Source organism: Pseudomonas sp. ok266, from assembly GCF_900110195.1.
GTDB classification, from domain to species: domain Bacteria; phylum Pseudomonadota; class Gammaproteobacteria; order Pseudomonadales; family Pseudomonadaceae; genus Aquipseudomonas; species Aquipseudomonas neuropathica.
Window position 1 is genome coordinate 114,403 of record NZ_FOCU01000007.1, and the last position, 57,671, is coordinate 172,073.

The 57,671-nt window shown below is 60.9% G+C and carries 41 protein-coding genes and 3 pseudogenes (2 of these 44 only partly in view); 25 read left to right on the plus strand and 19 right to left on the minus strand.

Translation table 11 applies throughout. The features are described 5' to 3' along the window. The 5 genes from BMY54_RS14560 to BMY54_RS14580 all read left to right on the plus strand — a co-directional run. Positions 1–4,088, plus strand: partial view of a hemagglutinin repeat-containing protein gene (locus BMY54_RS14560; RefSeq protein ID WP_093433825.1) — the 3' portion only. The gene continues 382 nt to the left of window position 1, outside the view; 4,088 of the gene's 4,470 nt are visible here — the last part of the coding sequence; its start codon lies beyond the left edge, outside the window; its stop codon occupies positions 4,086–4,088. A 204-nt stretch (positions 4,089–4,292) separates the two neighbouring features. Beyond that, on the plus strand, positions 4,293–4,670 hold the full coding sequence (locus BMY54_RS14565) for a c-type cytochrome (protein ID WP_093433827.1): 378 nt from the start codon (positions 4,293–4,295) through the stop codon (positions 4,668–4,670). A gap of 103 nt (positions 4,671–4,773) precedes the next feature. Next, positions 4,774–5,265 carry a sigma-70 family RNA polymerase sigma factor gene (locus BMY54_RS14570; RefSeq protein WP_093433829.1) on the plus strand — a complete coding sequence of 164 codons (492 nt, stop codon included), beginning with the start codon at positions 4,774–4,776 and terminating at the stop codon, positions 5,263–5,265. A gap of 40 nt (positions 5,266–5,305) precedes the next feature. Continuing rightward, positions 5,306–6,289 carry a FecR family protein gene (locus BMY54_RS14575; RefSeq protein ID WP_093433831.1) on the plus strand — a complete coding sequence of 328 codons (984 nt, stop codon included), beginning with the start codon at positions 5,306–5,308 and terminating at the stop codon, positions 6,287–6,289. Between the two features lie 98 nt (positions 6,290–6,387). Next, a complete protein-coding gene (locus BMY54_RS14580; protein ID WP_093433833.1) occupies positions 6,388–8,814 on the plus strand; it encodes a TonB-dependent siderophore receptor in 2,427 nt (808 codons plus the stop codon). An 85-nt stretch (positions 8,815–8,899) separates the two neighbouring features. Here BMY54_RS14580 and BMY54_RS14585 read toward each other — a convergent pair whose 3' ends face one another. Further along, positions 8,900–10,051, minus strand: a complete 1,152-nt coding sequence (locus BMY54_RS14585) for an MFS transporter (RefSeq protein WP_093433835.1) — start codon at positions 10,049–10,051, stop codon at positions 8,900–8,902. Positions 10,052–10,421: 370 nt separating this feature from the next. On the opposite strand from BMY54_RS14585, the gene BMY54_RS14590 reads away from it, so the two are divergent. Continuing rightward, the gene (locus tag BMY54_RS14590) at positions 10,422–11,402 is read left to right on the plus strand and encodes a diaminopimelate epimerase (protein WP_093433837.1); all 981 of its coding nucleotides are present in this window, start codon (positions 10,422–10,424) and stop codon (positions 11,400–11,402) included. A gap of 259 nt (positions 11,403–11,661) precedes the next feature. On the opposite strand, the gene BMY54_RS31315 is transcribed toward BMY54_RS14590, so the two are convergent. The 8 genes from BMY54_RS31315 to BMY54_RS14625 form a co-directional block, all read right to left on the minus strand. Beyond that, the gene (locus BMY54_RS31315) at positions 11,662–12,018 is read right to left on the minus strand and encodes a carboxymuconolactone decarboxylase family protein (protein WP_306674151.1); all 357 of its coding nucleotides are present in this window, start codon (positions 12,016–12,018) and stop codon (positions 11,662–11,664) included. Between the two features lie 47 nt (positions 12,019–12,065). After that, positions 12,066–12,308: a hypothetical protein gene (locus BMY54_RS31320; RefSeq protein ID WP_320337524.1), complete on the minus strand. Its 243-nt coding sequence runs from the start codon at positions 12,306–12,308 to the stop codon at positions 12,066–12,068. A gap of 263 nt (positions 12,309–12,571) precedes the next feature. Beyond that, a complete protein-coding gene (locus tag BMY54_RS14600) occupies positions 12,572–14,143 on the minus strand; it encodes a glucan 1,4-alpha-maltotetraohydrolase domain-containing protein (protein ID WP_093433839.1) in 1,572 nt (523 codons plus the stop codon). Positions 14,144–14,339: 196 nt separating this feature from the next. Beyond that, the gene (codA, locus tag BMY54_RS14605) at positions 14,340–15,575 is read right to left on the minus strand and encodes a cytosine deaminase (RefSeq protein ID WP_093433841.1); all 1,236 of its coding nucleotides are present in this window, start codon (positions 15,573–15,575) and stop codon (positions 14,340–14,342) included. Positions 15,576–15,590: 15 nt separating this feature from the next. Continuing rightward, on the minus strand, positions 15,591–16,862 hold the full coding sequence (gene codB / locus BMY54_RS14610; RefSeq protein ID WP_093433843.1) for a cytosine permease: 1,272 nt from the start codon (positions 16,860–16,862) through the stop codon (positions 15,591–15,593). A 244-nt stretch (positions 16,863–17,106) separates the two neighbouring features. Beyond that, entirely contained in the window at positions 17,107–17,919 is an 813-nt protein-coding gene (locus BMY54_RS14615) for an alpha/beta fold hydrolase (RefSeq protein ID WP_093433846.1), read from the minus strand. A 226-nt stretch (positions 17,920–18,145) separates the two neighbouring features. Further along, positions 18,146–18,502, minus strand: a complete 357-nt coding sequence (gene queD / locus BMY54_RS14620; RefSeq protein WP_007915588.1) for a 6-carboxytetrahydropterin synthase QueD — start codon at positions 18,500–18,502, stop codon at positions 18,146–18,148. 85 nt (positions 18,503–18,587) lie between these two features. Continuing rightward, the gene (locus BMY54_RS14625) at positions 18,588–19,667 is read right to left on the minus strand and encodes a hypothetical protein (protein ID WP_093433849.1); all 1,080 of its coding nucleotides are present in this window, start codon (positions 19,665–19,667) and stop codon (positions 18,588–18,590) included. Between the two features lie 243 nt (positions 19,668–19,910). Here BMY54_RS14625 and BMY54_RS14630 point away from each other — a divergent pair, with 243 nt between their 5' ends. The 4 genes from BMY54_RS14630 to BMY54_RS14645 are packed head-to-tail and all read left to right on the plus strand — an operon-like array spanning position 19,911 to position 22,512. Further along, the gene (locus BMY54_RS14630; RefSeq protein ID WP_093433852.1) at positions 19,911–20,219 is read left to right on the plus strand and encodes a PepSY domain-containing protein; all 309 of its coding nucleotides are present in this window, start codon (positions 19,911–19,913) and stop codon (positions 20,217–20,219) included. Next, positions 20,219–20,530 (plus strand): PepSY domain-containing protein, encoded by a 312-nt coding sequence (locus BMY54_RS14635; RefSeq protein WP_093433854.1) that lies wholly within the window; start codon positions 20,219–20,221, stop codon positions 20,528–20,530. The genes BMY54_RS14630 and BMY54_RS14635 overlap by 1 nt, the downstream gene beginning before the upstream one ends. Before the next feature lie 3 nt (positions 20,531–20,533). Continuing rightward, on the plus strand, positions 20,534–21,202 hold the full coding sequence (locus tag BMY54_RS14640; protein WP_007915592.1) for a response regulator transcription factor: 669 nt from the start codon (positions 20,534–20,536) through the stop codon (positions 21,200–21,202). After that, positions 21,199–22,512, plus strand: a complete 1,314-nt coding sequence (locus tag BMY54_RS14645) for a sensor histidine kinase (RefSeq protein ID WP_093433857.1) — start codon at positions 21,199–21,201, stop codon at positions 22,510–22,512. Before BMY54_RS14640 ends, BMY54_RS14645 begins: the two co-directional genes overlap by 4 nt. Before the next feature lie 250 nt (positions 22,513–22,762). Here the strand turns inward: BMY54_RS14645 and BMY54_RS31325 are convergent, their stop codons facing one another. Continuing rightward, entirely contained in the window at positions 22,763–23,518 is a 756-nt protein-coding gene (locus tag BMY54_RS31325) for a methyl-accepting chemotaxis protein (RefSeq protein ID WP_371857720.1), read from the minus strand. Between the two features lie 102 nt (positions 23,519–23,620). After that, positions 23,621–24,910 (minus strand): annotated as a pseudogene (locus BMY54_RS31330) (HAMP domain-containing protein); the annotation flags it as partial. Positions 24,911–25,161: 251 nt separating this feature from the next. Between BMY54_RS31330 and BMY54_RS14655 the strand changes: the two are divergent. The 3 genes and pseudogenes from BMY54_RS14655 to BMY54_RS31340 form a co-directional block, all read left to right on the plus strand. After that, entirely contained in the window at positions 25,162–26,478 is a 1,317-nt protein-coding gene (locus tag BMY54_RS14655; RefSeq protein WP_093433861.1) for a Na+/H+ antiporter family protein, read from the plus strand. A 198-nt stretch (positions 26,479–26,676) separates the two neighbouring features. Beyond that, positions 26,677–27,453: pseudogene (locus BMY54_RS31335) on the plus strand (cache domain-containing protein); the annotation flags it as partial. Positions 27,454–27,765: 312 nt separating this feature from the next. Beyond that, positions 27,766–28,359 (plus strand): annotated as a pseudogene (locus BMY54_RS31340) (methyl-accepting chemotaxis protein); the annotation flags it as partial. Positions 28,360–28,583: 224 nt separating this feature from the next. On the opposite strand, the gene BMY54_RS14665 reads toward BMY54_RS31340, so the two are convergent. Continuing rightward, positions 28,584–29,519, minus strand: coding sequence for a LysR family transcriptional regulator (locus BMY54_RS14665; RefSeq protein WP_093433865.1), 936 nt, complete (start codon positions 29,517–29,519; stop codon positions 28,584–28,586). 113 nt (positions 29,520–29,632) lie between these two features. On the opposite strand from BMY54_RS14665, the gene BMY54_RS14670 reads away from it, so the two are divergent. The 3 genes from BMY54_RS14670 (at position 29,633) to BMY54_RS14680 (ending at position 31,906) form a co-directional block, all read left to right on the plus strand. After that, on the plus strand, positions 29,633–30,118 hold the full coding sequence (locus BMY54_RS14670; RefSeq protein ID WP_093434363.1) for a DMT family transporter: 486 nt from the start codon (positions 29,633–29,635) through the stop codon (positions 30,116–30,118). A gap of 3 nt (positions 30,119–30,121) precedes the next feature. Further along, positions 30,122–30,574, plus strand: coding sequence for a DMT family transporter (locus BMY54_RS14675; RefSeq protein WP_093433867.1), 453 nt, complete (start codon positions 30,122–30,124; stop codon positions 30,572–30,574). A 1,167-nt stretch (positions 30,575–31,741) separates the two neighbouring features. Further along, a complete protein-coding gene (locus BMY54_RS14680; RefSeq protein WP_093433869.1) occupies positions 31,742–31,906 on the plus strand; it encodes a metallothionein in 165 nt (54 codons plus the stop codon). Between the two features lie 25 nt (positions 31,907–31,931). Here the strand turns inward: BMY54_RS14680 and BMY54_RS14685 are convergent, their stop codons facing one another. Both BMY54_RS14685 and BMY54_RS14690 read right to left on the minus strand, forming a co-directional pair. Further along, positions 31,932–32,204, minus strand: a complete 273-nt coding sequence (locus BMY54_RS14685; protein WP_093433871.1) for a hypothetical protein — start codon at positions 32,202–32,204, stop codon at positions 31,932–31,934. 39 nt (positions 32,205–32,243) lie between these two features. Beyond that, the gene (locus BMY54_RS14690; RefSeq protein ID WP_093433873.1) at positions 32,244–32,471 is read right to left on the minus strand and encodes a DUF6555 family protein; all 228 of its coding nucleotides are present in this window, start codon (positions 32,469–32,471) and stop codon (positions 32,244–32,246) included. A 136-nt stretch (positions 32,472–32,607) separates the two neighbouring features. Between BMY54_RS14690 and BMY54_RS14695 the strand changes: the two genes are divergently transcribed. The 3 genes from BMY54_RS14695 (at position 32,608) to BMY54_RS14705 (ending at position 34,774) form a co-directional block, all read left to right on the plus strand. Next, complete coding sequence (locus BMY54_RS14695) at positions 32,608–33,390, plus strand: AraC family transcriptional regulator (RefSeq protein ID WP_093433875.1); 783 nt, start codon at positions 32,608–32,610, stop codon at positions 33,388–33,390. 224 nt (positions 33,391–33,614) lie between these two features. Further along, on the plus strand, positions 33,615–33,788 hold the full coding sequence (locus BMY54_RS14700; RefSeq protein ID WP_093433877.1) for a DUF1427 family protein: 174 nt from the start codon (positions 33,615–33,617) through the stop codon (positions 33,786–33,788). Between the two features lie 29 nt (positions 33,789–33,817). Next, positions 33,818–34,774 (plus strand): quinone oxidoreductase family protein, encoded by a 957-nt coding sequence (locus BMY54_RS14705; protein WP_093433879.1) that lies wholly within the window; start codon positions 33,818–33,820, stop codon positions 34,772–34,774. A gap of 122 nt (positions 34,775–34,896) precedes the next feature. Here BMY54_RS14705 and BMY54_RS14710 read toward each other — a convergent pair whose 3' ends face one another. Beyond that, positions 34,897–35,919 carry a purine-nucleoside phosphorylase gene (locus BMY54_RS14710; RefSeq protein WP_093433881.1) on the minus strand — a complete coding sequence of 341 codons (1,023 nt, stop codon included), beginning with the start codon at positions 35,917–35,919 and terminating at the stop codon, positions 34,897–34,899. Positions 35,920–35,934: 15 nt separating this feature from the next. Continuing rightward, complete coding sequence (locus BMY54_RS14715; protein ID WP_093433884.1) at positions 35,935–36,894, minus strand: nucleoside-specific channel-forming protein Tsx; 960 nt, start codon at positions 36,892–36,894, stop codon at positions 35,935–35,937. A 518-nt stretch (positions 36,895–37,412) separates the two neighbouring features. On the opposite strand from BMY54_RS14715, the gene BMY54_RS14720 reads away from it, so the two are divergent. The 3 genes from BMY54_RS14720 (at position 37,413) to mnmH (ending at position 50,307) form a co-directional block, all read left to right on the plus strand. Then, positions 37,413–47,939, plus strand: coding sequence for an autotransporter-associated beta strand repeat-containing protein (locus BMY54_RS14720; RefSeq protein WP_093433887.1), 10,527 nt, complete (start codon positions 37,413–37,415; stop codon positions 47,937–47,939). 230 nt (positions 47,940–48,169) lie between these two features. Beyond that, the gene (gene selD, locus BMY54_RS14725; protein WP_093433889.1) at positions 48,170–49,204 is read left to right on the plus strand and encodes a selenide, water dikinase SelD; all 1,035 of its coding nucleotides are present in this window, start codon (positions 48,170–48,172) and stop codon (positions 49,202–49,204) included. Next, positions 49,204–50,307: a tRNA 2-selenouridine(34) synthase MnmH gene (mnmH, locus tag BMY54_RS14730; protein ID WP_093433892.1), complete on the plus strand. Its 1,104-nt coding sequence runs from the start codon at positions 49,204–49,206 to the stop codon at positions 50,305–50,307. Before selD ends, mnmH begins: the two co-directional genes overlap by 1 nt. 119 nt (positions 50,308–50,426) lie before the next feature. Here the strand turns inward: mnmH and BMY54_RS14735 are convergent, their stop codons facing one another. Continuing rightward, the gene (locus BMY54_RS14735) at positions 50,427–51,101 is read right to left on the minus strand and encodes a histidine phosphatase family protein (RefSeq protein WP_093433895.1); all 675 of its coding nucleotides are present in this window, start codon (positions 51,099–51,101) and stop codon (positions 50,427–50,429) included. Between the two features lie 404 nt (positions 51,102–51,505). On the opposite strand from BMY54_RS14735, the gene BMY54_RS14740 reads away from it, so the two are divergent. From BMY54_RS14740 to hemB, 3 genes are all read left to right on the plus strand, one after another. Further along, on the plus strand, positions 51,506–52,912 hold the full coding sequence (locus tag BMY54_RS14740; RefSeq protein ID WP_256573899.1) for a hypothetical protein: 1,407 nt from the start codon (positions 51,506–51,508) through the stop codon (positions 52,910–52,912). A gap of 84 nt (positions 52,913–52,996) precedes the next feature. Then, positions 52,997–53,695, plus strand: a complete 699-nt coding sequence (locus tag BMY54_RS14745; RefSeq protein WP_093433898.1) for a glutathione binding-like protein — start codon at positions 52,997–52,999, stop codon at positions 53,693–53,695. Positions 53,696–53,949: 254 nt separating this feature from the next. Further along, complete coding sequence (gene hemB / locus BMY54_RS14750) at positions 53,950–54,924, plus strand: porphobilinogen synthase (protein WP_034154617.1); 975 nt, start codon at positions 53,950–53,952, stop codon at positions 54,922–54,924. A gap of 124 nt (positions 54,925–55,048) precedes the next feature. Here the strand turns inward: hemB and BMY54_RS14755 are convergent, their stop codons facing one another. Then, entirely contained in the window at positions 55,049–56,584 is a 1,536-nt protein-coding gene (locus BMY54_RS14755; RefSeq protein WP_093433901.1) for an FAD-dependent oxidoreductase, read from the minus strand. 509 nt (positions 56,585–57,093) lie between these two features. Further along, positions 57,094–57,671, minus strand: the end of a protein-coding gene (locus BMY54_RS14760) for a TonB-dependent receptor (protein WP_093433904.1). Its footprint extends 1,627 nt past the window's final position; the window shows 578 of its 2,205 coding nt (coding positions 1,628–2,205); its start codon lies off the right edge, out of view; it ends in the stop codon at positions 57,094–57,096.

Sequence of the window (57,671 nt, forward strand, 5' to 3'; positions counted from 1 at the left end):
GTGCGCAGGAAATCTTCGGCCGCGCAGCCGATTATGTGCTGGCCAACCCCAACGGCATCTCGGTCAATGGCGGCAGTTTCATCAACACGCCTAATGCCAATCTGGTGGTTGGTCGCCCGGAACTGAATGACGGCAAACTGCAAAGTCTGAACAGCCGCGATGCCAGCGGTCAGTTGCAGATTCAGGGCGGTGGCCTGCGCAACGGTGAGGGCTCGATCAACCTCATCGCGCCGCGTATCGACAGCCAGGGCGCGATCACTGCACGCGATCAGTTGAACCTCACGGTGGGACGCAATCAGGTCGATTACGCCAGCGGTCAGGTGAAAACCGTGGATCCGGCGGGCAACACGTCTGATCAACGCATCGACGCCAGCCTGTTCGGCGCGATGCAGGCCGGGCGCATCAATATTGTCAGCACCGCCGAAGGCGCGGGCGTGCGGGTGGGCGCGGTGCAAGTCGCCGGGCGTGACGGCGTGCAGATTCGCTCGGCCGGTGACTTGAGTGTCAGCGGTGAAGCCGTGGCCAACAGCCTCGACGTGACCCGCGCCGGTATCCGCAGTAGTCAGGGCGACGTCAGCTTGCACAGCGGCAAGGATCTGACGTTGGCCGCTGCCGATGTCAGCGCTCGCGACGTCACCGTCGAGGCGAAACGCAACCTGACTTTGTCCACGGTCGAAAGCCGCAAGCTTCAGGAAAAGCGTGAAAACTGGAACAACAGCACCATCGGCATTACCTGGGAAACTTACGATCGCACCCAGACCGACAGCGAATCCCGTCAGCACGGCAGCCAGATCGTTGCCAGCCGCGACGTCAAACTTGCCTCCGGCAAAGACACCGAACTGAAAGCCGCGAAAGTCGAAGCCGCGAATAATCTGAGCGTGCAAAGCGCTGGCGATCTGCGCCTGACTGCCGCTACCGAAAGCCACACGCAGACCGATCAAGGCAACCACCGCAAACACCTGTGGAAAGCCGACTGGAACAGCAGCAGCGAAGAACAGCGCAGCGTCACCAGTCAGTTGAAGGCCGGCAATATCGCCCTGCAAACCGCCGCATTGTTGCGCTCCGAAGGCGCCGAGTTGAGCAGCGCCGGCGACCTGCAACTGGCCGGCAAACAAGTGGAAATCAGCACCGCCACACGGACCAATCGCAGCAGCGACAATAGTTACTCCGGTGACCTGGTCGGCGGTGGTTTCTTTGGCAAGACCGGCGATGCCGACAAGGGCAAAACCCAGCATCAGGGCAGCAAGGTCAACGCCAGCGGCAAACTGATCGTCAAGGCTGACGACGTGCGCATCAGCGGCAGCCAGGTGCGTGGCGGCAGCGACGCCAGCGTGATCAGCGATAAAGGTTCGCTGGTCATCGATGGCGTGCAGGACACCTCGCACAGCAACAACCACGACAAGGACAGCAAATTCTTCGGCATTACCAAGGACGAGTCGCGGCAGAACAGCAAAGACAGCAGCACCGTGCGCAGCGAACTGGTGTCCGATAGCAACCTCAAGCTCAAGAGCGCCAAGGACATCGAGGTGGCTGGCTCGATGGTCAAGGCTGACCGTGCGCTGACGGCCGACGCGGCAGGCGACGTCAATGTGCATTCCGCGCAGAACACTCACGACAGCAGCGACACCACGCAAACCCGTGGCTTTGATGCATACGCCAAAGAGCAAACGCCAGAGCAGTATCGCGCCGGGATTCATTACGAGGACAAACAGCAAACGGTTACTCGCAACGACGTCACCCAGCAGGGCTCCAGCCTCAGCGGTGGCAGCGTGCAGGTGAAGGCGGGCGGTGACGTTACGCTGAAGGGCGCGGAAGTGAAATCCACCGCTGGCGACACGACGTTGAGCGGCCAAAACGTGTCGTTGCTGGCCGAAGCTGACAGCCACAAAACCTTCACCGACACCTCCAGCACCGGCGGTGGTTTCTACTACACCGGCGGTCTCGACCGTGCTGGCAGCGGCGTCGATTTCGCCCACAGCACAGCGCAGGATTCCACCAGCAAAACCACCGCGCAAACCACCAGTGTGCAGAGCATCGGCGGTTTGACCATCAATGCCGACAAACTCGCTACCGAAGGCGCACAACTCAAGGCCGGCAATGGTCTGAACGTCGCCGCCAACGAGATCGACAACCGTGCGGCCAGCAACACTGACAGCAGCACGCACAATGACAGCAACTGGTCGGCGGATATCGGCGCCAACGTCGAATACAAAGACATTGCTCGGCCGATCGCCGGCGCGGTCAAGGATGTGCTCAACGGCAAGGTGCCGGACAAGGACGCACTGGCCAACCTTGGTCAGCCGAATGTCGGTATCGACGTTGCGGTCGGTCACGGCAACGCCAGCAAAACCGAGCAGAGCAGCAACGCCGTGGTCAGCCGTTTTGATGGCGGCACCGTCGATGTGAAAACCACTGGCACGCTGCATGACCAAGGCACGCAATACAACGCCAACGCCGGCCAAGTGAACATCAGCGCTGACAAACTGCTTGCCGACGCTGCGAGCAACACGCTCAACAGCAGTGCCAGCGCGGTGGATGCCAAGGTCGACGTGCGCGTCTACACCAAGACCGGCGAAGACGTGAACGTCGCTGGCAGCGGCGCGGGTGGTAGCAGTGCGTCGAGCAAGGACAATTCCAGCGCCGTCGTCGGCGCTTATGCCGGCAGCCAGGGTGTGAACATCAAGATCGGCGGCGATGCGCAGTTCGAAGGCAGCCGTTTCGACGGTGGGCAGGACGGTGTGAGCATCAAGACTGGCGGTGATCTGGCGCTGAATCAAGCCAATGACCGTCAAACCAGCAATGACACCAGCCTGCGCGGCAATGGCTCGCTGACGGTCGGCACGTTGCCGGGCACCGACGGCACCAACGTCGACCTCGGCGCCGGTTTCCAGCTCGATCACACTGGCAAGCAAAGCACTGACACCCAGGCTCACGTTGCGAGCATCAGCGGCAACGGCCCGGTGCAGTTGAGCAGCGGCGGCAATCAGCTGCAGCAAGGCACGAAAATCGACAGCGCGGGCGCCATCGATCTGCACGCCGATGGCAAACTTGATCTGCAAGCAGCCACCGACACCCACACCGCCAGCGGCAGCAACCTCGGCGGCGGCTTGAAGGGCGGCGGCAGCAAAACCAGCAGCGAGAAGAGCCGCGATCAGGGCGGCAATCTGAGTGGCAATTTCAATATCGGTCGGGTCAACGAGGATTCGAAAACCCTCAGCGGTGGCCAGATCAACAGCCAGAACGGCATCGTCTTGAGCGGTGATTCGATCCACCTGCAAGGCACTCAGGTCAGCGCATCGAACGTCAGCATCGACGCGCAGAAGGGTGGCTATGTGCAGGAATCGGCGCAGTCCACCGACCACCGCAATAACTGGAATGTCGCGCTCAACGCCGGCGGCAACCTGAGCAGCAAAACCCCGACCGCCGCAGATGAGAAGGCCAGCAGCGATCACGGCTTCAACGCTGGGGCCAAAGTCGGCGTGGATTACCTGCAGGGCAGCACCCAGCAGAACAGTCAGATCAAGGCTGACAGCGTGGTGTTGAACAGCGCCGCTGATGCACTGCTGGAGGGTGCGCGGATTGACGCGAAAACTGTCAGCGGCAAGGTCGCGGGTGATTTGACCGTCGAGAGCCGTCAAGACTCGAGCAACCACGCCAAGGTCGATGTCGATCTGGGCCTGACCGCGAAGAAAAACCCGCCGAGTGACAAGGAGAAACTTGCCGGTACCGACTACAAACCAACGCTGAAAGCGCAGGGTGAGTACGCGCATAAGGACAGCGTGGTGCAGGCCTCCGGGATCAGTGCCAACCAAAGCGTGAATCTCGCAGTCGGCGGCGCCACGCAACTGACCGGCGCGCGGATTTCGGCGCCGCAAGGGAAGGTCGATCTGGGTGGTTCGAAGGTCAGCAGCACGGATCTGAGTAACCGTGACTACGGCGTGAAAGCGGGCCTGGATCTGCCGCACAAAACCGAGGAAAACGCACCGAAGGTTTCCCTGGAAAACGGCAACCTGAAAGTCGGCCCGGTCACCCTTAGCGGGCATCTGGACACCCAGACCCTGCAAGCCGGGATCGACGAAAAAGGCTAAAACAAACGGTAGTGGATGTGCCAGATCTGCCATCCACCACCGAACAATGTGGGAGCGAGCTTGCTCGCGAAAGCGTCCATTCAGTCAATGCAGTAAGTGACTGGTGAACCGCATTCGTGAGCAAGCTCGCTCCCACATTGTTTTGCGCCAGACGTTAAATCTCGCGCATCATGCGCGACCTTAAAGACGCCAGGGAGGCAAACAATGAAAACAGCATTCGTCGCTGTACTCGGGGCTTTGTTGATCGCCCAACCATCCGTGTCCTTCGCGGATAGCAGCAACGGCAAAAACCTCTATGTGCAGCGCTGCGCTGTGTGCCACGGCGCCGATATAAAAGGCACCGGGCCGCTGGCGCACAAAAGCAATCCGCCCACACCTGACCTGACAACCTCCACGTTCAAGCAACGACTGCATGAATATCCGGGGGTGATTGTGTCGTCGATCATCCTTCGCCCGAACGGCAACCTGATACCGAAAACGCTAAAGGAAAACGGGGTAAAAATACCGCCGCATGCCTGGAGTGTTAAGGATCTGCGCGATCTGCATGAATACATGAGTGGTGTGATTTCGATAAAACGCTGAGCTGCACAGGTGACCCGTACGGTCGGTCGAGGAATCCATTGCTTCGCCTTAATAGGAAGCATTACTATTCACGCCCCTTTCCTCAGCACGCCGCCAAAACCCCATGCGTCCCCGCAGACCCGGCTTTTTCGAGCACTACGAAGAGTTGATCGGCACCTGGACTCGTCGCCTGCGCAATCGCGCGCAGGCCGAGGATCTGGCGCACGACACCTTTGTGCGGGTGCTTGAGTCCGATTCGGCGGCGGTGCAGCAGCCACGGGCGTATTTGCACCAGACCGCGCGCAATATCGCGGTCGACGGTTATCGGCGTGAGGATCGGCGCGGCGCTTTGGAGTCGCAGGACATCGATCACACTGAGTCGTCAAGCGGCGACCCTGAGCATTACATGCATGCGATCCAGCTGGCCGATTCCATCGAACGGGCGCTCAGCGAGTTGCCGATCAATTGCCGGAAGATTTTTGTCTGGCAGAAGATCGAAGGCCTGACTCAGGCGGAAATCGCCGAACGCCTGGGGCTGTCCAAGAACATGGTCGAAAAGTATATGATCCGCACCCTGCGCCATCTGCGCGATCGCCTCGACGGGTTGCAGTCATGAGCCGCTGCCCCCTTTCATCTTCAGCCCAACAGGACATTCCATGATGGAGACGCGTGCTTGCGCGTGCGGGCAAACAACGGTGCGCGATGACGCGGCTCGCTGGTTTGTGCGTTTGCAGGAGCCGGCCATTGAGGCCGACGAGCAGCAGCGCTTCGACGCCTGGCTGAATGAACATCCGCAGCACCGTGACGAATTTCAGTTGCTGCAGGGCTTGTGGTCAGCCGCCGATTTGCTTTCGGCGCCGCGCCTCGAAGCCCTCGCTGAAACCCCGCCGAACCGTCGCCAACGCCGTCCGTTGTTGCGTTATGCGGTGGCTGCGAGTGTGCTGGCGGTGGCGCTCGGGCTGGGCTTGTTCAGTGGTTTGAATCATCCGGGCGGTTACCGCGCCGAGTTCGCCACGGCGTTGGGCGAGCGTAAACATGTGGCGCTGCCGGACGGTTCGGTGATCGATTTGAACAGCCGCAGTCGCTTGCAGGTGCGCTTTGAACAGGATCGGCGGCTGATCGAGTTAAGTGAAGGTGAGGCGATGTTCAGCGTCGCGCACGACACTTCACGACCGTTCGTGGTCGAGGCCGGCAGCGGCAAGGTCACGGTCACCGGCACGCGTTTCGATGTGCGCCGCGATGTCGCGCAGACCCGCGTGGCGGTGGAGCAGGGCACGGTGAAAGTGCAGGGCCGTGATGCAGCGGATGATCAGTTCATCAGCCTGAGCGCCGGCCTCGGCACCCACGTCGATGCCCAAGGCCAGGTCGCCGCCGCCTATGCGGTCAACCCGGCAGAACTGACGGCATGGCGCAGCGGCAAACTGGTGTTCAACAACGCCAGCCTCAGCGAAGTCGCGGCCGAAGTGTCGCGTTATCGTGAAAAGCCGTTGACCGTGACCAATCCGGCCGTGGCCAGTCTGCGCCTGACCAGCGTGTTCAAATCCGACAACACCGATGCCTTGCTCAAAGCCTTGCCGAGCATCCTGCCGGTGGCCGTTCGCACCCTTGCCGATGGCAGTCAGGAAATAATCGCAAAATAAAATTCAGGTTTTTTTCGAGTTCAGCGTCTTCCTGTACAACTGCAACTGGTTTGCATTAACAGCCGCACACTCTTGCGATCCACAGGACTACGTACGACGTGAAATACACCCCTGCCAACAACAAAAAATTCTCTTGGCTGCCGCTGGCTCTTGCGTTGGCGGTCAACGCTGGCATGCCGCTGGCGTTCGCCGGTGAAGCCATTCATATCCGTGCGCAGCCGCTGGGCCAGGCCTTGAGCGAACTGGGCCAGCAGACATCGCTGCAAGTGTTTTTCAGCCCGGATCTGGTCGCCGGCAAACAGGCCCCGGCGGTCGACGGCGACATCTCCCCGGAGCAGGCGTTAAGCCAATTGCTGCAGGGCAGTGGTCTGGATTATCAGATCAACGAAGGTTCGGTGACGCTGTCGCCGGCCGCAACCTCCACCGCCAGCAACGGCCCGTTGGAACTGGGCGTGACCGACATCAAAGTGGTCGGTGACTGGCTCGGCGATGCCAATGCCGCTGTGGTGCAAAACCACCCCGGGGCGCGCACGGTGATCCGCCGCGAAGCGATGGTTGAACAGGGCGCAATGAACGTCAGTGACGTGCTCAAGCGCGTACCGGGCGTGCAAGTGCAGGATTCCAACGGCACCGGCGGCAGTGATATTTCGCTGAACGTCGGCGTACGCGGTCTGACCTCGCGTCTGTCGCCGCGCTCCACCGTGCTGATCGATGGCGTGCCGGCGGCGTTTGCCCCTTACGGCCAGCCGCAACTGTCGATGGCGCCGATTTCCTCGGGCAACCTCGACAGCATCGACGTGGTACGCGGCGCCGGTTCGGTGCGTTATGGGCCGCAAAACGTCGGCGGGGTGATCAACTTCGTCACCCGGGCGATTCCGGAAAAAGCCACTGGCGAAATCGGCACAACGCTGGAAACCACTCAGTACGGTGGCTGGAAACACATCGACACCGCGTTCCTCGGCGGCACCGCCGACAATGGCATGGGCGTGGCGTTGCTGTATTCCGGCGTCAACGGTAACGGTTACCGCGAGCGCAACAACGGCAACGACATCGACGACGTGTTGCTCAAGACGCACTGGGCGCCGACCGATCAGGACGATTTCAGCCTCAACTTCCACTACTACGACGCCACGGCCGACATGCCCGGCGGTCTGACACAGAAGCAGTACGACGCCAAACCGTACGACTCGGTGCGGGACTACGACCAATTCACCGGGCGGCGCAAAGACGTGTCGTTCAAGTGGATCCGCCAGATCGACGAGCGCACCCAAGCAGAAATTCTCACCTATTACACCGACAGTTTCCGTGGCAGCACCATTGCCGCCCGCGACCAGAAAACCCTCAGCTCGTACCCGCGTTCGTATTACACGCTGGGCATCGAGCCACGGGTGTCGCGGGTTTTCGATGTCGGCCCGACCACGCAGGAAGTCAGCGTCGGTTATCGCTACCTGAAAGAGGCGATGCACGAATCGTCGAGCCGCGTGGCGCTGGTCAACAACCAGCCGGTGCTCACGCCGACCTCCGACGGCCATGTGTTCCAGGACCGCACGGGCGGCACCGAGGCCAACTCGGTCTACCTCGACAACAAGATCGACGTCGGCAACTGGACCATCACTCCTGGCATTCGCTTCGAACACATCAGCACCGACTGGCATGACCGCGCCGTGCTCGACACCGCTGGCAAACCGGTGCAGGCGAAAAACCGCAGCATCGAGAGCAACGAACCGTTGCCGGCGCTTAGCGTGATGTATCACCTGTCGGACGCCTGGAAACTGTTCGCCAACTACGAAACCTCGTTCGGCAGCCTGCAGTATTTCCAGCTCGGCCAGGGCGGCTCGGGTGATCAGACCGCCAACGGTCTGGAGCCGGAAAAGGCCAAGACCTACGAGATCGGCACGCGCTACAACGATGACGTGTGGGGCGGCGAAGTGACGCTGTTCTACATCGACTTCGACGACGAGCTGCAATACATCAGCAATGACGTGGGCTGGACCAACCTCGGCGCAACCAAGCACCAGGGCATCGAAGCCTCGGTGCACTACGACATGGCGGCGCTGGATCCGCGCCTCGACGGCCTGACCGCCAACGCGGGTTTCACTTACACCCGCGCTACTTATGAAGGTGAGATTCCGGGCTTCAAGGGCCGTGATCTGCCGTTCTATTCGCGGCAGGTGGCGACCGTCGGTTTGCGTTACGACATCAACCGCTGGACTTACAACATCGACGGTTTCGCTCAGTCGAAACAGCGCTCGCCGGGCACCGGTGTCAACGCCGACGGCAGTTTCAACGGCAACTACATCACCGATGGCACGGCGGACGGGCAGTATGGCGACATTCCGGGTTACGTGACCTGGAACGTGCGTGGCGGCTATGACTTCGGACCGCAGGTGTCGAACCTCAAGCTCGGCGCCGGGGTGAAGAACGTCTTCGACAAGCAGTACTTCACCCGCTCCAGCGACAACAACTCGGGGATGTATGTCGGCGCGCCGCGCACGTTCTTTGTGCAGGCCAGTGTCGGTTTCTGATAGACCGCATCAGCTTCTTCGCGAGCAGGCTCGCTCCCACATGGATCACTGAAATCCTGTGGGAGCGAGCCTGCTCGCGAAGCTTTTAGACTTTAAGAACTTTCCCGCCAATGGCCACCGCGACCAACAGCACCGCCATCAAGCCAAAGGCAAAACTCAAACTGCTGGCATGGGCGACAAAGCCGATCACCGCCGGCCCCGCCAGAATCCCTGCATAACCCAGCGTGGTAATGGCCGGCACCGCGATGCTCTCCGGCATCACCGTTTGCTTGCCCACTGCCGTGTACAGCACCGGCACGATGTTCGAGCAACCAGCGCCGACCAGCGCGTAACCGACCAGCGCCGCTTCCCAGCTTGGCGCGAATGTCGCTAGAAACAGGCCGGCCGCTGCCAACAGACCACCAAACAAAATGATCCGTGTTGCACCGACCATCCGCACAATCCGGTCACCCATCAAACGTCCGGCCGTCATGGTCAATGCAAACGCCGCATAACCCAGCCCTGCGTACGCCGTGTCGATCCCGCGTTCCTGCGCCAGAAACACCGCGCTCCAGTCCAGCGCCGCGCCTTCAGTCAGGAACACGATGAAGCACATTCCGCCGATAAACAGCACGATGCCATGAGGGATGGCGAATGCCGGTCCGGAACTTTCACTGCCGTAGGGCAGCATGTGCGGCACGCATTTGAACAATGCCGCGATCAGCACGACAACTACCACCAGCATGGCGGCCAGTGGCGTCAAACCCAGGCCGAGCAAGGCACTGACACCCGCCGCGCCGACAATCCCGCCGAGACTGAACAAGCCGTGGAAACCCGACATCATGTTCTTGCCGCTGGCGCGCTCGACGATCACCGCTTGCAGGTTTACCGTCGAATCCACCGTGCCCAGGCCAGCGCCGAACATGAACAGCGTGGCGATCAGCGCCGGTATCGACGACACCGTGGCCAGCAACGGCAGCGCCGCGCAGATCAACAAGGTGCCGCCGGTAGCGACGCGCCGACAGCCAAACCGTGTGGCCAAAATCCCCGCCAGCGGCATCGCCAGAATCGAACCGACCCCGAGGCACAACAAAAGTAACCCCAGCGTGCCTTCATCCAGTCCGGCGCGGGCCTTGGCGTACGGCACCAAGGGCGCCCACGCGGCGATGCCGAGCCCGGCGATGAAAAAGGCGATGCGCGTGGACATCTGTTGCAGGCGTCCGGGGACGAAAGTGTCTTGGGGGTTGAGGCTGGTCATATCGATCCTTGGCAAAAAACTTCGCGTCCCCGAAGGACAGTGATTCAGCGACGAGGTTCGATCGCCGGCCATTCGGGGAAGTACAAGCAACATCCTAACCTGTGTGCGAGCCTGCTCGCGAAGGCGCAGTGTCAGCTAAAAAAATATCGGCTGACCCACCGCTTTCGCGAGCAAGCTCGCTCCCACATTGAATGGAGCGGGCTCACTAATCAGCGGTCATGCACCGATTCCTGTGGGAGCGAGCTTGCTCGCGAAGGCGGTGTGTCAGATAAAGAAAATATCGGCTGACACACTGCATTCGCGAGCAGGCTCGCTCCCACAAGGGATTGCGTTTTACAGTGGCCTTCTTCGGCGACAGGGGCAAACACTGATGACGCAATTCTACGATGCACGGGGCAATATCTATGGCGTGATCTCGCCCACCGAATTACGCGAGGCGAGCATCGATTTGCCATCCGGCGCCACCGAATGCGCCTCGTCGCATCAGTCTTGGAGCGAAGCAGCGATCAAACTCTGCTGCGACTGGCCCGAAGGCCAACGCCCGGCGAACAGCAAATCCCACCGTAGCGACGGCCTGCTGATCGGCCCGTTCCAGACATCGCCGCCATTCGACGTGTTGATCGTCAACACCGACGGCACCCTCGCCGAGCGCAGCGGCAATGGCTTGACGATTTTCTCGCAAGCGCTGACCGAGCAAGGCTTGATGCCGGAGGAGGGCGCGTTGTTGCGCGTGCATCACGACAAGGGTGACGCCGTGGAGACCTTGGTGAAACCGGCCAAAGTCGAAGGCGTTGAAGGTTTCTGGCTTGATCTCGGTCAACCGCGATTCGGACCGGATGCAGTCGCTGCGCAGACTGTTCAAGGCATTGAGTTCAATGCTCGGGACGTGAGCCACGTCCAGCCCTTGGCACAACTTGATCCCGACTGGGCACACAGCCAATTCGTGCGCATTGGCAATCCGCATTGCGTCACGCTGCTCGGTGACGCCGCGGCGTTGCCAAGCAATGAGCAGATGCGTGAATCGCCGCTGAGCGAAGGCCTGACCCAGGTTGCCTACGCCATGCCTGTCGGCGCTGGTGATCCATGCGCGGCGGGCGTCAATCTGCAATGGGCGGTGCTAGAGTCGTCGCAAACAATCCTTGCCCGTGTGTTCGAACGTGGCGAAGGGCCGACGGCCTCATCCGGCACCAGCGCGAGTGCGGTAGCGTGCGCGGCATGGCGTGTGGGTTGGGTGGCGGCCGGTGAAGTGCAGGTGGTCATGCCCGGCGGCACGGCGCCGATATTGCTCGAAGCAGTAGAGGGTGAATTGCGGCGGGTCAGGTTGTTCGGTACGGCGCGGTTGATGGGTTGAATTCGCCGACGCCATCGCTGGCAAGCCAGGCTCCCACAGGGTTTTGTGGTGACCCCCTCATTTGTTTACACCACTGACCCCCTGTAGGAGTGAGCCTGCTCGCGAAAGCGGTCTGTCTGACGCGATGATGCCGAATGTGCCGACCTCTTCGCGAGCAGGCTCGCTCCCACATTGGATTCAGGTGGGCACGAATAATGTGTTCACACAAAACCCTGTGGGAGCCTGGCTTACCAGCGATGAGGCCCTCAGAGTTAGCCCGTCAGTGAGCCTTGAACAAAGTCACCGACATCACCTGATCACCCTGTACCGTCAACCGCAGCAGTGCCAGTGGCGACGGTTCATCCTCAAAGCATTCAACCAGCACCGATTGCGCCGAACTGGCCTGCACCGCCAGTCGGCCCGCATGTTTCAACTGGCGTTTGACCGCTGCACTGACAGGAATCGGTGCATGCCCGGCGCGCACTTGCTCACAGAAGGACAGCGCGATTTCACGGGGTGTCGGTGCGGGCGGTGAGGTCAGGCCGGCTTCCTCGAACAGTCGATTGAGTTGCTCCGCCGCGCTGACCGCCCGAGGAAACCCCGCGAATGCCGACGCCTGCAACAGCACTTCGGTCATTTCACCGGGCGCCAACCCCGAGGCCAAGCCTGTCTTTAAGTGCACACTCAGCGGCGGGCGACCATCCCCGAGGCGACGATTGCTGCAAACGACACTGCTTCACGCAAACGCGGATCGAGGCCGGGGCGCGCATGCAAATGCCCGTAAACCACACCCACTGCCAACTCGCCCAGGGCGGGCACGGTGTGAAACAGCGCATCTAGTCGAGCGCCGCCATCGGGTACAAGTTCGGTAAAGATATGTCGGCCTTCGTGGTACAGCGTGGCCATGGGCGAAGGTTTGTTGTTCATGAAAAATCCTCAAGCAAATGAGGATGGCGGCTGATCAACTACGCACGAACTTCAGCATGAAAAAGCGTACATCCGGGAGGGGGGGCGGCCCGTTGCGATGGCGGCCTTCACACCTTAGCTCAATGTTTGCGGGCGCGAACCTGTTAGTTCTTACAGTTTACGGATGCCTCAATCGCAAAGACTCCAGCTGTGTCGATGCCCGATCAGTATTCGGAGGCGAGTACCTTGCCAGCGTGTGCAGGGTGAGCGCCGACAAGTCTTAATCAAAAACGTCCGGCTGTGTCGCTGACATCGCCGCTGGTGAACGAATTGTTCGGGCCGGGTTGCCAGTAGACCGGCGAACCATTCCGTCCGCGCACAACGCATTTCCATTCGAGCGCCTGCTGCCCTGGTACTTCGATGTTCGTGCTCCAGCGATTGCCGGCGGAAGTCAGCGCAACCCCGTGCAGCGGATCCCACGCCCCCAGCTCCAGTGATGAGCCAACGGCGTAAACCCCTTCACCGGATTGCGGGTTAGCATTGTCGCAATGAAGGCTAATGTTGACTGCTGCAGACTGCACGGGTGTGCTCCAGATGCGAATATCACCGTTGTCCCAGGTCAGCGTCGGTACCCCCATGCCTTCGGGCAAGCGTTGCAGGTCGGATTTGAGCGCTATCACCAGCGTGCCACGCGCTCCTGAAGTGGTCCCCACCAGCCCCGAATACTGGGTGTTGAAGCGGATAGGCGAGTCGGCCCGGATAGCAGCATGTTTGCGAAGTTTGATGAGTTGCCGGATCAGCTGGTCGCGCTGCCAATCGTACATATGCGGCCAATAGACCGTCGGCGTTCCGGGGCTGCTGAGGATATAGGCGTAAGCCAGATTGACCAGCGGATCGGGCAGCGCCCAATGATGTTGGCCGCGATTGGCGCCGGGCGAATAGCCGGTGTCATGATTGTCAACGAACGTTACCGCAATCGCACGCCAGGCAGGGTCCGGATTGCCATTCAGGCCGTGGCGCCATTGGGCGATTGAGCCATTTTGCATGCGTTCCTTGAGAGCAAAATCGAACACCGCGCAGTGCGAACGATCAGACCAGTCCTTGAGTACATCCTGCCAACTGGCTGAACGGCGCCAGTCACCTTGCGGATATTCGTCGGGGCCTTTCCAGTTTTCCCCGACGCAGAACTGCTGGCTGCCAAAAGCGTTCATCCAGCGGTCGATTGTCTCCGGGGCGTAACCTCGAACGAAATCGAAGCGCAGGCCCTGGGCACCATAGTTGTCACGCAAATTGATGAATTCGTTCTTGAATGCATTGAAAACCATGGGGTCAGCGGTATTCAGGTCTGCCGCGCCATCCATGAATGCATCGCCCTCATCACACTGGAGGCAATCATGGCGCCATTCATTGCGCCCTCGGGGAAACATGGACTGGTTGACCCTATCGTCATTCATGTGATTGGGCACCACGTCGTACACGACTTTAACACCGGCAGTGTTGAGTGCCGCCGCGGCCTGTTTGAGTTGTTGATCGCTGCCATAACGGCTGTTTTTGTCGAAGCTGCTCCAAAAATAGCCCTCGCCACCACCGGATTTGCCAGTCGGTTCGCTCCAGCTGGAGGTGTCGGTCCAGACGGGTGGCAACCAGATCAGCGTGAACCCGTCGCTGCTGATCGTGGACGCGTGTTGTGCAAGAACGGAGTACCACGCTACGGCATTACGGCTGGAATTCCAGTGAAAGCCCTGGAGCATGATTTCTTCGCCGCTGCCATTTCGCATCGTGGCGTTCGTCGCGAAGGTCACACTTAGCGTCAGGCAAAGCCATAAAACCTGGGTGAACAGTAAAAGGCGCTTCATGGTTGTCCTCCTGAATCTGTTGATTCCAGAGGACACTGTGAGTCTGTTCGTAGCGTGTGTCGCCTGTCAGATCTGACAGGTTTGCTCGATTATTTGGCGATAAAAGTCTCGCCAACCATAACCTTGCACACGATCGATCAAGTGTTCTTTATTGAAGAGTGCCAGTCGGCGCCCGAGGGACGCCGATGCCGGGACCTCAGGCAAACTCCACCACCGGCATCTGCCGCTTCATCAACACCTTGCCGCCACGAATCGAATACAGCGGCAAGCCCTGACTGCGGATCACCTCGTAATCGCTGTCCGCCGACAGAATCAACAGATTCGCCGGCCGTCCCTGTTCCAGGCCATAACGCTCACCCAGGTGCATGGCTTTGGCGCTGTTGTCGGTGACCAGATCCAGTGCACTTTGCAGGTTGCGGTAACCGAGCATGTGGCAGATGTGCAGCCCGGCTTCGAGCACCCGCAGAATGTTGCCATTGCCCAGCGGATACCACGGATCGACGATGGAGTCCTGACCGAAACACACGTTCATGCCGGCTTCGAGCAGCTCATTCACGCGGGTCACGCCACGGCGTTTGGGAAAGTTGTCGAAGCGCCCTTGCAGGTGAATGCTCTCGGTCGGGCAGGAGACAAAACTGATTCCGGAATGGCCCAGCAAGCGGAACAGTTTCGCGCAGTAGGCGTTGTCGTAGGAGCCCATCGCCGTGGTGTGGCTAGCGGTGACCAGCGCGCCCATGTCGCGACTGCGCGCCTCTTCGGCGAGCACTTCAAGGAAGCGCGAATGCGGGTCGTCGGTTTCGTCGCAATGCACGTCGACCAGGCAACCAGTGCGCTCGGCCAGGTCCATCAGAAACTTCACCGAACTGACGCCCTGATCGCGGGTGTACTCGAAATGCGGAATGCCGCCGACCACGTCAGCGCCCATGCGGATTGCTTCTTCCATCAGCTCGCGGCCATTGCGGAACGACTCGATGCCTTCCTGCGGGAACGCGACGATTTGCAGATCGATGAGGTGGCTGCTTTCCTCACGCACTTCGAGCATGGCTTTAAGTGCGGTGAGTTGCGGGTCGGTGACATCAACGTGGGTGCGCACGTGCTGGATGCCGTGGGCGGCCAGCGTTTGAATGGTTTTTTTGGCGCGGGTCTTGGTGTCTTCTTCGGTGATGGTGACCTTGCGCTCGCCCCAGCACTCGATGCCTTCGAACAATGTGCCGCTCATGTTCCAGCGCGGCTCGCCAGCGGTCAGCGTGGCGTCGAGGTGAATGTGTGGTTCGACGAAGGGCGGCACCACCAGATTGCCGCCGGCGTCGAGGTCATCCGGGCCAAGGGTCGGCGCTTCGGTCTGCCGGGCGATGCTGCGGATCAGACCGTCCTCAAGGTGCAATTCGTGCAAACCTTCCTGGTTGCGCAAACGGGCGTTGATGATGTGCATCAGGCGAATCCTTTTTTATAGGTCTTGTAGTGGCGCGGTCGCGCTGCGAGCGCCGAGCACGCCGGTGACGATGACATACGTTAGCGCGGCAGCGGCGATCCCTACCAGCGGCGCGACCCACGGCGAGCTGAACGCGGCAACGGTGCCGACCGCATAGGCCCCGAGTCCCGGCCAGTTGAACGCTGGCAACCGTGCGTCGGCCAGGCGCGGATAACGCCCGCGCCAACGAAAGAAGAAGTCCGCCATGATCACCCCGCCGATCGGCGGAATCACCGTGCCGAGCAGAATCAGATACGGCACCAGCATGTCGTACATGCCCAGCAGAGCGAGCAGGGTGCCGATCACCGCACCGGCGAGGGTCACGGTTTTGCGTCGGCCGGTGCGCAGCAGATTGCAACCAGCGACGGCGAAGTTGTAGATGGTGTTGTCCTGGGTGCTCCAGATGTTCAGCAACAGCATGGCCATTGCGGCCATGGCGAAACCTTGCAACAGCAGCACTTCAACCACGTCGGGTTGTTGGTAGACGATGGCGCCATACGCACCGATCAGCACCATCAGGCCATTGCCGATGAAGAATCCGATCAGGCTGGCCAGCACCGCCACCCGCGCCGAGCGCGAGAAGCGTGTCCAGTTGGTCGCCTGCGTCGCGCCGCTGACGAAGGTGCCGAACACCAGAGTAATCGCCGTCGACCAGTCCAGCGAACCCGTCGGCACTACGCTGAGCAAGCCTTCGAACCCGCCAACTTTCACCGTCGCCACCCACATCGACAGCAGGAGCAACAACATCATCGCCGGCACGGCGATGTACGAGAGGATTTCCAGCCCGCGATAACCGACGTAGGCCGTGGCGCAGAACAGCAGACCGAACAGCACCATCAGGCCGAGCACCGTACTTTCGTCGAGATTGAAATATTTACCGATCACCACGGCTGCCGTCGCCGTGCCCCAGGCGTACCAGCCGATCTGGGTGAAACCGAGGATCAGGTCGCTGAGCTTGCTGCCGACTTCGCCGAAGCAGAAGCGGCCCATCAGGACCGAGTTGAGGCCGCTTTTGAAGGCGATATAACCCAGGCCCGCCGCATACAGGCCGAGCAGCAGGTTGCCGACGACGATCACCGCCATCATCTCGGCGAAACTGAACGCCACGCCAAGCTTGCCGCCGGCAAACATGGTTGCGGTGAAAAACGTGAAACCGAGCAGCACCATCGCCGTCGAGGCCAGGCCTTTGCGTGCATGCATGGGGACTTCGCTGAGGGGGTAATCGTTGCCGATATCGTTCTGCGTCATGGGGCGGTCCTTGCTGGAATTGAGAAGACGCGGGGAGGGTTGCAGTGGTCGTGCCAAATGCCGGATGGCGCGGGTTATGTATAGACGAGTCGCGCGGATTGGCGCGAAAGCGGTGCACCTGAATACACCCAAGCCCAATGTGGGAGCGAGCCTGCTCGCGAAGGCGGCGTGTCAGGCGACATCTGCAGTGGCTGATATTCCGCTTTCGCGAGCAGGCTCGCTCCCACAAGGGATGGGTGTTGGCTCAGAGGAAGCGCAGCAGGGCGGCGACGATGGCTTCGGGGGCGTCTTCCTGGACGAGGTGTCCGGCGTTGGCAATCGGGTGGAATCGTGACCCCGGGATCATTTGATGTAACGCGCGGCCACGCTCGATGGGAATCCACTGATCCTGCTCGCCCCAGAGAATCTGTACCGGGCAGCGGATCGTTGGATACAGGCTTTCTGCTTCTCGGGTATAGCGCTCATCCATCTGCGCAATCTGCCGATAGAACGCCGCTTGCCCCGGATCGCCAAGCCACGGCTGCACATAGGGTGCGAGTTCGTCGTCGGGGATATCCCGGTGAATCGCCCCGCGAATATAGGTCGGCACGATGGCGCGCTGAATGTAGTCGGGGATGCCACTAAACGCCGCTTCATGCTGACGCACATGCTGCACGAATGGCGAACCCCAAGGCGTCAGCGCGACCGGATCAATCAGGGTCAGGCTGCGGTAATCCTTGCCGTCGAGCAGATGTGCGCGCAGCACCGTGGCGCCGCCAAAGTCGTGAGCCACGACATCCGGGCGTTGCAGATTCCAGTGGTCGAGTAACTGCGCCAACAGTTGGTTTTGCACACCGAGGGAGACGTCGGCGTCGGGCTGCTCGGAGCGCCCGTAGCCGAGAAGATCGAAGTAATACACGCGATGAGTCGTGAAAAAGTGCGGCGCAATCCGATGCCACACGTACGACGAAAACGGCGTGCCATGCACGAACACCAGCGGGGGGCCGTCGCCGCGCACGGCGTAGCGGACCTGTCGGCCGTTGAAGTCAAAGACCTGATCCAGCAGCCAGTCTGTCATGGGCCTGTCCTCTTGGCGGGTGGGAGCCAAAAAGCATAGGCGTAAAAAAACAGCCGTGAAGGCTGTTTATTCATTCACTGACACGCCGCTTATCCCTGTGGGAGCGAGCTTGCTCGCGAAGGCATTGTGTCAGTCAATATTTATTTCACTGGCAAACCGCATTCGTCGGAACGCCGCCCGGAGCAAGCTCGCTCCCACAGGGTTATGCAGTGATTTCTGGATCGGATTACTCACCGCGATAGATGCAACCGCTGGTGCACGTCTCGTGAATACGGATCGCGCTCAGTTCCGGCAGCAACGGCTTCATTTCATTCCAGATGAATTTGGCCAGCACTTCACTGGTCGGGTTTTCCAGGCCGGGAATGTCGTTCAGGTAGTTGTGGTCGAGACGCTCGTACAGCGGTTTGAAAATCGCTTTGATCTCGGAGAAATCGCGGATCCAGCCGGTGTGCGGATCGAGATCGCCGCTGAGGTGAAGCGCCACTTTGAACGAGTGACCGTGCAGACGCCCGCACTTGTGGCCGTCCGGGACGTGCGGCAGGCGGTGGGCGGATTCGAAAGTAAACTCTTTGAAGATTTCCACGGTATTTTCGGCTCTGTTCAGATGGCGTTCGCCGCAGCGATTCGGGCAGGCGGCGAGTTTATCAGCTTGTGTTTGAGCGTGCTGACTAAAGGGTCAGCAAGCGCTCGGCGAGGCGACCATTGGCAGTCAGTTCAAGGAATTCATCGCCCAAGCGGCGGCTCTCGTCCATCGCTGCGTGCCAGTATTTCTGCCGGCTCGGTGCATCGCCCATAAAGCGTTTGAAGTCGTTGCGATCAGGTAATTTGCCGTAGGGCAGGCGCGCCAGATATTCCTTCGACGGCGCGAGCAGCAGCACGTCCTGCAAGCGCTCCACCGAGGCCTTGCGCCATGGCAGGGTCTTGTCGAACCAGCCGGGAATCACCCGATCAGTGAAGTGCGGATAGAGCACAATGCCGTCGCCGCTGTAGGGCAGGTCGAGGTGATAATCGAGCAGACCACCATCGCGGAAAGTGCCAGCACCGGCGCCCGGCAAATCCCTTACACCTTCCATGACCATCGGGATCGAACCCGAGGCGAGCAGGGCCTGACGCAGGTTGCTGGCATTCAGGGCGACGAAGCGCGACGGGAAGTCGTTCAGCGCATTCACCGGCGGGGCCAGGCGCGGGTCGTGGATGATCAGCCGTTCAAAGTGCCGCGACAACCGTGCGCGGCCACGCAGGTTGTCGGCGATCACCGAACCCAGCGCCATACCCAAACGCCCGCGATGATCATCGGCCAGACGCCCCTGACTTTTCACCACCATGATGTTCAGGCGGTAATGCGCGTTGTCGAGGATGCTCGCGTCGCGGCCGTCGAGCAGGTCATGGAGCATGCGCTGCGAGCTCTGACTGATCTCGGCCATGGTCACGCCTTTGTTGAAGTTCTGCTCGGCGTACAGATGACCGAGACGGCGGATGCCTTCGGCGGCGTCCGGCAGGCAAGCGCTGGCGAAACGCCAGGAACCGACCGAGGCGCCGATCAGCGAACGCTCGCGCGGCGCGCTGGGCAGCCATTCACCGAACAGCGCCAGATCCAGCCCCTGAATTCCCAACGCCTTCGGTCCACCGGCGGCGCCGGGCAGGGTGCCGACGTCGGCGGCATTCAAGCCTTGCGCACGAATGCGCGCCATGGCCCGCGGGCCGGCCTTGAGGGTGAGGGCGGGGAATTTGATGTGGATGGCGGTCATACCGGTCTCGATCGTTAGCAAGCGAAGGATTATAGAACGATGATGTCCCCTGTGGGAGCGAGCTTGCTCGCGAAAGCGTAGGGTCAGTCAACGATGATGTGTCTGATACACCGCATTCGCGAGCAAGCTCGCTCCCACAGGGGGGCATGTGTTGAGCTGGAGCAATGATGGCAATTCAGTTTCAGTTAAGTTCATCCCGCTAAGGTGCTCACCGTAAGCAACACATAAAAATATGGAGACACCATGAAAACCCTGACTGCCCTGTCCATTGCCTCGATTATCGGTTTCACTGCCAGCCTCGCCCATGCCCGCGATCTCGGCCCTGACGAAGCCCTGCGTCTGCGCGACGCTGGTACTATCGTCTCCTTCGAGAAGCTCAACGCCGCCGCGTTGGCCAAACACCCGGGCTCGACGATCACTGAAACCGAGCTGGAAGAAGAGTACGGCAAGTACAGCTACCAGATCGAAATGCGCGATCCGCAGGGCGTCGATTGGGATCTGGAATTAGACGCGGTGACTGGGCAGGTTCTCAAGGATCATCAGGATAAGTAATGAAGGTTAATGTTCGCGCCACCAGCCGTACGGCATTGGCGCTGGTGATTTTCTGCTCGGCCGCGATGGCGCGTGACCTCGATCAGGATGAAGCCCTGAGTCTGCGTGAGAAGGGCGTGATCCTGCCGCTGGAGCAAGTGCTGCAGCAGGCGATGGATCGCTATCCCGGCGCAAAACTGCTGGAAGTCGAGCTGGAAGAAAAACACGACGTCTACATTTATGAAGTCGAGTTGCTCACCCTTGAAGGTGTCGCCCGTGAGCTGCACTTGAAGGCCGATACCGGCGAACTTGTGAAAGACAAGGAAGATTGATCGATGCGTTTGCTATTGGTGGAAGACCACGTACCGCTGGCCGACGAATTGCTCGCCGGCCTGCAACGGCAAGGTTACGCGGTCGATTGGCTGGCGGACGGTCGTGATGCGTTGTATCAGGGCAGTAGTGAGCCGTATGACCTGATCATTCTCGACCTCGGCCTGCCCGGCGTGCCGGGGCTTGAGGTGCTGGCGCAATGGCGCGCCGGCGGTCTGGCGATTCCGGTGCTGATTCTCACGGCGCGCGATTCCTGGGCCGAGCGCATCGAAGGCCTGAAGGCCGGTGCCGACGATTACCTGACCAAACCGTTTCACCCCGAAGAGCTGCAACTGCGCATTCAATCGCTGCTACGCCGCTCCAAAGGCCAGGCCAATCAGCCGACATTGCAGGCGGCCGGTCTGCATCTGGACGAGGGTCGGCAATGCGTGGTTCGCGACGGCGCCGATATTCAACTGACCGCCGCCGAGTTCCGTCTGCTGCGTTATTTCATGCTGCACCCGGAGCAGATCCTCTCCAAAAGCCACCTCGCCGAACACCTCTACGACGGTGAAACCGAGCGCGATTCCAACGTCCTTGAAGTGCACGTCAACCACCTGCGGCGCAAGCTCGGCAAAAGCGTGATCGAAACCCGTCGCGGCCAGGGTTACCTGTTTGGCGGACAAGCTTCGTGAGGTCGATCCAGCGCCGCTTGAGCCTGGGTCTGATCAGCGTGATGGTGGTCGTCGGTGTGGTGGTGGCGCAAACCAGTCTGTGGTTGTTCGAAGTGGGTTTGCAGCGCTACCTCGAAGCCGGCCTGCGCAACGACAGCGAGAGCCTGTTGGTGGCGCTGGTCCGTGGCCCGCAAGGGCTGCAACTGGATGAAAGACATCTGTCCCCGGCCTATCAGCGGCCGTTTTCCGGGCACTACTTCCGTATCGATTTTGCCGACAGCCACTGGCGTTCACGCTCGTTGTGGGATCAGGACCTGCCGCTGCTCGACCATCCCGGGTTGCACAGCAATCTGCAACTGGGGCCGGACGGTCAGCAGTTGCTGGTGCTGCGCTCGGATTATCGGCGCCTGGGCCAGTCGATTTCGATCAGCGTCGCGCAGGATTACACCCCCGTGCGCGAGAGCTTTCAGCGCATGCGCCAGATCGGCCTCGGCCTTGGTCTGGCGGCATTGTTGCTGATTCTGTTCTTGCAGCGATTGACCGTGCGCCGCGCGCTGAAACCGCTGGAAAGGGCTCGTGAGCAGATCGCGCAATTGCAGCAGGGCCAGCGTTCGCAACTCGATGATCAGGTGCCGGTGGAACTGGAACCGCTGGTGGCGCAGATCAACCATTTGCTCGCGCACACTGAAGACAGCCTCAAGCGCTCGCGCAATGCCTTGGGCAACCTCGGGCATGCATTGAAAACGCCTTTGGCGGTGTTGTTGAGCCTGGCCTCCAGCGAAAAACTCGATGCGCATCCCGAGTTACGCAAGGTGCTCAAGGAGCAGCTGGAGCAAGTGCAGCAGCGGCTCAACCGCGAACTGAACCGGGCCCGGCTGTCCGGTGATGCGCTGCCGGGGGCGCTGTTTGATTGTGATGCGGAACTGCCGGGGTTGTTGGCGACGCTGAACATGATTCATGGCGAGCATTTGGCGCTGAGTTATGTCGCGCCGGCGGGGTTGCAACTGCCGTGGGATCGTGAGGATTTGCTCGAACTGTTGGGGAATCTTCTGGATAACGCCTGCAAGTGGGCGGACGCCGAGGTGCGTCTGAGTGTGATTGAACGTTCGGATGGTTTTGCACTGAGCGTGGAAGATGACGGCCCGGGGATTCCCGAACAGCAGCGCGCTGAGGTGTTCAGCCGGGGCACGCGGCTGGATGAGCAGACCCACGGGCATGGGTTGGGGCTGGGGATTGTGCGCGACATCGTCGATACGTGGGGCGGGTTGCTGGTGTTGGGCGAGAGTGAGTGGGGCGGGTTGAAAGTGGTGATTGAGTTGCCTCGGCGGTGAGCCTCTAAAAGCCCCTCACCCTAACCCTCTCCCGGAGGGAGAGGGGACTGACCGAGGTGTTTGTTCGAGATACACCGACCTGAGATATCGTGCCGAACTCAGGTTTTGAAAGCTTTCCCGTGACCTGAAATATCGAGACGGACTCAAGTTTTGAATGGCACGAAGATCGGCTCCCTTTCCCCCTCGCCCCCCTTGGGGGGAGAGGGCTGGGGTGAGGGGGGAATCCCACTGACACCCCACAACCTGCGAATCAAACGCGAAACTGATCCATCAAACTCTGCTGCTGATTCGCCAGGCTATTGAGCGACTGGCTCACCCGCGCCGACTCATTCGCCTGCCCGGACAACGACTCGGTCACATCGCGGATCGTCGCCACGTTGTTATTGATCTCCTCGGCCACCGCACTTTGCTCTTCAGCGGCACTGGCAATCTGCAGGTTCATGTCGCTGATCACCGTCACCGCATCGCCGATCTGACGCAGCGCAGTCACCGCCTGGCCGACTTGTTCGACACTGCCCTGAGCCTGGCGGTGGCTGTTGCCCATCGAACCGACTACATCCTGCGTGCCGGTTTGCAGTTGCTCGATCACCTGACGGGTTTCTTCCACCGACTCTTGCGTGCGGCGGGCGAGGTTGCGGACTTCATCGGCGACCACGGCAAATCCACGTCCGGCTTCACCAGCACGCGCCGCTTCGATCGCGGCGTTGAGCGCGAGCAGGTTGGTCTGCTCGGCGATGGCGCGAATGGTTTCCAGCACCGCGCCGATCTTCTCGCTGTTGGCCGCCAGCCCTTCGACTTGCACCATCGCCGCACTCATGTCGGCAGCGAGGGTGTCGATGCTCGCCGTGGTGCGATCGATCACGGTCAGGCCCTGACGGGTAGCGCGATCAGCATCCTTGGCGGCCTCGGCAGCCTGCGCGGCGCTGCGGGCGACGTCTTGCGCAGTGGCGCTCATTTCGTGGGACGCGGTGGCGACCTGATCGACCTGACGGTATTGCTGTTCCATGCCAGCGCTGGTCTGGGTGGCGATGGCCGAGGACTGGTCGGCGGTGTTGCGGGCGTCCTGCACCGAGCGTTTTACTTCGGCGATGATCGGCTGCAACTTGTCGAGGAAGCGGTTGAACCAACCGGCCAATTGGCCGAGTTCGTCCTTTTTGTCATAGGCCAGACGGCGGGTCAGATCACCTTCGCCGCTGGCGATGTCTTCGAGCATGTGCGCCACGCCGAGGATCGGCTTGGTCACGCTGCGTGCCATCAGCCACACCAGCAGCAGGCCGATCAACGCGGCCAGCACGCCGAGGCTCAGTTCGATCAACGTGCCGGAATTATTGCTCGCGTCCAGCTGTTGCTTGAGCGCTTCGGCGCGGCTGACCAGGACTTTTTCCGGCACATCCAGCAGCACGCCCCACGACGGGCCGCCGGGAATCGGCTGGAACGGCGACAGCACTTTCAACTGGCCGTTGCTGTGCAGGCTGCTGACGCTGGTGCTTGAGGCGAGCTTGCTCAGCAGTTCGGCGCCGCTGATTTTGTCGACAGCATCCAGACGCTGGCTGAGTTTGCCGGCATCCGGGCTGTACCCGGCGAGCAGGCCGGCGGGGCTGATGATGCTCACGGCGGTCTGGCCGTCGTAGAGCTTTTTGCTCGCGCCCTGGCTGATCGCTTGCAGGCTGTTGAGGTTGATGTCGACCGACAGCGAGGCGATGACTTTGCCGTTGACCATCAGCGGGAAGACGATGCTGGTCATCAGCACGTTTTGCCCGTCGATCACGTAGAAGTACGGTTCGATTACACACGGCTTGAGCGTGGCGCGCGGGCAGGTGAACCAGGCATTGGCCGCTTGGCCGCTGGGGCCGGTGCTGGTGTCGGCCATGTCGCTTTCCGGCAGGGCCATCGAGGTGACTTTGCCCGGGGTCGGTTGCGACCAGTACAGGGCGAAACGGCCCTTGTCGTTGCTGCCGAGTTCAGCCTGACCGGCAAACAGTTCGTCCTTGCCGTCCAGCGCGTTGGCTTCGAATACCAGCGATAGGCCGAGCAGGTCAGGGTTGGCTTGCAGCGCGGATTTGACCTGACGGGTCATGTCTTCGCGCAGGTCGAAGGCATCGAGGAAACGCTTCTCGGCCTGCTCGCGCAGAAACAGTACCTGCCGCGAGAAGCCGTGACCGTACTGATAGGCGTCCATGAACTGCTGGCGAATGCCGGCCGCCTGCACTTCCCCTTGCGATTCGATGCGCGCCTGCGCCGACTCGGTGAGCATTTCCATGCTCGAAGCTTTCACCAGTTCAGAACTGTGCTCCATGCGATACAGCGAAAGACCTACCAACAGGGTCACGATACCGGCCAGGCAGAGGCCGGCGAGCAGGGTGATTTTCCATTGGATGGAAAGTTGTCTGAGCGACATGGAGACGTCCTTATTCGATAAATATCTGAGACTTTGCACTGTAACGGCCGCGTTTCGGCTTTCTTTATCGTTGAAACACAATATGGCGGATTGACGCACCCGGGAGCGCTCGCTTTGACACCGCCGCCACTCTGCGGCACAGTGCGCGCCCTTCTAATAAGACCCTCTTTGCAAATCCGCCGGTTAAGCTTTGGCGGACTCATTCTGTCTGGCGGTCGGTTTTCCACCGCAGTGTTTTTCGAGGAAGTGAAATGAATGCAGTCATAGCGGCGGTCGGCGTCATGCTGGTGCTCAGCCTGTCCCGCGTGCATGTGGTGATCGCTCTGATCGTTGGCGCGCTGGTCGGCGGCCTGACCGGTGGTCTGGGCATCGACGCCACGCTCAAGGCGTTCAACAGCGGCTTGGGCGGCGGCGCGACCGTGGCGTTGTCCTACGCCTTGCTCGGCGCTTTCGCCGTGGCGATTGCCAAGTCCGGCCTGGCTCATGCGCTGGCCGACAAGGCGCTGGCAATGGTCGATCGCCAGCACTCGACCGGCGGTGGCAGCGTCAAATGGCTGCTGATTGGCCTGTTGTGGGTGGTGGCGATTGCCTCGCAGAACATTCTGCCGATCCACATTGCGTTCATTCCGCTGCTGGTGCCGCCGCTTCTTTATGTACTGACCAAGCTGCAACTCGACCGCCGCTTGATCGCCTGTGTCATGACATTCGGTCTGATCACGCCGTACATGTTCCTGCCGGTGGGCTTCGGCAACATCTTCCTCAATGAAATCCTGCTGGCCAACGTTGCCCGTAGCGGTGTCGACATCAGCGGTATCAATGTCACCCACGCCATGGGCATTCCGGCGTTGGGCATGGTCTTCGGCCTGGCGATGGCGTTCATCACCTATCGCAAGCGGCGCGTATACGACCTGGCGAAGATCGAGCAGGTCGAGCAAGTGGCGGTGCAGTACAACCCGCTGAGCCTGATGATTGCCGGTGTGGCGATTGCTGCTGCGTTCATCGTGCAACTGCTGCTGGACTCGATGATTATCGGGGCGCTGGTCGGTTTTCTGATCTTCTCGGTGTCGGGCATTGTGAAATGGCGCGAGACCGATGACCTCTTCACCGAGGGCATGAAGATGATGGCGATGATCGGCTTCATCATGATCGCCGCGTCCGGGTTTGCCGAGGTGATGAAGGCCACCGGTGAGGTGCAGACCCTGGTCGAGTCGTCGGCGTCGTGGATCAATCACAGCAAAGGCGTCGGCGCGTTGCTGATGCTGCTGGTCGGGTTGCTGGTAACCATGGGCATCGGTTCGTCGTTTTCCACGGTGCCGATTCTGGCGGCGATTTTCGTGCCGCTGTGCGTGCAACTGGGCTTCAGCCCAATCGCCATTGTCTGCATCGTCGGTACCGCCGGTGCGTTGGGCGACGCCGGTTCGCCAGCGTCGGATTCGACCCTCGGCCCGACCTCCGGCCTGAACATCGACGGCCAGCATCACCATATCTGGGACACCGTCGTGCCGACGTTCCTGCACTACAACCTGCCGTTGCTGGCGTTCGGCTGGGTGGCCGCGATGGTCCTCTGAACCCCGCCGATCTTCTGTGGGAGCGAGCTTGCTCGCGAAAGCGGTGTATCAGCGACTTGATGGTTGACTGACACGACGCCTTCGCGAGCAAGCTCGCTCCCACAGGGGAATGGGGTAATACCTTTGCTCAACTTTTGTAATGACGTGCCGTTAAAGCCTTTAACCACGCCAATAAAACCAAAAGAGTGAGCTCCCACAATGCGCCTGAGCCTCAAGGCTAAAGTCCTCTCCCTCGCCGTTCTCCCGGTGTTGCTCTTTGCCCTGGTCATCAGCCTGACCACGCTGTTCATCCTCCAGGAGCAAGCGCACAAAGAGGTCGACCAGACCCGCGAGCGTCTGCTCGGCGATGCCAAAGCCACTCTGCAAAGCTACGTCGCCGTGGCCATGACCACGATCAAGCCGCTGTACGACGCGGCCGCGCCGGGTGACGTTGAGGCGCGGGCGCAGGCGATCAAATTGCTCTCAGGCATTCGCTACGGCAAGGACGGCTACTTCTTCGGCTACGACTCCGAGACCGTGCGCCTGTTCAAGGCCAACGACCCTGAAGGCGTGGGCAAAAGTTTCAAGGACAACCGCGACCCGAACGGCGTCTACGTCAATCGTGGTCTGGTGAGTGTGGCGAAGGACGGCACCCACTATCTGCAATACAGCTCGCCACTGCCGGGCAACGCCAACGTGCTGGTGCCAAAGCTCGGTTACACCGAATACCTGGCGAAGTGGGACATGGCGGTCGGTACGTCGGTCAACCTCGACGGCATCGAAGCGCAAGTGGCGCTGGTCGAAGCGCAGGTGCAGGAACGTATGCAAGGCGTGGTGCTGAGCATCGTCGGCGTCGCGGTGGTGGTGCTGTTGGTCATCGCGGCGGCGGGGATGCTGTTGGCCAATACCATTTTGCGTCCGTTGACCCTGATGAAAGCCAACCTCGACGACATTGCAGCGGGTGAGGGCGACCTTACGCGTCGCCTGAACATCACCAGCCAGGATGAACTTGGCGAACTGGCGGGCTCGTTCAACCGTTTCGTCGACAAGATTCATGGTCTGGTGCGGCAGATCACCGAGATGACCACGCAACTGACCGGTCTGGTGACGCAAGTGTCCGATCAGGCCCAGCGTTCGGATCAGGCGATGGAGCGTCAGCGCCACGAGACCGATCAGGTTGCCACGGCGATCAACGAGATGTCTGCCGCCGCGCAGGAAGTGGCCAAGAGCGCACAGAACGCCGCCGTCGCCGCTCAGCAGACCGACGAAGAAGGCCAGAGCGCCAAGCGTGTGGTGGCGGGCAGCATCAAGCAGATTCATGCCTTGGTCGATGACATCCGCAGCAGCGGCGTATCGCTGGACAGCCTGCAGCAAGACGTGACGTCGATTGTCGGCGTGCTCGGGGTGATTCGTTCGATCGCCGAGCAGACCAACCTGCTGGCGCTCAACGCCGCAATTGAAGCGGCGCGGGCCGGTGAGGCCGGACGTGGTTTTGCCGTGGTGGCGGATGAGGTGCGGGCGCTGGCCAGCCGTACGCAGATCAGCACGCAGGAAATTCAGGGGATGATCGATCGTTTGCAGGCGGGTACGCAGCAAGCGGTTGAAGCCATGCGTCGTTCCAGTGAGGCGGGCGACGGCACTTCACAGCAGGCCAATCAGGCCGGGGCTTCGCTGGATGCAATGGCCGAGTTGATCGCGACGATCAACTCGATGAACGCGCAGATTGCCAGTGCGGCGGAAGAGCAGACGGCGGTGGCGGAGGAGATCAACCGCAGCGTGCATCAGATTGCGGTGGCGGTGGACAGCGTGGCCGATGAGACGCAGTTGGGGGCGCAGACTTCGCGTAGTTTGGCGGAACTGGGGCAGCGACTGGGCAAACTCGTGGGTCAGTTCCGTATTTGACCGCTTGAAAAGCCCCTCACCCTAACCCTCCCGAAACGTCGGACCGCCCATAGGGAGAGGGGACTGACCGAGTTGTCTTGCGCCATACATCGACCTGAGAAATCGAGTCGATTATGGATTCACAGCAGAGATTTCAGGTCGGTGCATACCTGCAATATCCCCCAATCAGTCCCCTCTCCCTCCGGGAGAGGGCTAGGGTGAGGGGCTCTTGATCTTCACGCATATCAAGGCCTGTCCCAGTAAGGCACTTCACCAAAACATTCGACAAAGAAATCAATCACCGTCCGCACCTTCACCGACAACCTGCGGCTCCCCGGCCACAACACCGCAATCTGCTGCGGCTCCAGGCTGTTCGACACCTGATAGTCCCGCAGCACCGGCACCAGCGTGCCGTCGCGCACCGCTTCGCCAATCAGCCATGACGGAAACATCACCAGCCCCAGGCCTTGCTCGGCGGCTTGGGTGAGGGTGTCGGCGTGGTTGCCGGTGATCGGGCCTTTCACCGAGTACGGCGTCCAGTCTTCGCCATCGCGGCGGAAAAACCAGCGCTGCTGGCCGGCCGCGCCTTTGTAGGCCAGGCAATGGTGTTGCGCGAGATCTTCGGGTTTTTGCGGTGTGCCGTGGCGTTTGAGATACGCCGGGCTGGCCGCGACCTGAAAGCGGTGCGGCGCCAGAATCCGTGCCTGCATACTCGAATCGTGCAGCGGGCCGATGCGAAACAGCAGGTCGGCGCCTTCCTGCAACGGGTCGACGTAATGGTCGGTCTGCTGGATATCCAGTTGCAGCTTTGGATAACGCGCGCACAACTTCCCCAACCACGGCGTCAGATGGCGCTGACCGAATACTACCGGGGCGTTGATGCGCACCAGGCCGGTGGGTTCGCTTTGCTGTTCCTGCAGCGCCTGTTCGGCTTCCTCCAGTTGCACCAGCACCAGCCGCGCATGGTGACCGAGCATGCGCCCGGCTTCGGTTGGCGTCACCGCTCGGGTGTGGCGATAGAGCAATTGCTGATTCAGCGCCTGTTCCATCAACTGGATCTGCCGGGAAATCGAGGAGGGCGCCACGCCTTCACGGCGGGCTACTTCGGAAAAGCTGCCGTGATCGAGCACGGCCACAAACAGCCTGAGTGCCTTGAATCCGAGTTCATTGAGCCCGTGCATGATGTGTCCTGCTGTGCGGGTTGCGCAAAAGTGTTGTCCGGATGCTCCCATTTATCGCACAGCTTCGCCAGCCGATAATCCGCGCCATCGTTTACTTGAGTGGAATGTTGTTTATGCAGACGTTGGAGGAGGTCGCAGTCGGGGCGCCGGTGAAGAAGTCGGGGTTGCGCCTGTTGTTGCTGCCGCTGGTGATTCTGGCGGGCATGGGTTTGTCGGTGGAGGCGGGATTGCTTGGGCCGTTGGGTGTGCAGGTCGGGCATCTGTGGGCAACTTTGAGCATCTTCGGGGTCGGCTCGGCGATTCTGTTTTTGCTGTTGTTGTTTGCCGGGCCACAGAAGGGCCCAGCGCTGACTGATCTGCCGCGCTGGCAGTTGATCGGCGGATTTCTGGGGCCGATGTATGTGGTGGTGTTGACCCTGGCAACGCCGCACATCGGTATCGCCATGACGATGATTGCGATTCTGTCCGGGCAGGTTGGCAAGAGTGTGTTGATCGACCATTTCGGCTGGTTCGGCGCGACGCGCAAGAAGGTCAATGCCGAGCGGTGGCTGGCGTTGGGGTTGATTGTGGCGGCACTTGTTTTGATTGCGCGGGGGTGAGTGATGAGTCTGGTTATTTTGTTGGCGGTAGTGGTGTTGGCCGGTGCGGTGTTGAGTGTGCAGGCGGCGATCAACGGGCGTTTGGGTGAGAGCGTCGGGGTGTTGCGCAGTAGTTTGCTGACATTCGTTGTCGGTGCGGTGTCGACCGGGTTGTTGATTTTGTTTTTTGAGCCGGCGCATGCGGTGAGTCTTTTGGATGTGCCGAAGTGGCAGTTGACCGGGGCGCTGTTTGGTGTGGTCTACATGATGGTGATGGTCGGGGCGGTGCCGGTGGTGGGGACGGCTGTGGCGACGGTGGCGGTGATTGTCGGGCAGTTGGGGATGGGGATGTTGATTGATAATTTTGGCTGGCTGGGGAATCCGGCGATTGAGCTTTCTTCCAGTCGGATTTTGGCGATGGGGTGTTTGGGGTTGGCTTTGGTGTTTATGTATCGGAGTTCGCGTCAGGCTGGGTGACCTGGGTTGCGTACATATCCATTGCTGCGGTAACGGCTGATTAGGGTTTCGCCCTGACGGCGACTCACTTTTTTTACAAACGCCTAAAAAAAGTAAGCAAAAAAACGCTTGCTCCTACGTGCGGCCCGCTCGCTGGGGCTTGGGTTCCTTCGCTGCGGGATCGATCCGGGCGCAGCGTCTCCGGTTTGCTTCGCTGCACCTACTCCCGCTGTGTTTGGCTGCGCCAAACGGTCGCTGCGCTCCCACGCCCGGATCAATCCCTCCACTCAGCCTTCCGACGTCGCTTTACAGATCAAAAGCTGCAGCCGAGCTAACGCTCATCCTGTTGAGTGGTGAGGAGCAACAGCGTGTTCGGCTTTGGATTGGTGTTGGATTCACCCCTCACCCCAGCCCTCTCCCGAGGGAGAGGGAGCCGATTTGTGGGCTTTTCAAAATCTGAGTTCGACTCGGTATTTCACTTCGATGTAGCTCTCCCAAACATCTCAGTCAGTCCCCTCTTTCTCGGAGGGTGAGAGGCTGATTTCTTTGCTTTTTAGAGCCTGAGTTCAGCGCGGTATCGCACGTCGGCGTAGCTCGCCCAATCACCTCGATTAGTCCCCTTTTCCTCATGGCGAGGGGCTGATTTTTTTGCTTTTTAGAGCCTGAGTTCAACACGGCAATCGCACGTCGGCGTAACTCTCCCAAACACCACGGTCAGTCCCCTCTCCCTCTGGGAGAGGGCTAGGGTGAGGGGCTCTTGATCTGGCTTTTGATCTTGCTTCGGCTTTTGATCTTTTGCCCCATCGGCAGGCCGAGCGTAGGTGTTCATCCGGGGGTTAGGCGCGCAGCGCCGTGCGGCGTAGCCGCATACATCGAGAGGAGGTGCAGCGAAGCAAACCGTAGGCGATGCCCCCGGATGAACACCGTAGCGAGGGAACACTGAGCCTCAGCGAAGTGCCGTACGCCGGGGCAAAGCCTTTTGGTTCCTTTTTGGCGTTTGAAAAAGGGACTCGCTGTAAGAGCGAAACCGCCAGCGGCAACACCCGCAGCAACGGATATGCCCCCAATCCCAATCCCAATCCCAATCGCAAAAAAAATCAAAAGATCGCAGCCTGCCGCAGCTCCTACACTGGGTGTTAGGGCTTGCCCTTCAAGCCCCAGACAACCCCCACCCAAGGAGTCTGTCCCATGCCTGATAAAAAATGCGACTGCCCCAGCTGCAAGTGCACGATCAAGGAAGGCGATCATTCCTACGCCGTCCACGGCAAACACTATTGCTGCGAGGCCTGCGCTCACCACCACAAGAGTGGTGAGGAATGTTCAACCAAGGGCTGTAAATGCGCCCACGGATGACGAACGACGCATAAAAAAGTGGAGCCTAATCAGGCTCCACTTCCAGTTTCAGACTTTCATCGTCCATTCGTTCGGTATGCCGCACCGTACCTTGCAGCCGCCGGCCTTCAACCCTGACCACCACGGTTTTCGCCTGGTCAAGATCCTCCGGCAGCGGTGCCGGCACTCGCACGGCAAAGCGATACGGATCATCTACGACCGCCTCCAGCCCAACGCGGCAATCCACGCTTTTGGTGATACGCCCGAACAACGTATCAAGGCCATAGTCCAGATGCGCCGGGCTGTTGATGTTGGTCATGGTGCATTCCCCCGAATGATGCCGATCGCCAGGCTGAGCTTAGCTGGTCGGTCGCCACACGACGTTTTCCACGCCGAATTTTTCTGCCATCGGCTTGCTGGTCTTCTGCACCTTCTCACGGCCAAAGCGCGGGATGCGACCGACGCCGGCGTCGCAGCTCGCCCAGTGCCACGCCTCGACATTGTCCATCTTGTCCGAGCGGATAATGAAGGACTTGGGCGTGCCGTGGAGGGTGTATTCGATGACATAGAGTTTTGCGTTGTTCATAAAGCCCGTATTCCTCCCTGTAGTATTAGAGGGATCGCGGCGCACCGGGAAAATTCATTCGGATTGTCCGACGGTCTCTATCGTTGGCGACGCCGTGGCGCACTGGTTACCATGGTTTCCCCGCCAACCCCAATGAATGCTCGCCATGGCCCTTGCCGCACCGCCCGATCTCAGCGATACCGATGTGCCCGTGCAACCGCTGGCACGCACGTATCCGCGCGGCTTGTTTATCGAGCCGCACGAGCATGTCTGGGGGCAGTTGCTGTATGCGATGAGCGGGGTGATGTGGGTCGAGACCCCGCACGAAGCGCTGGTGGTGCCGCCGCAGCGCGCGGTGTGGTTGCCGCCGGGGGTGCCGCACGGGATTCGGGTGGTGTCGGATTTGCAGATGCGCAATATCTACCTGCGTCCGGCGCTGGCGGCGACGCTGGATCAGACGGTGCAGGTGATCGAAGTCGGTGGTTTGCTGCGCGAGTTGATTGTCGGGCTGGTGGAGCAGGGCGACAGTGGTGAACCGGCCTACTACGAGGCGTTGGTCGGGCTGGCCTTGCTGGAACTGAAACGCGCCAGGCGTTCACAGTTGAAGATCCCGATGCCGGATGATTCCGATCGGCGTTTGATGAACCTGTGCCAGGCGGTAATGGCAGCGCCGTCGCTGGAGATTCCGTTCGAGCAGCACGCGGCAAATGCCGGGGCCAGCGTGCGCACGTTGGCGCGGTTGTTCAAGGACAGCCTCGGCATGGGCTTCGCTGAGTGGCGGCGGCAGGTGCAGTTGGCGACGGCGGTGGCGGAACTGATTCAGGGCGTGGCGGTGAGTGTGATTGCCCGGGAGCTCGGCTATTCACCCAGTAGTTTCAGCGACATGTTTCGCCGCGAACTTGGCGTGGCGCCCTCACAATTTGCAGTGGAACACGATTAACCAAACCTGCATAAATCCAATGTGGGAGCGAGCCTGCTCGCGAATGCGGTGGATCAGTTGACTCATCCTTCACTGACACACCGCTTTCGCGAGCAGGCTCGCTCCCACAGGGTTCTGTGGTGTGCATCCGATACTTGTCCGAAATTCAGAAGTCCTTGGCCGATGCCATCCCCGCCGGTTCCCTAAACTCTGCCCATTCCCTTCAAACGGCGGAGTTCCTCCCCATGAACTACCTGATTTCACTGGCCATTGGTCTGGGCGTCGGCCTGCTGTATGGCGCGCTGGATTTCCGTTCCCCGGCGCCACCGGCCATCGCACTGGTCGGTTTGCTCGGCATGCTTGCCGGTGAACAGTTATGGCCGATGGGCCGGCAACTGGTGACGGGCTGGCTGTCCTGAACTCTTTTTCTCCTTCGGTGGATGTCCCCATGAAAGCACTGCAATTCGATAAAACCGGCGATCTGTCTTCCCTGCGCTACGTCGAGGTGTCGACTCCGGTACCCAGCGCTGACGAAGTGCTGGTGCAGATCAAGGCTGCCGGCCTGAATCCCAGTGATGTGAAAAACGTCCTGGGTCGCTTCCCCTACACCACGCTGCCACGGATTCCCGGTCGAGATTTTGCCGGTGTCGTTGTCGAAGGCCCGCAGGCCTTGATCGGTCAGGAAGTCTGGGGCACTGGCCGTGAGCTGGGCTTTTTTGCCGACGGCTCCCATGCGCAGTTCGTCAAACTGTCGACCAATGGCGTGGCGCACAAACCTTCGCATCTGAGTTTCACCCAAGCCGCCAGCCTCGGCGTGCCGTACACGACGGCGTGGGATGCGCTGGAACGCAGTCTGGTGACGGCTGAAACACGTTTGCTGGTGATCGGTGGCGGTGCGGTGGCCTCGGCGGCATTGGCCCTGGCGAAAGTGCGTGGTGCGCAGTTGCTGGCAGCGGCGCGCCGCCCGGAGCAGGTGGCGGAGTTACAGGCGCAGGGTTATCAGACGATCCAGCTGGATAAACCCGAAGACCTCGGCGCGCAGGTCAACGCGGTGTATCGCGGCGGCGCCGATGTAATTTTCGACACCACCGGTTTCTGGCTCCCGGCGTCGGTGGCGGGATTGGCCACCTTCGGCCGGATCGCGATCATCGCCGCGCCGGTGGACGGGCACGTGCAACTGCCGGCACTGGCGTTGTATCGCAAGGGCGGGTCGGTGGTCGGGATCAATTCGTTGTTGTATGGCGTTGAAGCGTGTGCGGCGATGCTTGAGCAGTTCGGGCGGTTCTTTGATGAAGGCTTGCTGCCGTTGCCGCAAGGGTTGGTCGAAGCGCCGTTGGCCGAAGGCCTGGCGCGCTACGCCGATGTGAATCAGGGCAGCGGTGACAAGGTCATCCTCATCCCCTGAAACACCGCAAAACCCCTGTAGGAGTGAGCCTGCTCGCGATCGCGGTGTATCAGTCACCCATGTATCAACTGACACACCGCGATCGCGAGCAGGCTCACTCCTACAGTAGATCGGTGTCGGGCTCAGGATTGCGGGACACCGTTTTCCCACGCCGACCAGTTTTTCAGGATGTCCTGCACCAGCGGATTCCCCGCGCGATAGAGGTTCTCCAGCGCCGGCACGAAGCCGCCCTGATCGGCGTACTTGAGCAGGTTGTCCACTTCACTGCCGCCCGGCTCTGGACGATCAAAATCGGAGCCGGCACGCACCACGGCCAGACGTTGCACGTCGACCAGACCTTCGCGACTGGCACGCAGCAAGGCCTCATAGGTGGAGTTGTCTTCCTGCTGCGTCGTGCAGTATTCGCCCTTGTTATCGGTCAACAACTTGGTCCAGACCTCGGCCCGTTCGCTCAAGCGCGTGCCGGAGAACCAGGTGTTTCCGGCCAGTGTGTCGCAACGGGTCACCACCGGTGGTTGATTGGCCGGGGCCGACGGGTATTTCAGGCGCCACGCGGCGGATTCCCTGCTTTCGCTCAGCTCGACCTTGTGGCTCAGGGCGAATGCCTTGGCCTGCAGTTTCGGGTTGAGTTCAAAGACTTCGGTCTTGTAGTCCAACGGTGGTTTTTCGTTCGGGCCTTTGGTGTTGATGCCCAGGTAGCCGGTCGGCCAACTCGACGGTGCATCGCGCGAATCGATCTCCCATTGCGTGCCGAACTCCACCAGATAATGCGCCCACGCGGCGGTGCCGATAGTCCCGTGTTTCGGGCTGATGCCGGCGATACCGGCGATCAGGAAGTAACTTTTGCGCAGGTCGAATTTCGGCGACAAGGCCAAGGCCAGGGTCGAGGCGGCGGCGTTGGTCTGGCCCATGCCGGTGGTCAGCAGGCACACCTGCTGCGTGTTGCAGCGGATGCTCGGGTACTCGGCGGACAGGCCCGGCACGCGGATTTCCTGCTTCAGCTCCAGGCGATCGATCCAATGCTGCGCCTCGGGGGCGAACATGGTGATCAGCACGACTTTCGGCTGCATCGGTGCTTCGGCGGCCCACGCGGTGGAGGAGAGCAGGGCCGCACCGGCCAGGGTCAAACGCATCATTGCTTGCATGGAAAACTCCTTGATTCAGAACTGATAACCGACGCCGGCGTAGTAACCCCAGCCGTTGGAACGTGCGCGGAAATTGCCGTCGCCAAAATTCAGCTCGCTGCCGTCTTCCCAGTTGCCGCCGTTGTGGAAATAACGGCCGACCAGGGTGAAGCGCAAGTGAGTGAACGAGTAGAGCAAGACGTTGGTCGCCACTGTTGCGTTGGCCGTGCGCGCAGGGTTGTCCTTGTGGATGTCCGAGCCGAAATCGAAGTTGGTGAAACCAATGTAGGTCAGCGAAGCGCCGTTGCTGAATTTGTCGATCGGCACGATGTACTTCAGTTGCGCGCGATAGCCGTCCCACGAGTATTCGTTGCTCGCGCCGTAGTTTTCCCACTGATAGCGACCGTACAGGTTGGCCGACAGATTGACCCGCGAATGGGTGTCGATGTCGGTGCCGAAACCGCTGTAGAGGGTGTTGGCGCGGTTCTCTTTGCGGCTGCCGTGGTCATAGATCCAGTCGAACGCCACATACCATTCCTTGAACGGGCCGATGGCCAGGCTGCGGCCGGCGAGGTAGTCGATGGAAATGCGCGGTTCGTGCTCCATAAACACCGGCGAGCCGTGATCCCACACGCCTTTGTCGTGGCTATTGCCAATGTTGAAGATCTTCGGAATGTCGACGTAGCCGTATAACTCGAACGGGCCTTTGCGGCCGAAGTACTCGTATTCCAGATAGATGTCATCAGCCGGTTGCGGGCCGAAGCTGATGTCCTTGCTGCCGATCAGCATCAGATCCTGGTTGTACCAGTCCGACAGGTACGCGCCTTTTTTCGGCGGGCTGGCTTCGGGGCTGAGGGCTTCGCCCTGGGCGGATTCTTCCTTGGCGACCGGTTGCGCCAGAGCGCTGGGGCTGAGAAGTCCGGTAACGCCGGTCAGTAGCAGGGAAACAGCGAGCGTGCACGGGAAAGGTGCGCGAAAAGGGCATGCGATGGGCATTCAAAGTCCTTTTTTTGCGGATCAGGGCCCGGATTCCGTGGGCTTGTACGGTTTTGTTACGAAAACGCTGGAATTGCCATTGCGCAAACGTTTGCACAAGACGTACCAAAATCTTCAACAAGCTGAAAAATAGATCGTTTTGCTGCATTTCCTGCTTGATCGGTCAGACGCGGTTTTGCGCACCCTGCAGGTCCTTGTGGGAGCGAGCTTGCTCGCGAAGGCGGGGGGCGGAAAAGTATCCGCAAGCTGACACGACGCCTTCGCGAGCAAGCTCGCTCCCACAGTTTTGAATCTCGTCGAGGCTAATAGCTGCGTGGTTGAAACGTTGATTCCAGAGGCCTCTAGCACCAAAGTATTAATGCCATTTAACCAATGCCCCATCGCAGGGCGTCGACTAGCGTGTGTCAGGAATAGAACGGTTTTGTAATGACCGTCGCAGTCTTGATTCGCGTGTCGAATAAGCCCGCTGCTTGTGCACGCCGCTCAAGGAAGAAATTGGCCACGACAAGGAGTAGCCCGTGGAAGCAAGGTTTGGTGTCGCCCTCGTTTCGCGCTTTTCCCCTCTTTCCCTTGCTGTGCACCTGAGCGTCGCCGGGCTGTTGTTCGGCGGGGTCAGCGCACCTGCGCTGGCCACGTGCTCCACGGCAGGTTCAACCGTGACCTGCACCGGCGTGCCGAGTCTGCCGCTGTTTCTCAATAACTTTTCCAGTGCCACCAGCGGTTTGACGGTCAACGTCAACAGCGGCGCGCAGATGAACGCGACCCTCGGCGGCCATGTGATGGACTTGACCGGGGTGAACATCTCCCTGAACAACTCCGGCACCCTCGACCCGGCGCTACTGGGCCTGGTCTCGGTGTTGAGTGGCGGCGCATTCATTGGCACCGGTGCGACCAGTACGGTCAGTGTGCTCAACAATGCCAGCGGGATCATTCGCGGCACGGGCATGTTGCTCGGGCTCAACCTGACCAGCATCGACGGCCTGGCCCTTTCGGTTAACAACGCGGCAACCGGCACCACCAGCATCACCAACAACGGCACCATCACCTCGACCGGACTCTCGATCGGCGGCATCACCTTGGCGGACACCCCGGTGATCGGCGTCTACGGTGGTTCGCAGGTCAACATGACCAACAGCAACACCGGCGTCATCAACGGTCGGATCGCGTTCGAGACCTCGGCGGCGGGCAACACCTTCACCAACGCCGGTGCGATTACCGGTGGTGTGTCGATGGGCGCGGCGAGCACCAACACTTTCACGGCGGTGACCGGCTCCAGCGTCAACGTCGGTGACGGTGTACAGATCAGCGTCGGCCTCGGCGGTTTGATCGGCATCAACCTGACCTTTGCGCCAACCGGTACGGTGGATGGTGGTGCGGGCGGCACCAACAGCCTGATCCTGCAAAACCCGGCTGGCGTCGGCGGCGGTATCACCGGGACTGGCACGGCATCGAGCGCGACCTACATCAACTTCAACAACCTGACCCTCAACAGCGGCACCTGGACCTTGCAGGGGCCATTGGTCAGTGGCGCGACCACGCTCAACGGCGGTATCGCGAATTTCAACAACAACGCCACCTTCGGCAGCGGCGTAATCACCTCCAACGGCGGGACTCTGCAGGCCAGCAATGCCGGGTTGAACATCAGCAATCTGATTTCCCTCGGCGCGGGTGGCGTGACCGTGCAAGGCACTAACGCGACCACCCTGAGCGGGGTGATTTCCGGCAGCGGCGGTTTCACCAAGGCCGGTACCGGCCAGCTTAATCTCAGCGCCGCCAACACCTATCTGGGCAACACCACGCTCAATGGCGGCACGGTGCAGTTGGGCAACAACCTGGCACTGAGCACCGGCACCCTCAACGTCACCGGCGCGACAACATTGAGCGCACCGGGCACGATCAGCCTGGCCAACGCCATCAGCCTCGGCGGCACCTTGACGGCCGGCGGCACTGGTGCGCTGACCCTCGGCGGTTTGATCAGCGGCAGCAGTGGTCTGACCAAAACCGGCAGCGGCAGCCTGACCGTCAGTGGTGCCAATAGCGGGTTCACCGGCACCACCACCCTCAGCGCCGGTAGCCTGTTGGTGACCAACAATGATTCGCTGGGCAGTGGCGCGCTGAATACCGCCGCCGGTACCAGTCTGGACAGCACCGCCAACGTCACTTTGGCCAATAACATCGGTATGACCGGTGCGCTCAACGTGCTCGGCAGCAATGCCCTGACACTCGGCGGCGTGTTGTCTGGCACTGGCGGGATTACCAAATCCGGCAGCGCCGGCCTGACCTTGAGCGGCAACAACACCAACAGCGGCAACACGCTGCTCAATGCCGGCAGCCTGTTCGTTGGCAGCAACACCGCGCTGGGGACTGGCGCACTGAATGCGGCGACGGGTACCACGCTGGATGCGACTGCCGCAGTGACATTGGCCAACGCCGTTGCGCTGGCGGGCGGGGTGACCATCGGCGGCACTCAGGCATTGGGCCTGAGCGGCGTTGTCAGCGGCGTCGGCAGTTTGATCAAGAATGGCACGGCGGATCTGACCCTCAGCGGCAACAACACCTTCTCCGGCGGCACTGCGCTTAATGCCGGTACGCTGATTGTCGGTTCCAATACGGCGCTGGGTACCGGTGCCCTGACCACAGCGGCAGGCACCAAACTCGACGCTAGCACCACGGCCGCGTTGACCAATGCGGTGACCCTTGGCGGTGATCTGGAAGTGCGTGGCAGTGCTGACCTGACCCTCGGTGGTGTGATCAGCGGCAGTGGCGGGTTGACCAAGCGCGGTTTTGCCAACCTGACTCTCAACGGTGCCAACACTTATCTCGGCGGTACCACGCTGGCCGCCGGCACGCTCACTGTGGGCAACGCGGCCGCGTTGGGCAGCGGTGCATTGAACGTCATCGATGTCTCAGCGCTGGACAGCAACACCGCTGTCAACCTGAGCAACAACATCAACCTCAACAGCAGTACCCTGAGCCTCGGCGGCAGCAGCGGTCTGACCCTCTCCGGTGTCATCAACGGCGCCGGTCAACTGATCAAGAACGGCGCCGCCAACCTGACCCTCGATGGGGTAAACACGTTCGCTGGCGGGACCACGTTGAACGCCGGTAGCTTGACTGTCGGTAACGCTGCGGCGCTGGGCACTGGCGCACTGACTGTCGCCGGGGCCAGTACCCTCAACAGCAGCACGGCGGTGACCCTGAACAACGCAATCACCCTCAACGCCAACCTCACCGCCGGCGGCGCCAATGCGCTGACCCTTGGCGGGGTGATCAGTGGCGGCAGTGGTTTAATCAAGACCGGCGCATCCAGCCTGACCCTCAACGGTAACAACACCTACACCGGCACCACCGCCCTGAACGCCGGTTCGCTGATTGTCGGCTCCAATACCGCCCTCGGCACTGGCACACTGAACGCCTCGAACGGCACCACTCTGGATGCCAGCACTGCGGCAACGCTGGCAAACAACGTTAACCTCGGCGGCACTCTGACCCTGGGTGGCTCCAATGCGCTGACCCTCGGCGGCGTGGTCGCGGGTATCGGTGGACTGACCAAGAACGGCGCTGCCGATCTGACCCTCAACGGCGCCAACACTTATTTTGGCAACACCGTGTTGAATACCGGCAAACTGACCGTCGGCAGCAACACCGCGCTGGGTTCCGGTACGTTGAACGCGGCGGCCAACACCACGCTGGACGCCAACACGGCGGTCAGCCTGAACAATGCCGTGGCACTCGCCGGTGCCTTGAATATCGGCGGTACGGCGGATATGACCCTGACCGGTCTGGTCAGCGGCGCCGGCAGTCTGGTGAAAGACGGCGCGGCCAATCTGATTCTCAACGCCGCCAACAACTACCTCGGCGGCACCACGCTGAACGCCGGTACGTTGACCGTCGGCAACAGTTCGGCACTGGGGTCCGGTGCGCTGACCGTCGCTGGCGCCGCAACGCTGGACAGCAATTCGCCGCTGGTCAGCCTCAACAACGCCGTCGCCCTGAATGCCGCGCTGACCGTGGGCGGTACGCAGAACCTCACCCTCGGCGGCGTCACCAGCGGCACTGGCCAGTTGATCAAGGACGGCGCGGCCAATCTCACCCTCAATGGCAACAACACCTTCAGCGGCGGCACCACGCTCAACGCCGGTACGCTGACATTGGGCAATGCCAACGGCCTGGGCAGCGGTGCATTGGTCGTCGGCGGCGCGGCGACGCTGGATAACAGCGCCTCGTTCGGCATTGGCAACGCGATCACTTTGAACGCCGGGCTGACGGTTGCCGGCAACAACGATTTGAGCCTGAACGGCATCATCGACGGCGCCGGCAGCCTGACCAAAAACGGCCTGTCGGATCTGACCCTCGCCGGCAACAACACTTTTACCGGCGCGCTGAATATCGTCTCGGGCAGCGTCACCACGCTCAATACCAACGCGTTGGGTAACACCTCCGGGGTCAACATCAGTGCCGGTGCCGGGCTGAATCTGGGCAGTGACGCCAGCCTCGGCGCGCTGACCGGCAGCGGCAGTGTGCAACTGACCGGCAGCAACACCCTGACCGTCGGCAGCGGCAACGTCACCAGTACGTTTGACGGTGACCTCAGTGGCAGCGGCGGTCTGGTCAAAGTCGGCACCGGTACCTTGAACCTCACCGGGATCAGCGGCATCACCGGCAACACTGCGATCAATGGCGGCACCGTTGATCTCAGCGGTTCGCTGGGCAGTGCACAGGTCAACGTCAACACTGGCGGTACCCTCACCGGCACCGGTTCGGCGCTTGGTAGCGTCAACGTCAACAGCGGCGGCCATCTGGCGTTGTCGTCGGGCAATCAACTGTCCGCCGGTGCGCTGACCCTCGCTGCCGGCAGCAATGTCGATGTGGCGTTGGGCACGCCGTCGACCACTTCACTGATGAACGTCGGTGGCAACCTCACCCTCGACGGCAATCTCAACGTCACCGATGCCGGCGGTTTTGGCGTTGGTGTGTATCGCCTGTTCAACTACACCAGTGCCCTGACCAACCTCGGTCTGGATGTCGCCAGCGTGCCGGTCGGCTACGGCCTCGGCGATCTGCTGGTGCAAACCGGGGTGGCCAATCAGATCAACATTCAAGTCTCCGCGCCGAACAGCAACATCCGTTACTGGGACGGCAGCCAGACCATTGCCAACGGCATCGTCGATGGCGGTAGCGGTACGTGGAACGCGGTCGGCACCAACTGGACCGATGCCAACGGTCTGGTCAATCAACCGTGGGCCGGCGACTTCGCGGTGTTCCAGGGCAGCGCCGGCACGGTGACGGTGAACGGCACGCAAGCGTTCACCGGCCTGCAGTTCGTCACTGACGGCTACAACCTGGTCAACGGCTCGGCAGGGCAACTCACGGCCATCAACGGCACTGGCGGCACCACAGCAGTGCGGGTCGATCCGGGCGTCACCGGCACTATCGGCGTCAATATCGATGGCAGCGGCATTCTCAACAAACTCGACGCCGGCACCTTGGTGCTCAACGGCGCCAACACTTACAGCGGCGGCACGCAACTGGATGGCGGCAAGATCATCGTCGGCAGCAACACCGCACTCGGCACCGGTACGTTGACGGCGAATGCCGGCACGCAACTGGACAGCAACGCGGCGGTGACACTGGCTAACGCGGCGACGCTCAACGGTAACCTCACCGTGGTCGGCAGCAATGCGCTGACCCTCAACGGCGTGATTGGTGGCACCGGCGGGCTGATCAAAACCGGCACGGCCAATCTGACCCTCGGCGGCAATAACGCTTTCCTCGGCCCGGTAGCGCTGAATGCCGGCGGGCTGGTTCTGGCGTCGAACTCGGCGCTCGGCTCCGGCACGTTGAACGCGGCGGGCGGTACGACGCTGGATGCCAGCACGGCGGTTTCGGTAAACAACGCGGTCAACCTGGCCGGCAATCTCGGCATCGGCGGCACGGCGGATCTGACCCTGGCCGGTACGCTCAACGGCGCCGGCAGCCTGAGCAAAAACGGCGCCGCCAACCTGACTCTCAGCGGCAACAACAACTTCCTCGGTGGCACCACTTTGAACGCGGGCACCTTGACCGCCGGCAGTAACTCAGCGCTGGGTCTGGGCAACCTGACCGTGGCGGGTGCCTCGGCGCTGGACAGCAACAGTGCGCTGAGCCTGGGCAACAACGTCGTGCTAAACGCCAATCTGAGCAACACCGGCAGCAACAACCTGACCGTCGCAGGTGTGGTCAGCGGTGCGGGTGGCTTGATCAAGGACGGCGCGTCGAATCTGACACTCAACGGCATCAACACCTTCACCGGCGGTACCACGCTGAATGCCGGCACGTTGACCCTTGGTACGGGCGCGTCGCTGGGCAGTGGCGCGCTGACCGTGGCGGGTGCTTCGACCCTCGACAATTCCGCGCCACTGGTGCTGGCCAACAACCTCAACGTCAATGCCAATCTGGCCTTGGCCGGTAACAACAACCTGACCCTTGGCGGTGTGATTGCCGGCGCCGGTACGCTGAGCAAAAACGGTCTGGCCGACGTGACATTGAGCGGCAGCAACACTTTCAGCGGCACGTTCGATGTGCTCGCTGGCAGCCTGACCACGCTCAGTGGCGGGGCGCTAGGCAACAACGCCACGGTCAATCTCGCTAGCGGCGCAGCGCTCAATCTCGGTGCTTCGGGCAGCCTCGCGAGCCTCACCGGCAGCGGCACTGCGCTGGTCGGCACTGGCAATACGCTGAGCCTCGGTGGCAACAACGTCAGCAGCACGTTTGCCGGCATACTCAGCGGTGATGGCGGGCTGAGCAAACTCGGCACGGGCACCCTGACCCTCAGCGGCATCAGCGACATGACCGGTGACACCAGCGTCAACGCCGGCACCTTGCAGGTCAACGGCTCGCTGGCCAGCGGCAACGTGCTGGTCAACAACGGTGGCACCCTCGGTGGCAGCGGCACCTTGACCGGTGCCGTGACGGTGGCTGATGGCGGTCATCTGGCTGGCGTCACTGGCAGTACGCTGAACGTCAGTTCGCTGGTGTTGAACGGCAACTCAAACTTCGACGTCGGACTTGGCACACCGGTGTCCGGTGGCGGCAATGCGCTGGTCAATGTCGGCGGCAACCTGACCCTCGACGGCACCCTCAATGTCAGCGACATCGGCGGTTTTGGCAGCGGCGTGTATCGCCTGATCGACTACACCGGCGGCCTGACTGACAACGGCATGCTCTTCGGCACGTTGCCGGGTAGCGTCAGCCCGGGCGATCTGCAACTGCAAACCGCGCTGGCCAATCAGATCAACCTGCTGGTCACCGCACCGGGCGTCACCGTGCAGTTCTGGGACGGCAATCAGCTTGTGGCCAATGGTTCGGTAGAGGGCGGCAGCGGCACTTGGGGCACTGGCACCACCAACTGGACCGACGTCAACGGCACCACCAACCAAGCGTGGGGCAACAGCTTCGCGGTGTTCCAGGGCGCGGCCGGCACGGTGACAGTCAACGGCGCGCAAACCGTTACCGGCCTGCAGTTCGTCACCGATGGCTACAGCCTGGTGAACGGCACGGCGGGTTCGCTGAATCTGGTCAACGGTTCGCTGGGCAATGCCACGGTGCGGGTTGACCCGAATGCCACGGCAACCATCGGTGTCGCGCTCAATGGCAGCGGCACGCTGGGCAAATACGACAGCGGTACGCTGGTGCTCAACGCGGCCAACGGCTACACCGGCGGCACGGCGCTCAATGGCGGCAAGATTGTCGTTGGCAACAACGCGGCGCTCGGCACTGGTGTATTGACCGCCGCCGATGGCACCGCGCTGGACAGCAACGCGGCCGTCAGCCTGGGCAACGATGTTGTGCTCAACGGTGGCTTGAATGTCGCAGGTTCCAACGCTTTGACCCTCGACGGCGTGGTCAGCGGCAGCGGCAGCCTGATCAAGGCCGGCGCATCGAGCCTGACCCTCAACGGCAGCAACACTTTCAGTGGCGGCACTCAACTCGCCGGCGGCACGCTGGTTCTTGGCAACAACAGTGCGATCAGCAGCGCTGCGCTTAACGTGACCGGTGACGGCACGCTCGACAGCACCTCGGCACTGCAACTGGCCAATGCCATCAACCTTGGCGCGCAACTGACCCTCGCCGGTAATCAGAACACCACATTGATCGGTGCGGTGACCGGCACCGGCAGTCTGCTGAAAAACGGTAGCGGCGATCTCGTCCTCAGTGGTGCCAATACCTACAGCGGTGGCACCACGCTGAACGGCGGCACGACGCGCGGTGACACCAGTAGCCTGCAAGGTGCGATCGTCAACAACGCAACCCTGACCTTCGAGCAAAACGCCGATGGCAGCTACACCGGCAATCTCACCGGCGCCGGTACGCTGAACAAAACCGGGGCTGGAGAGTTGCTGCTGACTGGCAACAACACCTTCACCGGCAACACCTCGGTGCAGGCCGGCAACCTGATCGTCAACGGCGTGCTCAACAGCGCCAATGTCAACGTTGCCAGCGGTGCGGGCATCGGCGGCGGTGGCCAGTTTGGGGGGGGCGTGCAACTGGCCAGCGGCGCGACGCTACTGGGTGGCGGTACGGCAACGCCATTGTCAGTCGGTTCGCTGGCACTGTCGTCGGGGACCAATCTGGATTTCAGTCTCGGCTCGGCGGCCAGTTCGACCACCGTGGTCAATGTCGCCGGCAATCTGACCCTCGACGGTACGTTGAACATCAGCAACGCCGGCGGTTTCGGCACTGGGGTTTATCAACTGTTCAGCTACGGCGGCAGCCTGACCGACAACGGTCTGGTGTATGGCAGCCTGCCGGTGTCGGCGGCCAATCTGACCCTGCAAACCGCGATTGCCAATCAGATCAACCTGCTGGTGCAAGGCACCCCGGGTGAGGTGCAGTTCTGGAACGGTGGCACCACCAATCCGGACGGCAGCATCGGTGGCGGCAGCGGTGTGTGGGGGCCGGGCACCAACTGGACCGATCCGAGCGGGACGCAGGCCTTGGCTTCAAATGGTCAGTTCGCGGTGTTCGGCGGTCAGGCAGGTACGGTTACCGTGCAGGGCAATCAGAACTTCACCGGCCTGCAATTCCTCGCCGGCGGCTACAGCCTGACGCCGGGTGCCGGTGGCTCACTGACCCCGGTCAACGGTGCGGACGGCAGCCTCGCGCCAGTGCGGGTCAATGCCGGAGGGAGCGCGGAAATCTCCGCGCCGCTGGTGGGCACGGGCGGTATCGAGAAACTTGATTCCGGCACGCTGGTACTGAGCGGCGCCAACACCTACAGCGGCGGCACCACGGTCAGCGGCGGTACGCTGGTCGGTAACACCACCAGCCTGCAGGGCAATATCCTCAACAATGCTTCGCTGCTCTTCGTACAGAACTTCAACGGTCAGTTCAATGGATCGTTGCGCGGACTGGGCGCGATGCTTAAACGCGGTACCGGCACCTTGCTGTTGACCGGTGATCAGCCATTCAGCGGCACGGTCGCGGTCGATCAGGGCGTGCTGCAAGTCGGCAGCCGTGCGGCGCGGGCGTCGTTGGGTGGGCAAGTTACCGTGGCCAACGGCGCGGGGTTGAGTGGTAATGGCAGCGTCGGCTCGGTGGTCAACCATGGTGTGGTGGCTTCCGGTGCTGAGGCCGGAACCCTGAGCGTGGCCGGTAACCTGACCAATTCGAGCGACGGGGTGCTGGCGCTGACCGTCAGTTCGCCAACCGCGACACCGTTGGCCGTCGGTGGCACCGCAACGCTGGGCGGCGCTTTGCAAGTGAACTCGCTTGCACCGTTCACCGGCAACACCACGTATTCGCTGATCACCGCAGGTGGCGGCGTGAACGGCACCTTCAGCGCAGCGGACCTGCCGCAATACGCGTTCCTTAATACCGCACTGGTGTATGACGCCAACACAGTGAACCTGGTGGTCAGCCGCAATGGCAATTCGTTCGCCGATGTCGCCGCCACCGGCAACCAGTTCCGGACTGCTACTGCGCTGTCGAACAATGGTCCGGCGGGCGCGGCGTTGCAGAACGAGATCGTCAACCTCAGTGTCGCCGGTGCGCGCAATGCCTTCGACAGTCTGTCCGGTGAGATCCACGCCAGCACCGCCAGTGCCATCCTTGAGGATTCGCGCTACGTGCGTGACGCGGTCAACGATCGCATGCGCCAACCGTCGTGCAGCGCGGCGGATGATCCACGCCGTGCCTTGGCGCCAAGTGACAACCAACTGAGCAGCAACGGTTGCCACGGCGAAATGGTTGGCTGGGCGCGGGCCCTCGGCGCGTGGGGTGAGTCGGATGGCGACAGCAATGCGGCGAAACTCGATCGTAACCTCAGCGGCTTCATGCTCGGCACCGACAAGCAACTCGATGACCAGTGGCGCGTGGGCATGGCCGCCGGTTACACCCGCAGCGACCTTGATGCCCATGATCGTCGCTCGGACGCCACCGTCGAAAGCTACCATCTGGCCGCGTACCTCAACTCGCAGTTCGATGCCCTGGCCGTGCGCCTCGGCGCGGCTTACAGCTGGCACGACATCGAGACCAAACGCAACGTCAGCGTCGGCAGCTACAACGACCGCTTGAAAGCCAACTACGACGCGCGCAGTGCGCAGGTGTTCGGTGAAGTCGGTTACACGATTGACGCCGGCGGCATTGCCCTTGAGCCGTTCGCCGGGCTGGCCTACGTCAACTACGACAGCGACAAAGCCAAGGAAAAAGGCGGAGTAGGGCGTCTGGAGGCCGATGCCGATCAGGACATCACTTTCTCGACCCTCGGCGTGCGCGCCGGCAAAGTCATCACCCTGGCCAACGGCGGGCAATTCACCCCGCGCGCGGCGCTCGGCTGGCGCCATGCGTTTGGTGACACCAAGCCTGACGCCGATCTGACCTTCATCGACGGCGGCGCCTCGTTCAGCACCCAAGGCGTGCCGATCGCCAAGGACAGCGCCATCGTCGAAGCGGGGGTCGACTTCCAGATCAGCCCGACCGGCAAACTCGGGGTCGGCTACTCGGGCCAACTGTCGAACGACAGCAACGACCATGCGATGACCATCAGCTTCAGCCTGGGCTTCTGATTTAGGGTCGAAGCACTTTTAGCCGCCCGCGAGGGCGGTTTTTTTTACCTTGTCTCAAGCTGCTCGTTCCCACGCTCTGCGTGGGAATGCCTCTAGGGACGCTCCGCGTTCCGGCTCCGGAAGGGACGCGGAGCGTCCCGGGCTGCATTCCCACGCGGAGCGTGGGAACGATCGGATAGACCCGGCGTGCTCTGCTAGAATCGCCCCCATCAACAGCCTGAGACTCCCCCATGAGCGAGCCGATTCGTCTGACCCAATACAGCCACGGCGCCGGTTGCGGCTGCAAGATTTCCCCGCAGGTGCTGGAAGTGATTCTGGCCGGCAGCGGTGCGCAGAACCTTGATCCGAAACTGTGGGTCGGCAACGCCTCGCGCGATGACGCGGCGGTCTACGAGATCGATGCCGAGCGCGGTGTGGTCTCGACCACGGACTTTTTCATGCCGATCGTCGATGACCCGTTCGACTTCGGCCGCATCGCCGCGACCAATGCGATCAGCGACATCTACGCGATGGGCGGTGATCCGCTGATGGCCATCGCGATTCTCGGTTGGCCGGTCAATGTGCTGGCGCCGGAAGTGGCGCGTGAAGTGATTCGCGGCGGCCGTGCCGTGTGCGACGCGGCGGGCATTCCACTGGCAGGCGGGCATTCGATCGATGCGCCAGAGCCGATCTTCGGCCTCGCCGTCACCGGTCTGGTCGAGAAGCGCCACATGAAGCGCAACGACACCGCCACCGCCGGTTGCCTGTTGTACCTGACCAAACCGCTGGGCATCGGCATCCTCACCACCGCCGAAAAGAAGGGCAAGCTGCGCGCCGCCGACGTCGGCGTGGCCCGCGACTGGATGTGTACCCTGAACAAACCCGGCAGTCGCTTCGGCAAACTCGCCGGCGTTACAGCGATGACCGACGTTACCGGTTTCGGTCTGCTCGGGCATCTGGTTGAAATGGCCGATGGCAGCCAGCTCACCGCGCGCATCGCCTATGACCGTGTGCCGCGTCTGGACAGCGTCGAGTATTACCTTGATCAAGGTTGTGTCCCCGGCGGTACGCTGCGCAACTTCGACAGCTATGCGAGTAAGGTGGGCCGCGTGCAGGAACTGCACAAACGCGTGCTCTGCGACCCGCAAACCAGTGGCGGTCTGCTGATCGCGGTGACGCCGCAAGGCAATGAAGAATTCCTCGCTGTTGCCGCCGAACTGGGTCTGAACCTTGCGCCAATCGGCGAACTGGTTGAGCGACAGACGAACGCAGTCGAGGTGATTTGATGCTCCGCGACTGCACTGACTACCGAGACATTTTCCTCAACGACCGGCCGCTGATGGACGCCCGCGCGCCGGTCGAATTTCACAAGGGCGCGTTCCCCGGTGTGATCAACCTGCCGCTGATGAATGATGTCGAACGGCAGAAGATCGGTACCTGCTACAAGCAACACGGCCAGCAGGCCGCCATCGAGCTGGGCCATCAACTGGTGTCGGGCGCGGTGAAGGCCGAACGCATCCAGGCCTGGGCCGATTTTGCCCGCGCCCATCCTGACGGTTATCTGTATTGTTTTCGTGGCGGCCTGCGCTCGCAGATCACTCAGCAATGGCTGCGTGACGAGGCGGGCATCGACTATCCGCGCGTCGGCGGTGGTTACAAAGCGATGCGCAACTTCCTCATCGACACCCTTGAGCAGGCCATCGCGCAATGTGATTTCGTCCTGCTCGGTGGCATGACCGGCACTGGCAAGACCGAAGTGCTGGTGCAGTTGCGCAATGGCCTGGACCTGGAAGGGCACGCCAATCATCGTGGCTCAAGCTTCGGCAAACGCGCCACCGGACAGCCGTCGAACATCGATTTTGAAAACCGCCTGGCCATCGACATTCTCAAGAAACGCGACGCGGGGTTTGCGCAGTTCGTGCTGGAGGACGAGAGCCGGGTGGTCGGCAGTTGCGCCTTGCCGCTGCCGCTGTATCAGGGCATGCAGCAGTACCCGATGGTCTGGCTGGAAGACAGTTTTGACGATCGCGTGGAGCGGATTCTGCGTGATTACGTGGTGGATCTGTCAGCGGAATTTACGGCTGTGCACGGTGAAGAGGGCTTCACGTTGTTCTCTGAACGCTTGCTGGAAAGCCTCAACAACGTGCAGAAGCGCTTGGGTGGCGAGCGCCATCGGCGAATGCTGATGTTGATGGAAGAGGCGTTGATCGAGCAGGGGCGAAGCGGGGCGGTGGACTTGCATCGCGGCTGGATCGAAGGGTTGCTGCGTGAGTATTACGACCCGATGTATGTGTTTCAGCGCGAGAAGAAGGGCGGGCGGATCGAGTTTGCCGGGGAGCGTGGGGCGGTGCTTGAGTATCTGCGAGAGCGGGCCAGCCAGAAAGTTTGAGGTTGTAGCGGCTGGCCTCTTCGCGAGCAAGCTCGCTCCCACAGGGGATTTGTATTTCACGCCGATCCAATGTGGGAGCGAGCCTGCTCGCGAAAGGGCCGTGCCAGGCCACACAACACTCAGGTCGGGCAGGTTTCCTTGCCATGATCCAGCCCCTGCTTGTAGCTGTGGCTCTGCAGACTGGCCTTGCCGTTGTGCCAGGTCAGCGTCAGCACGTACAGCGAGTCAAAATCGTTGCCCGCCCAGTCATCGGTGATGTTCTGTTTCTCGCCGACCGCGTTGCCCGCCACCTTGTTGATCAGCTCCGGCAGATAGCCGTGGGACCAGGCGGTGTAGATCGTCGAGTTGTGATACTTGTCTTCCAGCAGTTCGCGGGCCAGATCGCTGGTGTCGTTGGCCGAGAACTCAATATTCACCGGCAGGCCGAGCTTGATCGCGGCGGGGCTGATGGTCATCAGCGGGCGAATGTAGCTGTAGGAATTATCCAGCTCACCTTCCTCGACATTGCGCGTCGGGTTGGCGGCAAACACGTAATCGGCCTTGCCGAATTTCTCCGGCAGCAGCGTCGACAGGTCGATGGCGCGGTTCAGGCCCTGACAGTTGAGCTGGCCGAGGCCACCTTCGGGTTTCTCCGCATGGCGCAGGAACACCAGCGTCTGGGTACCGTCCACCGGTTGCGCGCGGCTTTCGCTGGACTCCAGCGACAGGAACAGCGCACTGACGGCCAGCAGGGAAGGCAGGGCCACATATGCGCGGTGTTTGAAACGTTTGGCGAATCGCATAAGGATCGTCATGAAATAAAAGGTTCTTCAGCAAATTCGGTTAAGGCTGACAAACCTTTACACCGCGGGCTCCCAGCGCCGGGTGTTTTCCCTGTCGTGAACGGCTTCCTCTGCAACAAAGCCATAGCTCAGAGTCCCTTGGGGCCGATTTGGTTCGATCCGTACGAGTGCGCGGCACTTTAGCGGCAAACTTCAACGGCTTGGGCACAGGTTAGCGACAGGATGTTACGGTTCGACGCAGCAGACGTTTTTTTGCGCCGGCTCCACGAGAATGCACAAAACTCCCTTTTATGTGCGATATCCATGTACCGCACCCGATGCTGCTCAGTCGATTGCAATGGCGCCTGTGTGATAGACGACTATCGCGACGTCTGCCTGGTTTTTCATTGGGCAGCACTCTTAAAAAAAGGATTTTTATGGGCATTGTTCGCAAAACCGCCACCCACTCGCTGTCCAGCCCTGGACTGGCAGACGCAAACCCGTCTCGTAAAAGAAGCAACGGTGTGCTCGCCGACGACGGGCCGGTGAAGAATTCGCGGCTTGATGAGCCGCAAACGCAGGTGGCGGCTGCCAATCAACCTGAAATGTCGATTACACCTTTCACGGTCTCAGCATTGCCGTCTGCCGGGGTTTTACCTATTCGTCCTGTGGTCGGATCACTTGAACACTATCGCTTGAATTCACCGGCCAGCTTGCCTGCGGCCGATGCCCAGGGCTTGAGGATCTTCAACGGGCGCCAATACGTCGATATTGCTCACGACGAGATCGTTCAGGTTCGGCAAACAGCAGCAACCGGCGAGTATCGGGCGACATTGGCATCCGAATTGGCAGCTTCCGGGCCGGCGCTGATCTTTGATCCGCAAAACAGGCTGTGGAAGCTCGCCGCTGCTCAGCCTTCCTCTGACTTAGCCAACGTGATTGATATCGATATTGATGAGCTGATTCGCGGCATCAGAAATGAATCGACCGCAAAAAAACGGATTCATGATGGCAGCGAAGACATGATCGAGCGTGACACGTTGATCGGTGCCACCCTGGTTGCGCGTGGGTTGAAGCAGTTCAAGCCAAAACAGGCAGCACTCATTCGTTCGGAGTTGCGGGCGATCGAAACGGTTTTCTCTGATGCCAATTACGCCATAAGTCAAAATCTGCACGAAGCCGATGCGGTTTACACAAGCTTCTTTGGCGCTGACCATCGAGTCGTTGCAGGGCAATTCGCTGAGTCAGTCTCGCGAGGCCTGGCGCTGTCCAGGGAGTATCAGGGCGTGTGGGGGGAGGAAAAATTTATCGGCGTTGATGTCGATAATGACGCCGCCGCATGGATGTACAAAAGAGATTTTCATGGCCGGTTCTTCATCAACCGGAAGTACATGCGACGTGGAATTTTGAGTATGTCGCTGGGCCATGAAATGTTGCACACCAACAGAGTCGACCGGTTCCAGGCCATCGGGCCCAATGCCGCGGATTTCTTCTATCTGAACAACCATCTGCAAGGTCTGTTGAGCCCGGATTTGCCAAGCATTTATGACGTGCCGGAGCGCGGTGTTTCCGAAGCGATCATGCGTGGTGGATTGACGGTCGATTACTTGAAGGCCTTCGGGGACGATCACGATAGCTTTTTGTTCGGCGTCAGTGATTACCTGGGCGTCGACGACGATCTGGACCTTCATACGGCGGTTGACCTGTTCAATGCCAATTCGCAAATGCGCGCGCACATGGCCGCGAACAATGCTGACAGCGTTGTTTACGCGGCGAAAAGCCTGCAGACGTTGCAGCGCAACAAAATTGAATATGCGTGGCTTGACAGCCTTATCGAGGATTGATGTGGGCGAGCACTGGCCAAAAGATCACAGGCTGCGGCGGCTCTGAATTATGATCTGGCTTTAAATTGTGACTGGATGCTTCCCATGACCGATCTGTCCGCGTTCCCGATCACCCAGAAATGGCCGGCGCAGTACCCTGACTGGATTCAGCTCTATTCCTTGCCGACGCCCAATGGTGTCAAAGTCTCGATCATGCTCGAAGAGATCGGCCTGCCGTACGAGCCGCACAAGGTCGCTTTCGACAGTAATGATCAATTGTCTGCCGAGTTCCTCTCGCTGAACCCGAACAACAAGATCCCGGCGATCCTGGATCCGCATGGCCCCGAAGATCAGCCACTGGCGCTGTTCGAATCCGGTGCGATCCTGATTTATCTGGCCGACAAAAGCGGCCAGTTGCTCGCGCAGGAAGGTGCGCAGCGCTACGAAACCATCCAGTGGCTGATGTTCCAGATGGGCGGCATCGGTCCGATGTTCGGCCAGCTCGGTTTCTTCAACAAATTCGCTGGCAAGGATTACGAGGACAAGCGCCCGCGTGATCGTTACGTCGATGAAAGCAAACGTCTGCTCAAGGTGCTCGACGGCCGGCTCGAGGGCCGTGACTGGATCATGGGCGAGCGCTATACCATCGCTGATATCGCTACGTTTCCGTGGGTGCGTAACCTGATTGGGTTTTATGAGGCCGGTGATCTGGTCGGGATCAGCAACTTCCCGAATGTCACCCGCGTACTGGAGCGCTTCCTCGCCCGCCCAGCGGTCATTCGCGGCCTGACCATCCCCTCGTAATCTCAGGGCTATACACATAACCCTGTGGGAGCGAGCTTGCTCGCGAAGGCGTCGTGTCAGCCAGCATTGCTATTGCTGATACACCAACTTCGCGAGCAAGCTCGCTCCCACAGGGGATTTGTTGTGCCACAGGGATTATTACACCCCCGGTAATGCACTCTTGATTGATCCAGGTTTGTACCGCGCGCCCCGCAAGGCATAAGCTTCGCCCCCTACGACTTTCGTCTCATCTGCCGTTTTCAGGAAAGGCCCTCATGTCCAGTCAGTTCCCCGAAGCACGTCCCCGCCGTCTGCGCCGCAATGCGAGCCTGCGCAGCCTGTTCCAGGAAACCGAGTTCAGCCTGAATGATCTGGTGCTGCCGATTTTTGTCGAGGAAGAAATCGATGACTTCGTGCCGATCAAGAGCATGCCCGGGGTGATGCGCATTCCCGAGCGCAAACTGGCCAGCGAAATCGAGCGTTATGCCCGTGCTGGCGTCAAGTCGGTGATGACCTTCGGCGTGTCGCATCATCTGGACAGCAACGGCAGCGACACCTGGCGCGAAGACGGTCTGGTCTCGCGCATGTCGCGCATCGCCAAGGACGCTGTGCCGGAGATGATCGTGATGTCCGACACCTGCTTCTGCGAATACACCGATCACGGCCACTGCGGCGTGATGCACAACCATGAAGTCGACAACGACCAGACCCTGATCAACCTCGGCAAACAAGCTGTAGCCGCTGCTCGCGCCGGTGCCGACGTGATCGCGCCGTCGGCGGCGATGGATGGTCAGGTGCGGGCGATTCGTCAGGCACTCGACGCGGCCGGGTTCACCCAGATTCCGATCATGGCTTACTCGACCAAGTTCGCTTCGGCACTCTACGGCCCGTTCCGCGAGGCCGGTGGCAGTGCGCTGAAAGGCGACCGCAAAAGCTATCAGATGAACCCGATGAACCGCCGCGAAGCCCTGCGCGAATCGCTGCTCGACGAGCAGGAAGGCGCCGATGCGCTGATGGTCAAACCGGCCGGCGCTTACCTCGACATCATCCGCGACATTCGTGAGGCCTCGAACCTGCCGCTGGCGGCGTATCAGGTCAGTGGCGAGTACGCGATGATCAAGTTTGGCGCGCAGGCCGGGGCAATTGATGAGGATCGCGTGGTGCGAGAGAGTCTGGGCGCGATCAAGCGTGCGGGTGCTGATTTGATCTTTACTTACTTTGCGATGGATCTGGCATTGGCCGGGATCTGACGACCAACGCGTTACCCCTGTGGGAGCGAGCCTGCTCGCGAAAGCGGTCTTTCAGCAGATATCCATGTTGACTGACACCACGCCTTCGCGAGCAAGCTCGCTCCCACATTTGATTTGTGGTGTGTCAGGGGCAGTTGAAGTAGGGTCGGATGCCGTGATCGCGGAAGTAGCGTTCAATCACTTTCGGGTCCGCGCTGCTTTCGGCAATCGCCACATAAGTATCCGGGCGCAGCAGATAAAAACCGTTGCGCCCTAATCCTGCCGCTTCAAACGCCGGGCGCCAGTCGAACACATGCAGCGGTAAATGGTGTTCATTGCACCAGGCGATCATTTCGTCGCTGGTGTCGCCGTACACATGCACCTGCCAGCACGGTTGCCTTAGCGGTTCGTAATTATCCCCCTCACCATCATGCGCCCATGGCAAGCGATCGCCGCCATGCACATGGCCGGCCGCGCCCTGGCTCAGCGGCATGCCGCGATAGTTGAGGGTGACTTGTGACACGGTGCGAAAAAGGAACTCGCGACTGGCCTCGAACGAAGCCATTTTCGGGATCAGAAACGGTGCCACACGCATGCGCAGCAGATCGGCCATGCGTCCCTCGGCGGTGACAAAACTGAAGACTTTGTCGGTGGTCGACACCAGTCGGCGGGCGAAGGCAATGCGTTCGGTTTCGTAGCTGTCGAGCAGGTTTGGTTCGGCGGCACCGCTGAGCACGGCGGCGAGTTTCCACGCCAGATTGATCGCGTCGCCAATGCCGGTGTTCATGCCCTGACCGCCCGCCGGGCTATGCACATGCGCGGCATCGCCGAGCAGAAACGCACGACCGCTGCGAAAATGCTCGGCCACGCGGTGATGCACGCGGTAGGTCGAGAACCAGTGCACGTCTTCGATATGCACTTTCAGGTGTTCGATGGCACGGCTGCTGACGTCGGAGAATTCCAGGCTTTCGGCGCGATCCGCGCGCTCATCACGCACCGTGCCGATCAGCCGCGCGCGGCCTTTGCCGGCCAGGGGAAACACGGCGAGGAAGTCCGCCTCATCCAGATCCAGGTGCAACTCGCCGTTCATCGCCGGGCCGCTGGCCTTGACGTCGGCGACGTAGAAAATCTGCTGATAGGTGCCGCCGGGAAAACCGGTGTCGAGGGTTTTGCGCACCACTGAGCGGGCGCCATCACATCCCGCCAGATAACAGGCCTGGCAGATTTCCTGCTCGCCATCGGGCAGGCGCAAGTGCGCGGTGAGGCCGTCGCCGGTTTCCTCGAAGCTTTCCAGGGTGGTATCGCGTTCGACCGTGACGCCGTAGTCTTCAAGACGCTCGATCAGCAGCCGTTCGTGCTCATCCTGCGGGAAGATTTCGACGAATGCGTAGGGCGTCAGGCCTTCGCCGATGCGATTGAGCGGCAACTGCGCGATCGGTTTGCCGTTGACCCAGAAATTCGCCGCCGCCACTCGATGGCCGTTGCGCACCACGGTGTCGGCGAGGTCCAGTTGCCGGTACAACTCGAGGGTGCGCGCCTGCACCGCCAGCGCTCGCGACGTGGTACCGGGCGCGGAGGCCTTGTCGATGATGCGCACGCGCACGCCCAGTTTGCTCAGCCACAGGGCCAGCACCAGCCCGGTCGGGCCGGCGCCGATGATCAGAACGTCGCTGCGGTTCATGGGCCTGTCCTCCGTTTGCTGTGCAGCAAGTATGGATCAGAAGGAGAGGCTGGCCAGTTGATCGGCCAGACGGGGAGGTTTTGATGGTGTTCGGCTGGGGTGCTGTTGTGTGACATAAATACGGGCCCCTCACCCCAGCCCTCTCCCGAGGGAGAGGGAGCCGATTTGGGGTCCGTTCAAAACCTGAGTTCGACTCGATATTTCAGGTCGGTGTAGCTCGAAAGAACACCCCTGTCAGTCCCCTCTCCTTTAAAAGGCGAGGGGGGAAGGGAGCCGATTTGGGTGCCTTTCAAAACCTGAGTTCGACTTGGTGGCACACGTCGGCGTAACTCGAAAGAACACCACGGTCAGTCCCCTTACCTCTAAAAGGCGAGGGGAAGGGGAGCCGATTTGTGTGTTTTTTAAGACTTGAGTACGACTCGATATTTCAGGTCGGTGTAGCTCGAAAGAACAGCACGGTCAGTCCCCTCTCCCTCTGGGAGAGGGCTAGGGTGAGGGGCTTTTCAGCTTTAAAAATCAATGGTGCCGGACAACTTGGCAACCCGCGGCTCACCCTGAGTCAGATACCCACCCTGAGCCGATTCCCAGTACTTCTTGTTCGCCAGATTCTCCACGCCCAGACGCACGGTCACGTCCTTCTCCGACATCTTGAACGCATAACGCGCCCCCGCATCGAAGCGGTTCCAGGTCGGCAGGCTCAGATTGTTCGCCGCATCCGCGTATTGACCGCCAGTGCGCAGCATCCGCGCATTCAGCGCTACACCTTGCAGACCCGGCACGTCCCAATCCGCACCAGCGTTGAACTGGAAGGACGGCACACCGATCGCACGGTTGCCGTCGTTGGCGCCATTGAGGGTGTTCTTCAGTTCGGTGTCCATCAGGGTCAGACCGCTGATCAGGCGCAGGCCCTGGATCGGCTCGCCGAACACGTTCATTTCCACGCCTTTGTTGATCTGCTCGCCTTCACGTACGTAGGTGCAGGTAGTCGCACTGTCGATTTCGCAGTAACCATCGCTCGGCTGTTCGATGCGATAAACACCGAGGCTGGCGCCGTAAGTGCCCATGTCGACTTTCACCCCGACTTCGG

Bases quoted from the DNA above. Each gene is read 5' to 3' on its own strand.
- BMY54_RS14565 (WP_093433827.1), top strand. From the start codon at position 4,293: ATGAAAACAGCATTCGTCGCTGTACTCGGGGCTTTGTTGATCGCCCAA.
- BMY54_RS14570 (WP_093433829.1), top strand. From the start codon at position 4,774: ATGCGTCCCCGCAGACCCGGCTTTTTCGAGCACTACGAAGAGTTGATC.
- BMY54_RS14575 (WP_093433831.1), top strand. From the start codon at position 5,306: ATGATGGAGACGCGTGCTTGCGCGTGCGGGCAAACAACGGTGCGCGAT.
- BMY54_RS14585 (WP_093433835.1), bottom strand. From the start codon at position 10,051: ATGACCAGCCTCAACCCCCAAGACACTTTCGTCCCCGGACGCCTGCAA.
- BMY54_RS14590 (WP_093433837.1), top strand. From the start codon at position 10,422: ATGACGCAATTCTACGATGCACGGGGCAATATCTATGGCGTGATCTCG.
- BMY54_RS31315 (WP_306674151.1), bottom strand. From the start codon at position 12,018: ATGACCGAAGTGCTGTTGCAGGCGTCGGCATTCGCGGGGTTTCCTCGG.
- BMY54_RS31320 (WP_320337524.1), bottom strand. From the start codon at position 12,308: ATGAACAACAAACCTTCGCCCATGGCCACGCTGTACCACGAAGGCCGA.
- BMY54_RS14600 (WP_093433839.1), bottom strand. From the start codon at position 14,143: ATGAAGCGCCTTTTACTGTTCACCCAGGTTTTATGGCTTTGCCTGACG.
- codA (WP_093433841.1), bottom strand. From the start codon at position 15,575: ATGCACATCATCAACGCCCGTTTGCGCAACCAGGAAGGTTTGCACGAA.
- codB (WP_093433843.1), bottom strand. From the start codon at position 16,862: ATGACGCAGAACGATATCGGCAACGATTACCCCCTCAGCGAAGTCCCC.
- BMY54_RS14615 (WP_093433846.1), bottom strand. From the start codon at position 17,919: ATGACAGACTGGCTGCTGGATCAGGTCTTTGACTTCAACGGCCGACAG.
- BMY54_RS14625 (WP_093433849.1), bottom strand. From the start codon at position 19,667: ATGACCGCCATCCACATCAAATTCCCCGCCCTCACCCTCAAGGCCGGC.
- BMY54_RS14630 (WP_093433852.1), top strand. From the start codon at position 19,911: ATGAAAACCCTGACTGCCCTGTCCATTGCCTCGATTATCGGTTTCACT.
- BMY54_RS14635 (WP_093433854.1), top strand. From the start codon at position 20,219: ATGAAGGTTAATGTTCGCGCCACCAGCCGTACGGCATTGGCGCTGGTG.
- BMY54_RS14640 (WP_007915592.1), top strand. From the start codon at position 20,534: ATGCGTTTGCTATTGGTGGAAGACCACGTACCGCTGGCCGACGAATTG.
- BMY54_RS31325 (WP_371857720.1), bottom strand. From the start codon at position 23,518: ATGGAACAGCAATACCGTCAGGTCGATCAGGTCGCCACCGCGTCCCAC.
- BMY54_RS14655 (WP_093433861.1), top strand. From the start codon at position 25,162: ATGAATGCAGTCATAGCGGCGGTCGGCGTCATGCTGGTGCTCAGCCTG.
- BMY54_RS14665 (WP_093433865.1), bottom strand. From the start codon at position 29,519: ATGCACGGGCTCAATGAACTCGGATTCAAGGCACTCAGGCTGTTTGTG.
- BMY54_RS14670 (WP_093434363.1), top strand. From the start codon at position 29,633: ATGCAGACGTTGGAGGAGGTCGCAGTCGGGGCGCCGGTGAAGAAGTCG.
- BMY54_RS14675 (WP_093433867.1), top strand. From the start codon at position 30,122: ATGAGTCTGGTTATTTTGTTGGCGGTAGTGGTGTTGGCCGGTGCGGTG.
- BMY54_RS14680 (WP_093433869.1), top strand. From the start codon at position 31,742: ATGCCTGATAAAAAATGCGACTGCCCCAGCTGCAAGTGCACGATCAAG.
- BMY54_RS14685 (WP_093433871.1), bottom strand. From the start codon at position 32,204: ATGACCAACATCAACAGCCCGGCGCATCTGGACTATGGCCTTGATACG.
- BMY54_RS14690 (WP_093433873.1), bottom strand. From the start codon at position 32,471: ATGAACAACGCAAAACTCTATGTCATCGAATACACCCTCCACGGCACG.
- BMY54_RS14695 (WP_093433875.1), top strand. From the start codon at position 32,608: ATGCTCGCCATGGCCCTTGCCGCACCGCCCGATCTCAGCGATACCGAT.
- BMY54_RS14700 (WP_093433877.1), top strand. From the start codon at position 33,615: ATGAACTACCTGATTTCACTGGCCATTGGTCTGGGCGTCGGCCTGCTG.
- BMY54_RS14705 (WP_093433879.1), top strand. From the start codon at position 33,818: ATGAAAGCACTGCAATTCGATAAAACCGGCGATCTGTCTTCCCTGCGC.
- BMY54_RS14710 (WP_093433881.1), bottom strand. From the start codon at position 35,919: ATGCAAGCAATGATGCGTTTGACCCTGGCCGGTGCGGCCCTGCTCTCC.
- BMY54_RS14715 (WP_093433884.1), bottom strand. From the start codon at position 36,894: ATGCCCATCGCATGCCCTTTTCGCGCACCTTTCCCGTGCACGCTCGCT.
- selD (WP_093433889.1), top strand. From the start codon at position 48,170: ATGAGCGAGCCGATTCGTCTGACCCAATACAGCCACGGCGCCGGTTGC.
- mnmH (WP_093433892.1), top strand. From the start codon at position 49,204: ATGCTCCGCGACTGCACTGACTACCGAGACATTTTCCTCAACGACCGG.
- BMY54_RS14735 (WP_093433895.1), bottom strand. From the start codon at position 51,101: ATGACGATCCTTATGCGATTCGCCAAACGTTTCAAACACCGCGCATAT.
- BMY54_RS14740 (WP_256573899.1), top strand. From the start codon at position 51,506: ATGGGCATTGTTCGCAAAACCGCCACCCACTCGCTGTCCAGCCCTGGA.
- BMY54_RS14745 (WP_093433898.1), top strand. From the start codon at position 52,997: ATGACCGATCTGTCCGCGTTCCCGATCACCCAGAAATGGCCGGCGCAG.
- hemB (WP_034154617.1), top strand. From the start codon at position 53,950: ATGTCCAGTCAGTTCCCCGAAGCACGTCCCCGCCGTCTGCGCCGCAAT.
- BMY54_RS14755 (WP_093433901.1), bottom strand. From the start codon at position 56,584: ATGAACCGCAGCGACGTTCTGATCATCGGCGCCGGCCCGACCGGGCTG.